Raw genomic sequence first — 52,556 nt, forward strand, 5'->3', positions numbered from 1 at the left:
TTCTATCTTTAGAAGCGATGATGATTCTTGCTCTTGTTGTAAAAGCATACCATTCGTTGTTTTTACCTCTTAATTCTTTTGGTGAAAGTTTTTCTAACTCAGGTGAGCTAACTGATACAAAAAGATTATTTGTACGAACTTGTTCTAAATTTCCCGCATCAGCAGTCATAAACAAATCCGCTTTTGAATTTTTACCCTCAATCTCTAGTCTTTTAGCAAGCTCATTAGCCTTAGCTTGCACTACATTTACACTAATGCCTGTTTTTTCTTGAAATAATTTAAAAATTCCTTTATCAGAATCATAATGACGATGAGAATAAATCGTAAGCTCTTGAGCGCTTAAACTCATAGCAGCTAGTAAAGATAGTAAAACTACTTTTGCTTTCATTTTATAAATTTCCTTAATTTTAAATTTTGAAATTGATAAGAATTATTATATTAATAATTCACTTTATATTTACTTAAATTGATACACATAATCATTTTAAAGTAAAATAATACAAAATTAACATAAATCAAGATATTTATTCTCTCATTTTTATATAATCACCAAAATGCAATATATAAAGGAGAAAAAATGACTCAAGAACAAATTCAAATCATCAAAGACTGTGTACCAGTTTTACAAAAAAATGGTGAAGTTTTAACTAAAGAATTTTATAAAATCATGTTTGAAGAATACCCTGAAGTAAAACCTATGTTTAATATGGAAAAACAATCTTCAGGAGAGCAACCAAAAGCTTTAGCAATGGCTATTTTAATGGCAGCAAAAAATGTAGAAAATTTAGAAAATATGAGAAGCTTTGTTGATAAAGTAGCTATAACCCATACAAAATTAAATGTTAAAGAAGAGCACTATCCTATAGTGGGCGCTTGTCTTTTAAAAGCTATCAAAGTAGTATTAAATGCAGATGAAACCACACTAAAAGCTTGGGAAGAAGCTTACAAAGCTATCGCACAATTTTACATAGACATTGAAAAAGAAATTTATGCAAAAGCTAAGTAATCATAGGCTTTGATGTTCAAAGCCTATTTTAAAAATGCTATCCCTGCTTTAGCTATTTTTACATCCTCATCTAAGTGTGCTCCACCCACACCTATACCACCAACAACAACTCCATCTATAAAAATCGGCACCCCACCAGGCATAATGGAAAACTTATCATCTAAATAACGAATATCTTCAGGTATTTTACCATCTTTTACACCTTTAAAAATAACCGCTGTTTCTCTTTTTTGTGAAGTGGCCGTATAAGCTTTTTTATAACTAGCATTAAGTGTATGCACGCCCGCCTTATCATCTCTTAAAACTGCTAAAATTTGGCCAGATTTATCTACTATAGTAATACTTACATAAAAGCCATTTTTTCTTGCTTCTTTCTTTGCAAGCTCCAAAATTCCTTCAACCATTTGTGTAGTTAACACAGGCTCTTTTACAAGCTCAAAAGATTTTGCCATTAAACTTACTCCTAAAAATACACATAAAATGAGTAATTTTTTCATTTTTTTCCTTTAAAATTTTTCTACCGCATTTTTTGCTAGTTCTTTTATATCGCCTTTTAATTCACAAATTTGACCATTTTGTGCAAGTAAAATTCTATCAGCCATATCAAAATACACATCATCGTGAGTTATAGCAAATATAGTAATACCTTTTTGCTTTAAAAGTGGCAAAAGTTTAGTATAAAAAAACTTCCTAAACATAGGATCTTGATCAGCTGCCCACTCATCTAAGATCAAAATATCCCTTTTTTCAAGCAAAGCATTAAGCATAGCAAGACGCTTTTTTTGTCCTGCAGAAAGTTTAATAGTATTAAAAGTATTTTCTATAAATTCTACTTTCTCATTTAATTCTAAAATTTCGAGCCAATACGCTAAATCCTCTTTACTAAATTTATCATCTTCTAAAATATGTTCAAATAAATGAAAATCACTAAAAATAGCACTAATTAAACTTCTATACTCATAAATATTTTTTTTGGTAATTTTTTCATTATCTAAAAAAATATCTCCCTTAAAATCCGTAAAAAGTCCCGCTAAAATCATAGAAAAAGTAGATTTTCCACTACCATTTTTACCTATTAAAAATACACATTCGCCTTTTTTAAGCTCTAAATTTATAGGCTTTAAGGCAAATTTTTCATTATAAGCAAAGGATACATTTTTAAAATAAAGTTTTTGCCAAGCCTTACTACTTTGACCAATCTTAAACTCATGTGTATAGTTTTCTAAATTTAAATTTAAAATTTTATCCAAAGCAATTTTTGCCATCATGAGTGTAGGAAAACTTCCTATCATAGCTCCAAGTGGTGCTCTTAAAAAAAGTATACTTAAAGCAATAGTTGTAGCACTTTGCAAACTAGCAAACTTATAGTTTAAAGCCATATAAAATTCCACACCCACCAAGGCTAACATAGCACTATTGCTCCAGTTATTAGATAAAATATGCAAGATGTTTCCCATAGTGGAGCTTTTTTTCTTTTTTAGAGCATTTTTTTCAAACTCATTTTCATAATAATACTTCGCTCTTAATGGGTTTAAAGTTAATTCTTTATGGCCTTGTAAAATATTTTGATAATTCTTCTGCAAGGCATCATCATTTTCCCTAGCATTTTTAAAATAAAAATATACCTTACTCATTAAAAAATTATCCACCAAAAAAACACAAATAATCCACACCAAACATAAAAAGAAAATTTCTAAAGAAAGATAAGCTATATAAGCACTAGTACATATAATTAAAACACTTGATTGTATAAATTCTGGGAGTTTTAAAAGACCAAAAGAAATACTGCGCACATCGTTATTTAAAGAAGCCAAAATCTTTGCTTTAGTAGTATTTAAAATACTCAAAATATTTGTATCTAAAATTTGTTTTACAATCCTTCTTTGCATTTTAAAAATAAAATTTTGTCCAAAAATACTTAAAGAAAATTCCACAAAAGAAGAACTTGCAAAAAACACAAGCAACAAAAGCATAAAATACACAATAATAATTGAATTTTCAAGATTCGCTTTTAATAAAAATTCATTAATGAAAACCAAAGTTAAGACACCCAATATACTTGTAAAAATACTAAAAAGAAAAAAAAGAATAATTTTAAATTTATTTTCTTGAAATAAAATCCATAAAAAACTCACAATAATACCTTTTAATATTAATAATTATAAAATTATAACAATTTTTAAAAATTTATTTTCCAACGCATAAAACATAATTTCAGTACCTTAAAGCAAAAACTCAATAATTTAAGATACTTTTTCTCTTAAATTATACTTAAGCTTAAATTTATAAATAAAATAATAATATTCTTAATATATTAATAGTTTGTTAGTAATTATTATTACTAATTCTAATGAGATAAATAATCAATCAACATATTAAATATTTTTTTGAAAGGACTTGTTTCAATGGATAAAAATATGTATAAAAAACACTCCACGGGGGGGGGGAACGATAATTTTCGTTTTTTAACTTCTTTAAAAAACTATAAATCCTCTAATCTTTTAAAACTTTCCTTATTTGCTATTTTTTCACTAAGTTCTTTAGAAGCTGCTACTGAAGCAGATTATGATAAAACTTCTGATACTTATATAATCAAAGAACATAAATTTAGTAATAATGATGTATATGATTATAATCTTAATACTTACAAGCTCTTAAGTGGTAAAAATTTTTATGGCCAAATGGCTAGCAATAAAAACCTTTCAAATATTACTTTAATTTATGATAATCCTAAAGATAAAGCTCATTCTAAAATGAATGATATGTATTTTAAACAAGACATACTTACACCAAGTATTAAAGAAGATATTTTTGTAGTTAATGGTTATCATAATTCTTATGCAGCTAATAATATCAATGCCTCTCAAATAAGTTATATACCTTTTTTAGTTTCTGCTTATACTTTCAATGCTAAAGCTAATAATAATACTTTGGTATTAAAAGCAGGAGAATTATCTTCAGTATATTATTTAAAACCTACGGATAAAGAAGTAGCTAATCCTCAAGCTAGTGGTTTGGATAATAAATATAATTTTTTAATCACTCCAGCTATAGCAAGAAAGGGTGAAGTAAATAACAATACATTAAATTTCTTAAAAGATGCCTATGTAAATATGGGTGTTGAAAATACTTATACCTTGCCTTTAAATGGTGCTCCTTATATTGTAGGTGCTTTTGGAATTGATGCTAATGCTAATAATAATAGTGTTATATTAAATAAGGGAGTAAGAATAGATTTTCATACTACTCCTTATAAACAAAGCTCTTTAGGTGCTAATATATTTGATGAAAGAATGACACATATTGTCGGTGCTATGGTATATAATGGTAATGCTAAAAATAATAAAGTGATCATTGATGGAGCTTCTTTATTAGTACATGGTCCAAGTGGAGCTTATTCTACTTCAGCTGCTACTCACTTAGCTGGAACTTTTGTAGATGTAAATAACAATCAAAGTTATGAAGTAAGTAATAATAGTGTATTGATTAATGATTTAAAACTAGATTTAAGAGTAGATACTAAAAATACCCCATTAGCTTATAATGCTATTTTACAAGGAGAAATTTATGGTGCTAAAATCATACAAGGAAATGCTTATAAAAATAATATAGATATAAAAAATCTCCAAACCTTGCTCAACTTAAATGCTAATATTGAAGTAAGAGCTTTATTGGATTTATATGGGGGAGCTACTAGTAATGGTGTAGCTAATGATAATAATATTAATATTAACCTTCAGGCTCCATTTGAAATCAATTCTAATCCAACTGGTAAAAATGAATTTAATCTTTATGGTGGAGTAGCAACAAAAGGTGCTAATAGAAATAATATTATTATTAAAGGTGATTTAACTCAAGATCTTATTGTTGAAAACTATCAAGATAAAATTCAAATTACAGCAGCAAAAACTCTAAGCTCTAAAGCAAATAATAATAGCATTGTTATTAAAAACTCAAATATCGCTATGCCTTTATATTTATATGGAGTAAGCAAAGCTACTTTAGATAATAAAGATTATTATGCAAGTAGTGCCAATGCTAATAGTATAGTTTTAGATAATGTAAAATCAGGTAGAAATCTAACCACTATTATAGAAGCTGATAATTTAGAAAAAAATACTATTAAATATAACATGGTGCAATCTTTATCAAATGCCTCTAATATTGATAAAGGTTCTAAAATTATTCTAAGAGCTAATCAAAGCGCAAATGATAATATTTTAAATATCAAAGATTATTCTTCTGCAGCACATGATAATGTTTATATTATTAAAGCTGAAGAAGAAAGCTCTAATAATGATTTTATATTTGATAATGTAACACTTGGAACAGCTTCTGATAAAAGAGAAGGTAATGTAATTATTGTTGCTGGTATTTCTAAAAACACCCATGATAATTATATCCATATAAATAATTTAAATATAGATGAGTATAAAAATCAAGAAGCTATATTTATAGCTCCTTCGGCTACTTATAATATCAATGATAAAAGCTATAATAATACCTTATATTTAAGTGGTGATACTAATATCTTTAAAAATACAAATATTGATGTATTAGCAGGAAATATTTTATCTTTAAAAAATGAAAATTCTTTTAGCTATAAAGCTTTAGATCATAAAAACAACACCAATAATCATTTAATATTAAATACAAACATAAAAGCTAATATGGTAAATAACTTTGATCATTATAGTTTTATCTTAAAAGATAATGTTAAAACTTATCTAAGTACTAAAGAAGAAATAAATATAAGCAAAGAAAGTTCTATTAATATCTACACTAATAATAATGTAAAAAACAAAAGTTTTATCTTAATGCAAAGTGAAAAAGGCTTTGTAGATGAAAATAATAAGCATTTAAATCAAGAAGATTTACAAAGCTTATTAAATGTTTTAGTAAAAAACAATAAAAGCTTACACAAAAATATTAAAGCAAAAGTACAAAAAGCTAAATACACTCTAAGTGTAAGTAATGATGCAAAAAGTATAGTAGTAAATTTAAATAAAAACTAAAAGGATTAATGATGAAAACATACAAACTCTCAAATCATATAATACTTTCAGGTATAACAGTATCAATGCTTTTTTCTCCACTAATGGCTTTACCTAGTGGAGGTAAATTTACTCATGGAACTAGTGGAAGTATAAGTACTAGTGGTAATAATATGAATATTATGGGCAATGGAACAAACTCAGTCATACAATGGGGTGGAGGATTTAATATAGGCAAGAATGAGCAAGTAAACTTCAATGGCTCAAATAAAAACTACTTAAATATTGCTCATGGTACTAGTAAATCTACTATAGAAGGTATATTAAATGCAAGTGGTAACAATGTGTTTTTAATTAATCCTAATGGAGTAATCATTACTAAAACAGGAACCATTAACGCTAATCGCTTTGTAGCTTCTACTTCTTCTATGAGTGATGATAATATGAAAGCATTTGCTAACTTAAAAAGCTTTGATGAGGGTTTAAGCTTTTCCCCTGTGTTTAAAACACAAAAAGCAGGTAATGTAGTTAATATGGGTAATATTAATACAAATGATGTGTTGCTTATAGGAAATAAGGTAGATATACAAGGTGGTCATATCAATGGTAAACATAATGATGGTGTTAGTGGTGATACTTTAAAAAATCCAAGTGGTAATGCAGCTGATAAAGTTCATTTGGTGGGGAATGAAGTAAATATATTAGCAGATGGAATTAAATCAAATTCTATTATAGCTAGTGCTTATGTAAAAGGTTCATTACAGCAATCTACTATATCTTATTATAACTATGGCAATAACATAGGAAAACTTCAATTTGAGACTGATGATTATAGTAATATAGATAAGACAAATTTAGGCAATAAAAAATTAGTAACTAAAGATAAATTTGAAAAACATGCAACTATAGGTTCTGATATAGACTGGTTTTATTTTGCTAAGGGATGGAATGAAAATAAAAATGGCATGAGAGATTTCTTTGGCACTTATAAATTAACTAGTGATATAGATTTTAATGGCGACAAAGGTCAAGGGGTAGAGGGTAAAGACTGGCAAAATTATGCAAATTATTGTTTAACCACTGATAATTGCACTAGTATGATAGTGGGAACTTTTAACAATCCTTTTTCAAAAACTTTCGATGGTCAAGGATATACTTTAAAGAATATTAACATATCCAATATTCAGCAATTCGGCACAGACTTTATCAGAGATTTTCAATACTCCAGTATATTTGGAAGTACTAAGTCTGCTTATATATCTAATTTAAATATTAATGATTTTTATTTTGATTCTTATGCCTCTGGTGTTGGTGCTTTGGTGGGATATGCGAATGCAAGTAAATTTGATAAATTGTATTTTGATAATATTAATATAAAAGCTTTTAACGCAACCAGAGTAGGTGGTATTATTGGTTCATCGTATAAAAATACTATTAGCAACTTGTTTGCAAGTAATATAATGATTAAAAATAATGTTAGTTTTCAAAAGTTGGCAATTGGTGGATTTGCTGGAAGCGGAATAATGGACACTTATAATAATATTGTACTATCTGATATAAGTATTGAGTCAAAAAACGGCAGTGCTATTAGTGGGGTGATACAGCATTTTGATGTAGGTGGATTTAATGGCTTGTCATCATATTCCAATTATGAAAATATTATACTTGATAGCTTAATAGTAAAAGTGGAAAATAAGTATCCTTTTATTGAAGGAAATTTTGGTTATTTTTCTGGTTTTTTAGAGGGGCAAAATACTTTTAAAAATATTTATACATATTATAATCCAAAATCTTCAATAGAAACTGTTTATTTTAAGAACAATGGATTGTTTTTCGGTAACAAAGATACAGAACCTTTGATTGAAAAAGTTCAAGTATATTATCATAATTCATTTAAAAATGATAATCCTAGCGATGATCAATTTTTGGATTATAATGGAATAGAAAAAAATAAAATACAAGTTTATTTTTATGAAGATGTTATGCCAGAAAAGCCAGATATAGGTATCATATTACCTGAAAAACCAACAGATCCTTCTAATCCAGACTTTAATGTCATTTTAGATGAAGATGATTTACTTCAAGAAATGATTAAAAAAGAAATTATAAATGATATCACCAATGGAAAATATGAATTACATATAAGTGATTTATTAAAAATGCTAGAAGATAGATTAAATTACTTTAATATGAATGAAAATCAAAAGGTTGAATTTATAGCTAAATATTTCTTAGGTGGTGATAAGACTCAAGCTTTAGAAGTGATTCAAAGTTTAAATTTTATTTTAGCTTATGAAAATAATGGTTTAAGTACTGCTTCAAAAGATAAATTTAAAGGAAATGGTTTTATTGCAAAAGAAGAAATACTAAAACAAACAAGTAATACAGCTAAAAATATCAATGATAAGATCAATCAGCTAGATAATGAATTAAAATCACTAGTAATTAGCTCGGATAAATACCTCAAAGATCTCATTGTTAAACAAAACAAGCTTAATGAAATTATTAAAGCTTACAATAACTATGTAGCATTGATTAATAAGGGATTGGCAAATGAAAGCGATCCAGAATTTATTACACTAAAAAATCAAATCAATACTTTAATGAGTGAAAGTGATGTATTAGCTAGTGAAATAGGATTAAATCAAAACACTTTAAAATTATGGCAAGATAAAGCTAGTAAAGATTCTAATGGTCACTTTAAAATTATTGGTGCTTTTGCAAATGTTATTTTAAACACTAACCCAAAACTAGATCAAATCACAGAAGAAGGTGGGGGCGGAGAAGATCCAAATAAACCAGAACTTCCTGATAATGATTTAGAATTTGAGCAAACTGCTTCTTTCAACTTAATAGGTGATGAAACTGTAGAAGAAGAAAAAGAAGAAAAAGAAGTAGAAGAAACAGCAATGATGCAAAAAAATAGAACTTGTATAGTAAGTGATAATTTTAAAACTATGAATCCTTGTGCTGTTGGAGGATTATAAAATACTTTGCTAGGATAGCTATATCCTAGCAAAATAAAAAAGTTTATATCAAACAATATTTCATCATTTAATAACAAAACAAATTAATAAAAACTATAAATACAAAAAGGATTAATCATCATGAAAAAATTCTTACTTAGTACCATAGCAATTAGTTCTTTAATCTATGCTAATGAAGGAAGTATTACTATAACTAAAAATGATATGGAAAAGATTATAGAATTATCTCCTGATAGAAATATTCCACAAAACAAAGCCATTAAAGAAAATCTAAAAACTAAACAAGATTATGAAAAAACAAAGGAAGCTAAAAAAGACTTTGAAGAAAAAAAGAAAGCTCTAAAAGAAAAATTCAAACAAGAAGATAAAGCCAACTCTAATGCAACTAGCAATAATCTTACCAACTCAAACAATCAAACCAATATCAACACAAATGATACTAAAAAGATTATAACTAAGTATAAATTTGTTATTGTTAATAAAGATACTAGCTTTGGAAAACTAGGTATTAATGAGCAAGATTTACAAAACCTAGTTAGTGATTTTAGTGCTAGAAAATTTAGCTTACAAGATTTACAAGATATATCCAATATTATTGCATATTATTTCCAAGTTAATGGCTATCCTGCTGCAACAGCTTATGTGCCACAACAAGAATTTGAAGATAGTGTGCAAATAAATATAGCCTTAGGAACATTAGGTAAGTATATAATAAAAAATAAAACTACTATAAAAGATCATTTTATAGAAAGTAAACTTAATGAAAGAATTAAAGGTAAGATTATCTCTACTAAATTAATAGAAGATAGTGTATATAAAGTCAATGAAATGTATGGAGTACAAACCCTAGCAGGTTTACAAGCAGGAGAGAATGTGGGAGAAACTGATGTAGTAATAGAAGTAGAACCTGATACTAAAGCTAATGTATTATTATATGCTGATAATTATGGCATTGAAAGTGCGGGTAATATAAGAGCTGGTATTAGTATGGGATTTAATTCTATATTTAATATGGGTGATTATTATAATTTTTACCTACAATCAAGTAATGAAAAACAAGTTAACTATGGAGCTAATTATACTTTCTTTTTAGGTAATTTAAAAGTTACTCCAAGTATATCTCAAGGATCTTATTCTTTAGGTGATAAATATAAGGATGCTGGGTTTTATGGTACTTCTAAAAATTTCGGTATAGATTTTTCTTATCCTGTATGGATTAATACTTATTCATCTTTATACTTTACTTCTAGTATATATCATAAAGAACTTAGTGATACAAGTGGAGGTTTTTTAACATTTGATAAAAGTTCTAATGTTGGAAGTATGGGTTTAGAAGGTTTATTTAGAGGATTTGAAAATAATACCTTAAGTTATAGTGTTAAGGTTAGTATAGGTAAGGTAAGCGATGATGGCACTAAAATAGGTGGTTTAATTCTTGATACAAATAGTAAAGGCTTTGGCTGGTTTAGAAAACTCAATGCTAGTGTGAATAATTATTATAGTATTAATGAGTATATTACTCATACTTTAAATATAAACTATCAAAAGGTATTAGGAAATTTTGAATTAGATTCTTCTGAGAGTTCATCTTTAGGTGGTGCTTATGGAGTAAGAGCTTATGATAATGGTGAGGGTGATGGAGATAATACCATAGTGGCCAACTTTGGTATAAGAATAAATATACCAAATACTAATTTTTATTTTACACCTTTTTATGATATAGGGTATGCTTGGTATGAAAAAGACTCAGGGGATAGATTAGCAGATGAACATTTTTTAGATGCAGTGGGTTTACAAATACTTTATAATAAAACTAATGAATATTACATAAAGCTTGATGGGGCAAGAGCGTTACATCAATATAAATATGATGATGATTATAGAATGAAATTGTATTTAAGTGGTGGGGTGTATTTTTAGTTACCACTTAAAAAATACACCCTAGTAGCTAAGTCTTTAAAAGCTTTGGAGTGAATTAGGCTTTGGCAGGCCTTAGACTTTGAAGTACTTATAAATTCATTTTGACTAAAAGCATTTAAAGCCTCATTTAGTTGAGTTTTTATACTTTGATTTTTAGGATCTTTCAAAGCTTGATTTTTCAAATCTGCTATATTTTGAACTTTGCTTTTTTGGGCACTATCTACCATAAGTGCTAAAAGCAAAACGCTTTCTTTATCTACAAAAAGCACTTTAAAACACTGCTCATCATTTCCCACACTAAAATCAAGCTCTTTGGTAGAATTTTGCAAGTTTGATAAATCTTCATTTTTTATATTTGCTACATTACTCATCAAAGCTATACTCGAAAGACTTTCATTTTTTAACACATAAGAACTTATATCATTGATAAAAGTTTTTAAATTTCCCAAAGCTTGAGTTGTGCTTGCTTCATCTTTACTTGCGCTAAATTTTGGCAAAGCAACTGCTGCTAAAACTCCAAGTATAATCACCACAAACACAAGTTCTATAATAGTAAAAGCCTTTTTCATAATACACCTTGTAAATTTTTCACTTTAGGACTTATAAGATCATCTTCAACGCTTACAAAATCTTTACGCTCATAAGCTTCACAAGCTGCCCTTGCTATCATCAAAGCATTATCTGAGCAATACTCAAGTGGAGCTAGTAAAAGCTCACATTGATAGCTTTGGCACAAATGCTCTATTTGATTTCTTAAACTTAAATTTGCACTAGCTCCACCTACTATGCCAAAACGCTTAAATTTATACTCTTTAAAAATTTTTTCTAATTTGTTTAAAATATGAGCTATAGCTGCTTTTTGAAATGCAAAGGCTATTTTGCTTTTACGCTCTAAGCTTAGCTCTTCTTTTAAAATTTCCAAACGTACTTGGTTTTTAAGTCCTGAAAAACTATAAGCTAAGTCTTTAGAATAAAGCAAAGGTATGCTAAATTCCAAATCACTTTCTTTTATATTTTTAGCTAAATTTTCTATGATAGCCCCACCAGGATAACCAAGTCCCATCATCTTAGCTACTTTATCAAAACTTTCTCCAAAGCTATCATCATTTGTTCTTGCTAGTTCTGTGATTTTACCTTGCTCATCGATAAAAAGCACCATAGTATGCCCACCACTTACAAGTAACACCCCCATATCAAAACTAGCTTTTTTATCTAAAAACATAGAGTAGATATGTCCTTTTAGATGATTAATTGCTATAAGTGGTAAATTTAAACTAATAGCAAGCATTTTAGCCATAGCAACCCCACCTATCAAACTCACACTAAGACCAGGTTCATTTGTAACTGCTATGACACAAAGTTTATCAAAGTATTTTTGGCATTTTTCTAAGATTTTAGGTAAAGCTTCACTGTGCAATCTTGCTGCAAGCTCAGGCACCACCCCTCCATAGACACTATGAGCATTTTCTTGAGAAATCTTTGTATGAAAAATGCATTCAAAGCTATTTTTATCTATGATAGCAATAGAACTATCATCACATGAGCTTTCTATAGCAAGAATTAAACTTTTCATTGAAATTCCACTAAAATCATACCGATAAATTTGTCCTTTTGTTCTGCTTTTTCTATGGCTTTTGCAGGTATGTTTGCTTTTTTGATTTCTTTAAAATTTGTCTTTTTTTCTAAGGCTTGATCTGCTAAATTTGCATTTTTTAACTCATAAAATTCCACTCTATAAATCTTTCTTTTTTTATCTAAAGAATAACGACTTTGCATTTGATTTTTGCTAATTTCTATACCGCTTTCATCATTGCCTCTATCAAAACCTATGACATTAACCCTTACACCTACAATAGAAGGAATTTTAAAGCTATTTTTTACCATGATTTTTTGAGCAAAGTTAGTTTGTATATTTTTTTCATCTACTATCATTTCAACACTATCTAAGGCGTTTGAAAACTCAAAGTATTCAGGGTATAGTCTAGTTTGCAAGCGATTTCCGTAATTGACTGAGTATGAATTGGCATTTGAAATCACTGCTGTAATCTCATTACTTGCTTCATAATTTAAAGCCTGATTAACAGGGAAAGGCAAGAAATTTATAGCATTAGTAGGTTTGTCAAGATAAAGTAAAATTTTATCATTAAAAAGTCTTATCTCTAAAGGCTTTTCAATAGCTCTATAAACCCCATTTGGAGTTAAATCAAAAGTTCTTTGAAATTCTATATTTGCCTTTTTTAGATAATACTCCACCGCCAAAAGATGATAATATACTCTTAAATGTGTTGGTAAATTTTTGCTCGCTTCATTAGCAAAGGCTGCTTTATGATTTGACACTACAAAATAAGTTAAAGCCTTTAGCATATCTTTATCATTGCTTTCTTGGGTTTTGGTGTTTTTTAAATGATATTGATGTTCTTCTTTTACCAAGGCTTTATTGATATTTTCTACTGCTTCTTTAGCTATGTTTTCTAAGTCTGCATATTTAGTAGAATTTACCTCGCTTTGATCAATAATGCTAGTATTGCCCCAGCGGTTTGGATTTTTATCTTTGCTTTCATATTGTGGTCTATAAAAACCACTTCCATCGTGCAAATTTATAACCATATTAACTTCAGGATCTAAAATAAGCTTTTTTATACGCTCTATGGTGTGAAAATCAGGATCGCTTTCATCTATATGGGCAAATTTTCTATTTAAATCTCCAAAATTTCCCCTATTTCTGGCAATAATACTTTCAAAAGCCAAATTTGGCGCAACGATGATTTTACCTTTAGTGATATTATAATCACTCAAAAGCAAACTAGCAGCATGAAACCCGCCTGGCTCATCTCCTTGTATACCTCCAAGGATTAAAACCGTGTTATTATCATCTAAGCTTTTTCCATTTTCTTTTACACTAAATTCTAAAGCAAAAACCGCATTTATAAAAATCAAAATACTTAAAAAATATCTCACTTCATTTCCTTATCTAAATAAAGCCTTACTTGTTTATCATACTCAAAAACATCTTCAATTTGGTTAATCTTTGGCACACCAAAATGTTCTAATGCTTTGAAAATTCCTTTAGCGATATCTAAAAACTGCGCTTTTTGGGCTAAGAATTGATACACCATACACTCATTTGCACTATTTATAATCACACCCAAGTCAGGCTCTTTCAAAAGTTCATCTTTGAGTGAAAATATAGGATATTTTTTTAAACTAATTTTTTCAAATTTTAAACTTGGCATAGCTAATAAATCTAAATTTTCTATGAAGCTTTGATCATGCTCATCTAAAATCGCTTGAGCTATAGATAAACGCATATTTGCATGAGAAAAATATGCACTCATACCACCATCTTTAAACTCACACAAAGCATGCACTAAAGATCTTCTCTCTATCAAAGCATCTATTTGCTTAATGCCATAAAGATGATAAGCTTCGATGATTTCAAAAAGCTTATTACACATACTAGCACTATCTATAGTGATCTTAGCCCCCATGCTCCAGTTAGGATGCTTAAGAGCTTCTTTTACGCTGACATTTTTTAAATCTTTGATTTTATAATTATAAAAAGCTCCGCCACTTGCTGTGATAAAAAGCTTTTTAATGCTTTTTCTTTTATCTATCAAGCACTTTAGTGCTGCGTGTTCGCTATCTATAGCTTTAATCTTAGAAGTGTCAAAAAATTTCCCTGCTACTACTAGGCTTTCTTTATTTGCTAAAGCTAAAGTTTTACCAAGCTTTTGCACCATAAGACTTGAGTTTAACCCTGCAAAACCTACTATAGCATTTACCACCAAAGAGCTTTCACACTCAGCTATCATCGCTTTTAAGCCTTCTTGGCCACAAAAAATCTTATCATGATCAACCAAGATTTTATCTTCTTCATCTTGTATACATACAAATTTAGGCTTAAAAAGAGCTATTTGCTCATTTAAAAGCTTGATATTTTTACCACAAGATAAGGCTTCTATACTTATGTTTTTTTCTTTAGCAATAAAAAGAGTGTTAACCCCTATACTTCCTGTGCTTCCAAGTACGATCATACTAAAGTTGCCATTGCAAATGCCGCAATGATAACAGCATCAATTCTATCTAAAATTCCACCATGCCCCGGGATTAAATTACCGCTATCTTTAATACCTGCTTGTCTTTTAAAATAGCTCTCAAGCAAATCCCCTATCACAGCAAAAATAGCTACTATTAAAGATATATAAATACTTTTTACTAAGCTAAATTCAAAAGAACCTATGATAGTTCCTAAAATCCCTGCACAAACTATGCCACCCACAACCCCTTCTAAAGTTTTATTTGGGCTTGTTGGAGAAAAAGCTCTCTCACCAATGAGTTTTCCTATAAAATACGCCCCGCTATCACAAGCAACGACAATCATTATAAGCCAAAATAGTACAAACATACCCTCATAGCTTAATACCTGATAAAGCATTAAAATAGGCAAAGTAGGATATATATAAGGCATAAGCTCATTTAAATTTTCACTTTTTTTATAAACTAAATATCCTAAAATCAAAATCAAAGCCATAAGACCTATAAAGAAAGGTTTATCTAAAAATGCTCCTATTGCAAAAATACACAAAGACACAAAAACACTTGCATGTTTACTTTTAAAAATAACTTTTGCTTCATTAAATGCCAAAAACAATAAAACACCAAAAATAGCAAAATTAATCAAAAAATTATCCACTAAAGCAACAATAGCTACCATAGCTATCATCACAATAGCACTAAGAATTCTTGTCTTTGAAAACATTTTTATCCTTTCTATATGCTTAAATCAAGTAAATGAGAGCTTTTTTTAACCACTTCTTGCTCTTCATCTTCTTGCACATCTTTTTCTTCTTGTTCTTGATGATGTTTAGAATGCTTCTTTTCTTCCTCTTGTCTTTCTTTTACCTCATCACTTACTTCATGAGTTTGATTAACTTTTTCAAGTTTTTCAACTGCCTTTTCTTTTGCTTGAAACTCACTCATATTTACCAAAGTCGCAAAAGAGTCTTTTGCTAGTTCATTGCTCACTTGTGCTGAATGTACTGGTGCATTTTGGTTAGCATAATTAACACCACCTATGGGACTTATAGGCATATTCACTCCTTTAAAATGCTTATAGTCTTATAATTTGTATAATTTACAAAAGCCTTTTCTCTAACTTTAACAAAATTCTTACTCGTATAATCGACCAAATAAGTTCCAGAACTTAGCTTGGAAAATTCCACACAAAGTTTTGCGGCAAATTCTAGCACTAATTGACTTATTTTTAATTTATTTGAAGTAATGATTACATGTGCACTAGGATAATCTTTCACATGCAACCAAATATCATCTTTTTTAGCTATTTTTAATAAATACTCATTAGCTTTTTCATTGCGTCCTACGCTGATTTTAAACTCATCAAAATAAAAGCTACTAACTCCTGCATTTAACTCTTCTTTTTTAGTTTTTTTACTTTTTTTAGGCATTAAAATTTCTAATTCTCGTAAGGAAATGCTTTTAATGATCAAATCTTTTAAATTGATTAAAAAATCAAGTTTTTCATTTAAAATTTCTCTTTCTATATTAATATTTTTAGCCTTTTGTTTTAGCTTTTTCGCCATTTTGTAAAATTCATTCGCACTGTTTTTAGGTGTATCTTCGAGTTTAAAGGCAAGTTCATTTGCATTAAAATCTTGTAAAATAAATTCTCTTTGATGATCTTTTAAAGAATTTAAATTAGCAAATAAAACATCTGCTTTTTGGCTTAACTCTTGAGCTTTTTTTAATAAATTACTTTCTTGCTCTAAATGTTCTATATTCTCTTTAAGGGTAAAAATTTTTTTATCTACATTTAAAAGTTTATTTTCTTTAATATCTTTTAAGCGCTCTTGCTGTAACTTTTTAGCGCTTTCTTTAAAATACACATTAAAATCATCAATCTTTACAAATTCTTCTTTAATCTCATAAGCTTTTAAAGCTTGAAGTTTTTCGCCTATTTTTACAATACGGTAGCTTTTATCTATATGACGCAAAGCTTCTATGATAATATCATTAGTATCTGTGATGATTACATTGGTGTTTTTTCCTGTAAATTCAAAATAAATCTTAGCTCCATAAGCTTTGTAGGATTTTTCCGATAAAACTTCAAAATATAAAATTCTATTATTTTCTAATACTTCTAAATTTAAAATCTTTGCATTAGAAAAGTATTTTTTTAACATAAAATCAAAAGGTGCATTATAGACTTTTGCTTGGAGCTTATCTTGGTAAATTCCACTTCTTCCGCGTGTTAAATCTAGTATAAAAGCTTGATGATCTAAGCTAAACTCTAAGATATTATCATCAAGACGTTTAAGATAATTTAGTCTTTGAAATTGTTTAAAATAATCTTTTATTTGTATTAAATCTGTATATTTCATAAATGTATTATAAAATATTTTGATGAATTTATGAGGTTTTTATGAATGAAAAAATTCCCTATCCTTGTGTGATTTTATGTGGTGGAAAGTCTTCACGTATGGGAGAAGATAAAAGCTTATTACAAGTAGATGATAAAAACTTAACTCTTTATCAGTATGAAAAAATGTCAAGAATTTTTAATCAAGTTTTTATTAGTACTAAAAAAGATAAATTTCATCAAAAAAACTTAGCATTTATTTTAGATGAGGATTTAAACAACCACTCTCCACTCATTGCCTTAAATTCCATACTTAAACATTTTCAAAACACCTATGTATTTATCCTTAGCGTGGATACCCCAAACATAAACAAAGAAAGTATTTATAAGCTTTTTCATCATTTAAAATCACAAAACATACTCTTAGCAAGCACAAAAAAACACAAACATTATCTATGTGGATTTTATCATAGTAGAAATTTTGAAAAAATTTTGCAATTTTTACAAGAAAATAACCACAAACTAGCTCTTTTTTGTGATACAATGAAAGCAGAATTTATAGAATTTAAAAATGAAAATGAGTTTATAAATTTAAATTATTTTAACGAATACAAAAAGTGGCTTCATGAAAAGGATAATTCTGCCCATATTATGTGCTTTTAGCGCTTTAGCAAATGAGAATTTAATTAATCAAGCCTTAGAATATGAAAGACAAGGCGAGTATAAAAAGGCTATGCAAATTTATAAAAGCTTAGTTTTAAAAGATACAGCAAAAACAAAAAAATTAGAACTTTCTCTTAACAATGAGCAAAATGCAACAAAAGAACATAAAATAGATGATTTTAACCCAAGAAGTGAAGCTTTAGCAAATTACCTTGGCACAGAAAAATCATATAATCCTTTTGGTATTAGCACGCATAATCTTAGTTATTTTATGCCTGTTTCTTATAGTTTTAGCAAAAGAGATTATAAAAGTACTGAAACTAAATTTCAAGTAAGTCTTAAAAAAACTCTTTTTGAAAATCTTTTAGGTTTAAATGAAAGCTATAACATAGCTTATACACAAATTTCTTGGTGGCAACTTTATGAGCATTCATCACCTTTTAGGGAGACTAATTATTTGCCTGAATTTTTTATCAATTTTCCTATAAGCGGGCATGGAGCTTTTGAAAATTTAAAAAATGTACGCGTTGGTTTATTACACGAATCAAACGGGCAAGATGATCCAAAATCAAGATCTTGGAATAGAATTTATCTAAGCAATGCATGGTTTTTTGGGGACTTTGTGTTCATACCTAGGGTTTGGCTAAGAATTCCTGAAAAAAGCTCAGAAGATGATAATCCTGATATAGAAAAATATTTAGGTAATTTTGATATCAATCTTGCTTATACCCAAGATGATTATTTTATCAATATCCTATGGCGCAATAATTTAAATTTTGCTAATAACCGCGGTGCAGTGGAAATAAGCGGAGCTTATAAAATTTCCAACAATGGTTTGTATATTTACACTCAATATTTTAACGGATATGGTGAAAGTCTTATTGAGTATAATAAATCTTCAAGCAGACTCTCAAGCGGAATTTTGTTAATGTATTAAAATGGAAAAATTTTGTTTTATTAAATTTATCATTAATAACAAAAAGTCTTTTAAAATATTATGCGAGTTGAACCTATAATTGAGTTTATAAATCATTCAAAATGAAAATTCTTATAATTGATTGTGGTTATATGGAAGAATTTGAATATTAAAAGCCTTTTTAGACTTTTAATATTTTAAATTAAGAAAAATGCTATAACACTACCTAAGATAAGTAAAGAGCCATTAAAGCATAAAAAGGTTGGTATACAAGTATCTTTGATGTGATCACCTTGCTTATCTGCATTAAGCCCTACACTCACTCCCAAAGTCGTTTCACTAGCAGGCGATCCTGCATCGCCTAAAGCTCCAGCAACACCGATGATAAAAATAATCGCAGCAGGTGAAAAACCAAGCTCTATACATATAGGACAAAACAAAGCAGCGATGATAGGAATAGTACCAAAAGAACTACCTATACCTATGGTGATTAAAAGACCTATAGCCAACATGATAAAAATAGCCAAAAAGTGACTTTGCTCCATAAAAGGCACACTTGTTTTTACAAGCTCGGCTATACCCCCACTTTGCTTTAAAACCTCTCCATACCCTGAAGCAACAAGCATTACAAAGGCTATATAACCCATGATTTTAAGCCCATCATCAAAAACTAAATTAACTTTGTTATACTCTACTCCACCCAAAATCACCATTAATACAAAGCCCAAAAGCCCTGATAAAGGTAAATTGTGCGTTAAAATTTGCAAAATCAAAGTCAGCCCAAGACCAGCTAAAACACCCCATTCTTTTTTACTCATTTTTAGATTTTCAAAGTCCATTTTGCTAATTTGTTCTTCTTGATATTCTCTTGGCTTAGCATAAAATATAAACACAGCCAAAAATAAACCAACTAGCATACAAATAGCCGCAAAAGCCATAGTTTGAGAAACTTCTCCTAGGCTAATTTGCACTCCATTTGAATTTAAATTATCCACAAGCAAAGTTTGAAAAATCAGCCCAAATCCCAAAGGCACTACCATATAAGGAGTTGTAAGTCCAAAAGTTAGCGCACAAGCTATGGCTCTACGATCTATTTTTAACTTATTAAAAAGTTTTAACAAAGGTGGGATCAATAAAGGCACAAAGGCCACGTGGATAGGGATTAAATTTTGTGAAAAACAAGCAATAAATGCCAAAGAAAGTATAAGTAAGTATTTTTTATGTGAAATATAATGCGAAACTATTTTAATCAAATATGCTGTTAAGTTAGTTTTTGATATAGCAGCAGCTACTGCTCCAAGTAAAATATAACTTAGTGCTGTTTGTAAATTTCCTTGCATACCATCAATTAAAACTTTCATAGAATCCATCATAGCTTGTGGAAGTTGAGTAAAAAACTCCATCAAAGTTAAATGCTCTACATTCATAAATTTAGACCAAACGCCCACAAAAAGCCCAGAAAGCAAAACACTAAGCAAAACATTAAACCTAAAAAAACACAAAAGCGTCATTAATACAACGCCTATAAATACCGGATTAGTTAAAAGCATTACATTCCTTAAATCAAAATAATTGTACATTTTAAATAATTTTCTTTAAAATACCATTTAAGTTTAAAAAATTTAAGCAAAAATTGCAAAATAAAAGCATAAAATGACAGTTTTTACTTTAAAAAAGGATACAAATGAGAAGTGATACGATCAAAAAAGGACACCTAAAAGCACCAAATCGCTCTTTACTTAGAGCTTGTGGTTTAAGTGATGAGGATTTTAATAAACCTTTCATAGGTGTAGCAAATAGTTATATAGATATCATCCCAGGACATTTTTTCTTAAATGAATATGCAAGAATCATTAAAGATGAAATCCGTAAAAATGGTTGCATTCCTTTTGAATTTAACACTATAGGTGTGGATGATGGTATAGCTATGGGGCATGATGGTATGCTTTATTCTTTACCAAGTCGTGAAATCATTGCAAACTCTATTGAAACAGTGATGAATGCGCACCAACTTGATGCGCTAATTTGTATCCCAAATTGCGACAAAATAACTCCAGGTATGCTCATGGGGGCTTTAAGAGTTAATGTACCGACTATTTTTGTGAGCGGTGGACCTATGCGAGCAGGAGTAAATAAACATGGAGAAAAAATCAGCCTAAGTTCTGTTTTTGAAGCGGTGGGAGCCTATGAGGCTAAAAAAATCAATGAAGAGGATTTAAAAGATATAGAATGTAAAGCTTGTCCTAGCGGAGGATCATGCTCAGGTATGTTTACCGCAAATTCCATGAATACCTTATGCGAAGCTATGGGTATAGCACTTGAAGGAAATGGAACTATTTTAGCACTTAGCAAAGAAAGAGAAGAACTTTTAAGAAAAGCTGCGCGTAGAATTTGCGAAATTGCACTAGATGATCATTTTAAAATTCGCAATATTATTACTAAAAAGTCCATAAATAATGCCTTAGTTGTTGATATGGCTATGGGTGGAAGCTCAAATACCATCTTACATATGCTTGCTATTGCTTATGAAGCGGGTGTAAATTTGGATACAAAAGAACTCAATCACATCAGTGCCAATGTAGCCCATATAGCTAAAATAGCACCTTCTCTAAATACGGTATATATGGAAGATATACATAAAGCAGGTGGAGTTAGTGCAGTAATGGCAGAAATAGCTAAAAAACCAGATCATATTTTAAAACTTGACGCTCTGGATATCAATGGAAAAACTTTAAAAGAACGCATTAAAAATGCTGATATTAAGGATGAAAGTATTATAAGAAAAATAGACAATGCATACTCAGATGTAGGTGGACTTGCTATACTTTTCGGAAATTTAGCAGAACAAGGTTGCGTAATAAAAACTGCGGGTATTATAGGTGAACGCAAATTTAAAGGAAAAGCTGTTTGTTTTAATTCTCAAGAAGAAGCCATTAAAGGTATTATAAAAGGCAAGGTCAAAGAAGGTGATGTATGCGTAATACGCTATGAAGGACCAAAAGGTGGTCCTGGTATGCAAGAGATGCTCAGTCCAACCTCATTACTTACAGGTATGGGACTTGGCGCTAAAGTAGCACTTATAACAGATGGACGCTTTAGCGGAGCTACAAGAGGACTTAGTATAGGACACATCTCCCCAGAAGCTGCAGAATGTGGACTTATAGCGCTTTTAGAAGATGGAGATGAGATAGAAATTGATGTAGATGCTTATAGTATTAATGCAAATTTAACTCAAGATGAAATCACCAAACGCAAAGCAAAATTTAAAATACCAGATAAACAAGTAAATTCAAGATGGCTTAAAATGTATCAAAAACTTGTAAGCAATGCTAGTAAAGGCGGGGTTTTAGATATAGAATAATCTTCTTAATTTCTTTAAGAAATTAAGAAATATCTTTTTAAATATGAAAACAAAAATATGAAAAATTATGTTAAAGTGGCCGGGAGAAAGGGATTCGAACCCCTGGAGGTGTGACCCTCAACGGTTTTCAAGACCGCCGCTTTCGACCACTCAGCCATCTCCCGTATTAAAGAATAAATATATCAAGATAAACATCGCATTGGAGGCGACATCCGGATTCGAACCGGAGATCAAGGCTTTGCAGGCCCATGCCTTACCGCTTGGCTATGTCGCCTTGAGTTACCAAAAGTGGTGCCCGAGGCCGGACTTGAACCGGCACGGAAGAAAAATTCCGAGGGATTTTAAGTCCCTTGTGTCTACCAATTCCACCACCCGGGCGGGTGATTAATGGAGCGGGAAACGAGATTCGAACTCGCGACCCCAACCTTGGCAAGGTTGTGCTCTACCCCTGAGCTATTCCCGCATTTTAAAATTGAAATTATACTTAACAAAACTTAAATTTTTATAAATTTATAATAATTAAAATTATCGTATATAGACTATACTATACGGTATAATAAAAATTAAAAAATTATTTATTATAGATATACTATAATTTAACAAAAATTATTTTAAAAAACAAGGATAGAAATATGTTTAATTTTCGAAGCTTATCAAGTAAACTTACTTTTATAGTTGGATTGCTTATAATTGCTATTTTGATTACAGTTAATATTATTAGCTATTACCAATCAAAAAATTCAACAAGTCAGTATCTTGAAGAAATTCAAGTGAAAACAATGTTTGACGTTAACAAAGCATATGAAATTTATGGGACAAGTAAAAGAACTGCTATTGATTCGATAGTAAAATTTATGGAGAAAAATCCACATCCAGATATTAATGAGTTGTTTGATATTCTAGAAACCATTAGATACTCTGCTGGATATGATGTAACTTATATAGGTTTTGAAGAAGATGGAAAACTATACCAATCTAATAAAATCATAAGAAGTCCAGAACAAACTGGTTTTGATGCAAGAACAAGACCATGGTATCAAGAAGCAAAAGCAACAGGAACACTTGTAGTTTCTGATCCTTATAAAAGTATTGAAGATGGTTCCATAACAATTTCCTACACAGCACCAATATATGTAAATGGTAAACTTTTGGCTGTAATTGGCGGAGATTACAATCTTCATACTTTTGCAAAAGATGTGCTTATATTAGGTCATTCTCAAAGTTCATATGCAGCAGTTTATGATAAAGAAGGTCAAATTATTTTTCACGAAAATAAAGATTTAATGCTTACTAAAAATGATCTAAGTATTAATATAGCTAATGCAGCCAAAGCCAACCCTGATTTAATTGATCCAAGTAAAGAAGATTCTTTATTTTATGCTAAAGATGGTAATGACAAAACCCAAGTAGTAACTTGTGTCCAAGCTTTAAATCCTAAATATATGGTTTGTTCGATTACCGATGAATCTGTATATTCTGACGCAGTTAATGAAGTTTTATTCCAACAAGTTATTATTGCATTTATAGCCATAATCATAGCATTAATATTGGTAAGATTTGCTATTATAAAAAATTTAAAACCTATTATGATTATTACTGCAGGCCTCAACTCTTTCTTTGACTTCATCAATCATAAAACCAAAGACTCAGCTATGATAGATGTTAAAACAAATGATGAGCTTGGTGCTATGGCAAAAGCTATCAACGAAAACATCACTAAAACTAAAAATGCATTAGAACAAGATACTAAAGCTGTAGAACAATCAGTAGAAACTGCTAGAGAAATAGAAAGTGGTAATCTAACAGCAAGAATTAATGCAATGCCTGCTAATCCTCAATTAATAGAATTAAAAAATGTATTAAATGAAATGCTTAATGTATTAGAACAAAAGTAGGTTCTAATATGAATGAAATCAATAGAGTATTTGATAGTTATAAAGCATTAGACTTTACAACAGAAGTTGCTAATGCTAAAGGTGGAGTTGAAGTAACAACCAATGTATTAGGTAAAGAAATCGTAGCTATGCTAAGACAATCATCTGAATTTGCTAACTTACTTGCTAGTGAAAGTGGTAAATTACAAAGTGCTGTTAAGAACTTAACAGATTCTTCTTCAAGTCAAGCTTCTTCTTTAGAAGAAACAGCAGCGGCATTAGAAGAGATTACTTCTTCTATGCAAAATGTATCTCATAAAACTAGTGAAGTAATTGCTCAAAGTGAAGAGATTAAAAATGTTACTTCTATTATTGGAGATATAGCAGATCAAATTAATCTACTTGCATTAAATGCAGCTATTGAAGCAGCACGTGCAGGTGAACATGGACGTGGCTTTGCTGTTGTTGCTGATGAAGTTAGAAACCTAGCAGAAAGAACTCAAAAGTCTTTAGGTGAAATAGAAGCTAATACTAATATCTTAGTTCAATCTATTAATGAAATGGGTGAGAGTATTAAAGAACAAACTACAGGTATTACTCAAATTAATGATGCTGTAGCACAAATTGATCATGTAACTCAAGAGAATTTAAAAATAGCTAATGATAGTGCAGCTATATCTGATAATGTAAATAAAATAGCTAATGATATCTTAGAAGATGCTAGGAAGAAAAAGTTTTAAATAATTAACTAAACCCTTAATGGGTTTAGTTTGATATAAAAGCAGGTTAACTTAATAAGCTGGAATTCTCCGATTAAACAAACAAGAATTGTTTATTAATCAAATAAGTCATTTATTATTAAGGAGTTTTATGAAAAAAATCACTCAAACTTTAACAAATAAACTAACTTTTTTTGTTGGATTAGCAATAGTAGGAATACTATTAACTGCAAATATATTTAACTATTTAGAAATAAAACATGATACTAGAGAACTTATCAATAATTTACAAATTAAAACCATACAAGATGTTGTAAAAAATTTTGAAGACTATAGCGAATCAAGAAGCGATGCTATAAAAGCTGTTGCAGCTGAAATTCAAAAAAATCCAAATGCAAGTACCAAAGAAATTTATGACATGGTTAGAGTAACCAAAGAAGCAAGTCGTTTTGATGTATTATACGTAGGACTTGCACACAATGGTGCAATGATAAGATCTAATGGAAACCATCAAACTCCTTCTGATGGTTATGATCCAAGAACTAGAACTTGGTACACAAGTGTTACTTCTGGAAATGATAAAGTTGTGATTTCAAAGCCTTATATGGCTCCAAGTTTAAAAGCTCCTTCTTTAGCTTTTTCATATCCTATAGTTATTAATGGTAGTTTTATAGGAGCTGTTGGTGGAAATTATGATTTAACTACATTTTCAAAAAATGTACTTTCTATGGGAAAATCAGCAAGTGGATTTGTTGTTGTTATAGATGATGATGGGGTAATATTATTTCATGAACTTGAAGAGCAACTGCTTAAAAAAACTACATTATCTGAAAACATAGTAAAAACATATCTTAATAGTCCCGAAGGTAAAACTGGAGAATTATCAAAAAATTTTTTTGTAGTTAAAGACGAAAATAACAATAATAAAGCAGTTATTTGCCAAGAAAATTCGTTAGGATATAATATTTGCGCAATCGCAGATGAAGAAATATATACAAAACCTGTAAATGAAGCTCTGATTAAACAATCATTTATTGGTTTAATAAGTTTAGTTATAGCCCTAGTGATAATAGGATTTGTTATTAAATACAATATCTCACCACTCCAAAAAATCCAAACCGGCCTCAACTCTTTCTTTGACTTCATCAATCATAAAACCAAAGACTCAGCTATGATAGATGTTAAAACAAATGATGAGCTTGGTGCTATGGCAAAAGCTATCAACGAAAACATCACTAAAACTAAAAATGCATTAGAACAAGATACTAAAGCTGTAGAACAATCAGTAGAAACTGCTAGAGAAATAGAAAGTGGTAATCTAACAGCAAGAATTAATGCAATGCCTGCTAATCCTCAATTAATAGAATTAAAAAATGTATTAAATGAAATGCTTAATGTATTAGAACAAAAAGTAGGTTCTAATATGAATGAAATCAATAGAGTATTTGATAGTTATAAAGCATTAGACTTTACAACAGAAGTTGCTAATGCTAAAGGTGGAGTTGAAGTAACAACCAATGTATTAGGTAAAGAAATCGTAGCTATGCTAAGACAATCATCTGAATTTGCTAACTTACTTGCTAGTGAAAGTGGTAAATTACAAAGTGCTGTTAAGAACTTAACAGATTCTTCTTCAAGTCAAGCTTCTTCTTTAGAAGAAACAGCAGCGGCATTAGAAGAGATTACTTCTTCTATGCAAAATGTATCTCATAAAACTAGTGAAGTAATTGCTCAAAGTGAAGAGATTAAAAATGTTACTTCTATTATTGGAGATATAGCAGATCAAATTAATCTACTTGCATTAAATGCAGCTATTGAAGCAGCACGTGCAGGTGAACATGGACGTGGCTTTGCTGTTGTTGCTGATGAAGTTAGAAACCTAGCAGAAAGAACTCAAAAGTCTTTAGGTGAAATAGAAGCTAATACTAATATCTTAGTTCAATCTATTAATGAAATGGGTGAGAGTATTAAAGAACAAACTACAGGTATTACTCAAATTAATGATGCTGTAGCACAAATTGATCATGTAACTCAAGAGAATTTAAAAATAGCTAATGATAGTGCAGCTATATCTGATAATGTAAATAAAATAGCTAATGATATCTTAGAAGATGCTAGGAAGAAAAAGTTTTAAATAATTAACTAAACCCTTAATGGGTTTAGTTTAGGTGATATGAGATTTTAGGCGATTAATCATCAAATTTTTGACCTAAAACATTACCTTTAAAGTCTGTATAAATCTCCATCATATTGTTTGTTCTGAATTTATAGCCATTGATTTTTTTATCTACTTCTACAATAGCTGCATTTGGTTGTGCTGCTTGTACTTTTGCAACAACTTCTTTTGGGATAAATCCTATTGGAATGCCTTTGTATTTACCATCAACTTCTTTCCAGTCTCCATTAATGATAAAATCAATTTCAGTTCCATCAACTAAATTTACTTCGTAAGAATCCACATCTTGTTTTACATAACCTACATTTACGCCTTTAAAATAAGTGTTTAAAAACTCTTGAGCCTTTTGAGGCAAAGCACTTGGGCTAACAATCATATCTGCAAACATAGAACTTGCACAAACTAAACCAGCTAACATTAATTTCATTTTCATTTTTTCTCCTTTAAATAAAAGTTGAAAGAATGATATTGTTTGCTTGTGAAATTTGTGTGAATTTTAATTTTTAAAGCCAACTATCTTATTTTTATCAAAAGAAGATTCTATTTCTTTTTCTATAGTATGTAAAAAATCACTCATTTTAAAAACACCATCTTTAGAAATAGCCGCTTTTAAAGCTGTATTTTTAATCACCATTACAATTTGAGCTCCACTTAATTCATATGAAGCTAAATTTTTTAAATCAAAACTATCATCAAATTTGGCATTTTTAGGCAAAGCTTTTTGCCATATCATTAAGCGTTGTTCATAATTTGGCTTTTTAAATTCTATTTTATACTCAAATCTTCTTGAAAAAGCCACATCTAAACTTTCTAAAAAATTAGTCGTAGCTATGATAACTCCACTAAAACGTTCAATTTGCTCCAAAAAAATATTTTGCATTTGATTATGCATTTTATCAGCACCAGCGCTACTTTCTACTCTAGTACTTAAAAATTGATCAGCTTCATTTAAAAGCAAAATAGGACTTTGCTTACTTGTTTGACAAAGCTCTTTATAGGTATCAAAAATCTTTCTTACATTTTGCTCACTCTCGCCCACATATTTACTTAAAATTTTCGAGCAATCAAAACTCAAAATGGATTTTTTCATAGCTTTTGCCATACTTAATGCACTCATAGTCTTACCAGTGCCAGCAGGACCATAGAAAATTATCTTAGCTTCTATATTTTTATTGGTTTTTATACCCCATTTATTTAATCTTTCTAAAACCTTTTTATCTTGTTGTTTTAATATACTTTCTAATAGATCTTTAGTACTTTGAGGCATAATAACATCATCTATATTAATATTTGGCTCGATTAGCTCAAAGATATCTTGTTCTTTAACCAAATTTTGAAGTTTAATTTTTTTATTCTTCTTTGGCTCTTTAAAATTAATAATTCTTTGTAAAATATCATCACTTAAATAAAAAATCTTAGCTATATCACCCAAAGAATTAACAAATTCATCATATTCTAAAAGATTTGAACTAAGTAGCTTAGAATCTTCTTCTAGCAAAGCTTTGTTTTCTTGCTTTTGAGCCTCATCCTCACTAATTAAATGAAGTAAAAAATTAAAATCTCTACTATAAGAATTTTCAGTATTTAGCAAATACTCCTCTTTTAACAAACTAATAAATATCAAACATTCATTATCGTTTAAAGCATATTCTTTAAAAATATCTGCTAAAACATTAGAAATTTTACTTTTCTTTAAACGCTCTTTAATATATGCTTCAAATATAGCTATATCTTTTTTAATATTCTTACTTTGAGAGCTTTTAGCAAAAAAACGTAATCTTTGATAAAGCTCGATTTTAAAAAATTCATCTTTTAAATACGCAATATGATCTTCATAAATTTGATCTTGCATATAATCTTGTATGGTTTTATTTTCTAAAACTTGCAAAAAAACTTCACTTAAACTTAACTCACATTGCAACAAATTTAAAAGCAAGTTTGAGTTTTTACTCGATTTAAAATCAGAAAAAATTTGAACAATAAAACCTTTTTCTATAAGATTTTTAAGATCTTTTAAATAATCTAAATACTCATATTCATCATTTTTAAAAACTTCACTAAGAAGATTATAAGCATTAATACTTGCATTTGCTTGCAAATAATTTTTGCATAAATGCTTTAAGATTAAAATTTCATCTTCACTGCATTGTAAGTTTTTATAGATATTGCTTTTAAAAGTATCATTAAGAAAAAGTTTTAAATCTTTCATATTTTCCTTTATATTGACTTTATGCTAAATTTGATTTTGGATTTTTTATCATTAAAACTCATATTTTTGTCACAAACCTCATAAAAAATATCATAATTTTTATTTATAATCTTTTGAGTAAAACCACAAGAGGTAGCTTGTTTATTTTTTCCATAAAAAATAGGTCTTTTGTAGATTAGATCTTGTAAAAAATCATCATAATATTCATTATTAAAAAATCTGTTATTAAAAAAAGTTTTTGCATAGCATATACCATTAACACAAATTTTATCGCTAATTTTTAATTCAAGTAAGGCTTTAGAAGCGCTATAAAGCTCTAAACTTGTAAAATTTTTTCCCTCATATAAAAAACCATAATCGGCAAATTTAAATTGAGGGGTTTTTAAAATAACATAAGCACTTTGTGCTTGTGTTTTGTTTTTTATAGCACAAGAGCTTAAAAAAACACACACAAAACACAAAAAAACTATTTGAGGTAAATTTTTCATTTAAGATTTTTAAAACTAAGATTAAGTTCTAAATTGAGTTCTTTTACTATTTTCATCACGCTTTGTAAATCATCAATTTGCTTACCAACTACGCGAATTTCATTACCTCTAATACTTGAAGTTACCTTTAGCTTACTATCTTTTATAGCTTTGTTAATCTTCTTAGCACTATCAGTATCAATAGCATCATTAACTTTTAAATTCAGTCTAAAATTTGCTCCACTTTCCCTGTTTAACTCTTTAATACCATTAGGGTTAATCCCTCTTTTAATAAGCTTTGAAATAACAATATCTTTTAACACTTCAAGCTTTGCTTCGCTAGAGCAAATAAGCTTATAAACACTTTCTTTTTCATTTAACTCTATTTCACTTTTAATGCCCTTTAAATCATATCTACTATCAAGCTCTTTTTTAGCTTGCTCTAAAGCATTTTTTAACTCTTGCTTGTCAATTTCCCCGCTAATATCAAAACTATGTTCACTTGCCATTTTCTATAAACTCCTTAAGATTATTAAATACAATTTGGACTAAATTTTGTATAGATTCTTCACTTGCCCATGCAACATGTGGAGTGATGATTAAATTCTCTTTATTTTTTATACTAAGTAAAGGATGATTTTTAATCATAGGTTCTATTTCAAGCACATCAAGCCCTACTTTGATATTTTTCTCATTCATAACTTGAGTTAAATCTGTTTCATTGATAATTCCACCGCGCCCTACATTAATCAAAATAGCCTCATCTTTTAAAAGCATTAGCTCTTTTTTACTTAATAAATTTTTTGTCTTATCATTTAAAGGTGCATGTATGCTAATTACATCACAAGTTTTTAAAAGCTCATCAAGACTTACTTTTTCATATTCATCATTATTATTAGCTCCTGAGGTAGAATAATAACAAATTTTAGAACCAAACATTTGAGAAACCTTAGCTACTTCTTTACCTATAGATCCAAGTCCTATAATGCCATGTTTTTTACCAGTTAAAGTGTGCAAAGTCTTGCTAAAATCACAAAATATTTCACTCTCACACCATTTACCTTCTTTACTCCATTTATCATAATATGGAATTTGATTTAAAAAAGCAAAAAGCAAGGCAAAGGTATGGCTTAAAACACTTTTTGTAGAATAACTAGCTGCATTTTTTACCACTATACCTTTAAAATTTGCATAAGCTACATCTATATTATTTACCCCAGTACCAAGTTGTAAAATAAGCTTTAAGTTGGTGCTGTCTATCACTTTTTTGTCAATGATGATTTTATTTATCATCACAACTTGTGCATTAGCTATTCTTGTGATAACCTCATCTTTAGAAGTTAAATCATAACTTACAAATTCACCAAGACTTTCAAAAACCGTTAAATCCGCTCCACCTAAGGTAGCAGCATCTAAGCACACTATTTTCATTAATCTTTTACTATATGTCCTACAAATTTAGAATAATTATCAAGTACTAATCCACCTTTTCTAAAACCTAACCCACAACCCTCATAAGCAAAGAAAACCCCTGCTTGATAATAATCATTTTCATTTTTGTTAAACTCAGCAAATTCTTGATACACAAAGCGATTGTTTTGGTAATCTCCACTTGTTTCAAAACTTATATCTCCATTAGCTTCTATAATAGAAACATTTGCTCCTTCTCTACCAAAAACAGGTTTTTTAACACATTTTTTACCCATTAAAGGCTGATCACTTGTTTCAAGCAATAAAGGATGATTTGGGTAAAGCTCCCATAAAATTTTCATTATACCCTTGCTTTGAAACAGTAAAGTATAAGCAGGATTTAAAATGATTGCTTTTTGATTTTGCATAATTTGAGTTAAAAGCATAGCAAGCTCACCCTCTTCTATGGCTATACTTTCCCAAGGAATGAGTTTGAAAAAATACTCAAAATTTACATCATTTTTAAAAATACCTTCAGGCGAAAACTCTACTTCATCTATAAAAGAAAATTCACTCTCAAAACCTGCTTCACTAGCAATGTGTGCTAAAAGTTTGGTTGTAATCATATCCTCATCACTACCTGCAATTGAAGAAAATAATATCTTCCAACCCTCATAATACTTTTCAAACTCGCTTACATCTTCTTCTAAAGTGATAAGTCTTTTAAAATTATCTTTTAAGGCTTCATATATATTATTAAATTGCGAACTTTCATCTAGGTTATTTTGCTTTAAAATAGCCCATTGTAAAATAGCACTTTCAAATAAAGATGTTGGAGTATCAGCATTAAATTCTATTAGCTTTATAGGCTTACCATCAAGCCCACCTGCTAAGTCAAACCTTCCATATAAATGCCAATGTACATCATTTTCCCAACTCATCTTAATCGCATCAACTAAATTAAAAGGAATTCCAAGCTCATCAAAACGATCATTATCAATCACTTCTTGCGCAGCAGCCACAAACATATCATAAAGCTCATTCACTGCTTCATAATAAGCATTTGCTTCATTTTCCCTTACGCAAACTAAACTAGAATCTAAATAATCACTTCCATCATTATCCGTATGCCATGAAAAGCCAATTTGATCTAAATAAGATTTTTCTAAAGGATTTACTTTTAAAAAATTCATTTTATACCCTTAAGATCCAAAAGAGCTAGAAGAACTTGAAGTAGCCTTAGAACCACCGCCAAAAAAGCCTGATTTTTTCGCACTCGAGCCTGAAGTAGCACTTGTACTTGCTTTATTAAAACTATTTACACTTCTTTGATAAGCACTTTGATTTGAAAATGCTCCTCTTTGTTGATTTGCAAAATTTTGATTATTAAAAAGCTTTGAACCTATCCAGCTACCAAGTATAGCACCAGCTGCACTTGCAAGCAATGTTTCACCCAAAGAAAGCCCTCCGCTACTCATTTGAGCGTTATTTGGATTTGTTAAATTTGAAGTACCATTGTCTATTTTAGCAGCTTCTTCTTGGATTAATTTATCCATTTCTTCTTTGCTTAAAACTCTTTCTGTACCATCAAGTTGTTTTAAAACCACCCTAGTTTCATCACTTGGAAATTGATCTTTAATTTTATATTGATTTGGAGCAGTTTCTTCAATGATAACAAAAGCACCTTGAGTATTTGCTGCTTGGCTTAATGCATTATTAGAATCATTTGTATTGTTGCTACACGCACTTAAAGCACCGCCACTTATAGCAGCAATACCGCTTATCATACTAAGCTTAAGTATAGTTTTAATATGTTTCATAATCTTTCCTAAATTTATAAGTTTAAATTAATAAGATTTTAACAAAAAAAGTATTAATAAAAATTAATTGCTTTAATTTATCATAATCATTAAATTACTACTTAAAATAAATACAGAAAAAGCAAAAAATATAAAAGCACTTAAATAATCAATGAGTTTTAAATTCTTTTGATAAATTCTTACCATGAAAGGTTTTGAAAATAATAAAGAAACCAAAGAAAAGTAGATTATAGTTTCTAAGATCAAAACAAACACTAAAACTATCAACATCCACCGCATTTGAGCAAAATCAAAACTTGCAAAAACACTAGCAAAATAAAAAATAACTTTTGGATTAGATAAATTTGTTATAACACCACTTAAAAATGCAGATATATGAGTTTTTTGAACTTTTATATTACCTATTTTTGCATTTTTATAAATCCCATAAGCTAAATACAAAAGATAGCAAGCTCCAAAGCTTGATAAAACAATTTGCAAAAATGGAAATTGATGAAAAATCACACTCAAACCAAGTATAGAAAGTATAATCCACACACTCATGGCCAAACCCACACCCAAACTTGCTTTTAAAGCACTTTTAATACCTTCTCTTAAAGCATAAGAACTTACTAAGAAAAAATCAGGTCCTGGTAAAATAAGTCCAAAAAAATGAATGATTAAAATCCAAAGAAACATAAAAATAATCGAAGAAAAGCCGAAAATTCGGCTTTTGGTATTAGAGTCTTGACTCGTAGCGTCTAAGCATATAAAGTCTTTTAAGCATTTTTTTGCGTGCTGAAATTTTTTGTTTTTTGCGAATTTCAGTCATAGGCTCAAAAAATCTTCTTGCGCGAACTTCAGTAACAACTAGATTTCTATCTACTTGTTTTTTGAATTTTCTATACGCTTCATCAAAAGACTCGTTAGGATGTACCTTGATTCCTGGCACGACCCTCACCACCTTTCATTAAAAAATTGAAAGTTTTGATTATACCATAATTTTACTTGAAAATAAAATTTATTTTTGTAATAATTACATAAATAAAAATTAAATGTAAATTATTAATTAAGACAAAGTTTGGTTTAATTTTTCTAGTACTACAATTAAAAAAATATTTTATAAAGGAAATCAAAATGAGTGCCTGTGTCACTAATTATACTAAGAAAAGATATATAGCTTATATCATTTCCATAGTTATTTTCATTGCTTTACCTTTTATCAAAATCAATGGAAATCATTTCTTTTTATTAAGTTTTGATCATAAAAAACTTAATTTATTTTTTATAGCTTTTGACACCCAAGAGCTTTATTTAATGCCATTTCTTATTATGGGTATGTTTTTAACTATACTTTTTGTTACTACCCTAGCAGGAAGAATTTGGTGTGCATGGAGTTGTCCTCAAACCATTGCTAGGGTTATTTATAGAGATTTATTGCAAACAAAAATCTTTAAAATACATAAAAGCACTGCAAATAAACAAAAACAAGTAGATGGATTTTTTATCAAAAAAGCTTTAAGCATTGTGATTTTTTATCTTTTTTCTTTATTAATGATGAGTGCTTTTTTATGGTATTTTGTACCACCTGAAGATTTTTTTATATATATTCAAAATCCTGCTGATCATTTATTACTTTTGGGAATTTTATTTTGTACTTCTTTAGCCTTTACTTTTGATATAGTATATTTGGGCGAAAAATTTTGTGTTTATGTATGTCCTTATGCAAGAATTCAATCTGTAATGTTTGATAATAATACCGTTCAAGTCATTTATGATGATAAAAGAGGTGGAATAATTTATGATGGACATACTAAACTTTACCAAAAACCACCACAAGGTGAATGTATAGGATGTGAAGCCTGTGTAAAAATTTGTCCTACACATATAGATATACGCCAAGGAATGCAACTTGAGTGTATTAATTGTCTTGAATGTGCCGATGCTTGCTCAAAAATTCAAGCTAAATTTGATCGCCCTAGTTTGATTAATTGGACTAGTGCAAAAGCTATTGAAACAAGAGAGAAGGTAAAATATTTTAGATTTAGAACTATCGGATATTTAGTAGTTTTATGTGGTGTTTTTGCAGCCTTGGTTCTAATGGGAAGCAAAAAAGAAAATATGCTTTTAAATATTAATCGCTCTAGTGAGCTTTATCAAATTAGAAAAGCACATGATGGAGAATTAATTATTAGCAATGCTTATGTATTTTTATTCCAAAACACTGATAATAAAGCTCATGAATATTATTTTGATGTGAAATTACAAGGCATTGATGATGGTTTAGAAATCATTAGACCAAAAAAACCTTTTAAATTAAAAGCTGGAGAAAAAGATAAACAAATAGTTGTACTAAAAGCTACCAAAAAACTAGCTGATAATGATAGAAAAGATACCGTAATACCTTTAACTATTAAAGCATATGCGCTTGATGATGAAAATATCATAATCACAAGAGAAAGTAATTTTGTCTATCCTAAAAACTCAATTATAGAGCACAAAAAACACCAATGATAAAAAAACTTTCTTCGAAATCTCAAGCAAGGCTTGAAAAAATCAAACAAATTGCTGCGGAGTCGTTTTTAGAAAACGGCTATGAAGCAACTAATCTTAAAGATATTATCAAGCAAGCTGGTGGTTCGTTTTCTTGTGTATATGAGCATTTTAAAAGTAAAGAAGGTTTATTTGAAGCGGTTTTAAATGATTTTGCAGAAAATCATTTTCTAGCTATTTTGAAAAAAAATATGCAACTTTCACCCAATGCTAATTTAGAAGAATTTTTATATCAATTTGCTAAAGCTTATTTGGGAATTTTTAATGACGCTAAAACCATAGCTATAGTAAGACTTTTATATTCTGAAATTTATAATGAAAAATTTGATTTTGGGAAATGGTTTAAAGGAAGTAATAGAAAAGAAGTAGAATACGTACTTCAAAAAAGACTTGAAGAAGAAAATAATGAAAATTTAGCCAAAAATGCTGAATTTTTAAGCTATACATTTTGTGCTATGCTCAGGGGAACATTTTTTATACAAAGTACTTTTGAAAACAAGGTTTTAATGAGTAAAAAAGAGCAACAAAATCATGCAAAAAAAGTTGTTAAGCTTTTTACTCAAGGAATTGTTAATTTTAATTAACCAAAGATTGATAGAATAATAATCATATCAATTTTGTAATATAAATTACTTTTTTAGCTAAATAAATAATTTAAGGAAACCAATGAAAACAAAACTTTTAACTCTAGCTTGTGCTTCGCTTATATTTGTAGCATGCTCAGATAATAAAAACACACAAGTTAAACAACTCCCTCCTCAACCTGTAAGTATTATGACTATGCAAAGTGCTAATTTGCCTTTAGAATTTACTTATCCTGCAAGATTAAGCACCGAATTAGATGTGGTGATCAAGCCTAAAGTAAGTGGTGAAATCAAAGCAAAATATTTCAAAAGTGGCCAAGCTGTTAAAAAAGGCGATAGGCTTTTTCTTATAGAGCCTGATAAATACCAAGCAAGTGTAAATATGGCTTATGGAGATGCTTTAGTCGCAAGAGCAAATTTTGATGATGCTGAAAAAAATTTCAGAAGAGATCAAATTCTAATAGAAAAAAATGCTATTTCACAAAAAGAATTTGATGCAAGTTTGGCTAAATTTAATTCTACTAAGGCTAATTTAGAAAGCGCTAGAGCAAAGCTTGCTAATGCAAGATTAGACTTAAAATACACCGTGGTAAGTGCTCCATTTGATGGGGTTTTAGGAGACGCACTAATGGATGTGGGTGATTATGTAAATGCTTCATCAACTGAGCTTGTACGCATTACAAACATTAATCCAATCTTTGCAGACTTTTATATTTCCGATGTAGATAAAATCAATATGAATAAAAACATTCAAAGTGGCAACTGGCAATTAGAAAATATCCAAGTACAAGCTAATGTTGGCGGTGAGCTTTTCAATGGAAAATTATATTTTATAGATAGTGTTATAGACACTCGTAGTGGTGGTGTAAAAGCAAAAGCTATTTTTGACAATAATAACTCAAACTTAATGCCTGGTTCTTTTGCAAATGTTCATGTTGGTGGTTTTGTCCAAAAAGATGGTTTTGAAATTCCTCAAGCTGCACTTTTACAAGATGATAGTGCTACTTATGTTTATACTTTAGTAGATGGAAAAGTAGCTAAAACTATTGTTAATATTATCTATCAAACTTCAGATAAAGCAATCATTGATAAGGGCTTAAAAAATGGCGATAAAGTGATTTTAAATAACTTCAAAAAAATCCGACCTGGTGTAAGCGTTAGCGTAATGGAGAATAAATAATGTTTTCTAAATTTTTTATAGAAAGACCTGTATTTGCTTCTGTTGTAGCTATTATCATTTCTTTAGCAGGAATTATAGGACTTTATTCTTTACCTGTGGAGCAGTATCCTTCTCTAACTCCACCTGTTGTAAAAGTAAGTGCAAATTACTCAGGTGCTGATGCTCAAACAGTGGCTCAAACAGTGGCTATTCCTCTTGAAGATGCAATCAATGGGGTTGAAAATATGATTTATATGGATTCAACTTCAAGCTCTTCAGGTGATATGAGTTTAAGTGTGTATTTTAACATAGGTACAGATCCTGACCAAGCAACAGTTGATGTTAATAATAGAATTTCAGCCGCCATGGCGAAACTACCTGAAGATGTTAAAAAAACTGGTGTTAGCGTAAGAAAAACTGGTTCAAGCATTTTAGAGGTTGCTACTTTATATTCTCCTGATGGTTCTATGGATTCACTTGAAGTATATAATTATGCTGCATTGAATATCTTAGATGATCTTGCTAGGGTTCCTGGTGTGGGTAATGCTGTGGCTATTGGCTCAAGAAATTATTCTATGAGAATTTGGCTCAATCCTGATTTATTAAACAAATACCAAGTTACTGCGACAGATGTTATTGCTGCAATCAATGAGCAAAATGCACAATATGCTACTGGAAAAATAGGTCAAGAACCGGTTATAGAAAAATCTCCTTATGTATATTCAGTAATTATGCAAGGAAGGTTAAAAAATACCAAAGAATTTGAAGAAATTATCATAAGAGCAAATAGTGATGGTTCTTTTTTAAGACTTAAAGATGTAGCCGAAATTTCTTTAGGATCAAGAGAATACACATTTAATGGTAGATTAAATGGAAACGATGCAACCCCTATTTTGATTTTCTTACAAACAGGAGCTAATGCCGTAAACACAGCTGAATTAGTACAGAAAAAATTTGAAGAACTTTCTAAAAATTTTCCAGATGGTTTGGCTTATAAAGTTCCCTATGACACAACTATATTTATTAAAGCCTCCATCAAAGAAGTGGTAAAAACCTTTTTTGAAGCATTAATTCTAGTTGTAATTGTGATGTATTTGTTCTTAAAAAATTTCCGTTCCACAGTCATACCAATAATTGCAGTGCCTGTTTCTATTTTAGGAACTTTTGCAGGATTATATGTTTTAGGTTTTAGTATTAACTTGCTGACACTTTTTGCCTTGGTGTTAGCTATTGGTATTGTTGTTGATGATGCAATTATAGTGGTAGAAAATATTGATAGGATCATGCATGAAGATCCAAATATAAGCATAAAAGAAGCAGCTATTAAAGCTATGAATGAAGTTGCAGCACCTGTTATTTCTATCGTTCTTGTGCTTTGTGCAGTTTTTATACCTGTTTCATTTATATCTGGTTTTGTGGGAGAAATTCAAAAACAATTTGCTATTACTCTTGCTATATCTGTTATTATATCTGGTTTTGTAGCTCTAACACTCACTCCATCTTTATGTGCAATTTTTTTAAAAAGGAATGAGAATGAACCGTTTTATTTAGTAAAAAAATTCAATGATATTTTTGATTGGTCAACTAAAATTTTTGGCAATGGGGTTGCTTATATTCTTAAAAGAACTATACGTTTTTTAATCATTTATTGTATCTTTTTAGTGGGCTTATATGGTCTTTTTAAACTCGTACCTAATTCATTAGTACCATCTGAAGATCAAGGCAATTTTTTAACTGTTGTGAATTTACCAGCAGCTTCTTCGCTCAATAGAACAACTCAAGCAATGGATAAAATGAGTGAAGAGCTCAAAAAAAATGAAAATATCACTGATATTGTAGGTCTTATAGGATATGATTTATTTACAGGATCTTTAAAAGAAAACTCTGGTGCTATGTTTGTAAATTTAAAAAACTGGAATGACAGAGCTACAAGTAGCTTTGATTTAACAGGGATGTACAACAAACAATACTTTTTAAATCCAAATTTTCAAACTTTCTTTGTTAATCCACCACCAATTCAAGGCTTAAGTTTAACCGGTGGTTTTGAAATGTATGCACAAAATCGTGGTGGTAAAAGTTATGATGAAATACAAGCAGATGTAAATAAATTAGTTGAAGCAGCTAACAAACGCCCTGAACTTAATAATGTTAGAACAACACTTGATACTAATTTCCCACAATTAAAATTAGAAATTGATCGTGATAAAGTAAAACTTTATGGTTTAAATTTAGCTGATGTATTTAGTACGCTAAATGCCACCATAGGAACTTATTATGTAAATGATTTTTCTATGCTTGGGAAAAATTATCGTGTAAATATTAGTGCAATTGGAGATTTTAGAAATACTCAAAATGCCTTAAAAAATATCTTTGTTAGAGCAAAAGATGGTTCTATGATAGCCCTAGATAGCGTTTTAACACTTCATAGAGGGGTTGGACCTGATGATGTAAAACGCTTTAATATGTTCCCATCAGCACTAGTGCAAGGCGATCCTGCTCCTGGTTATACTTCAGGACAAGCAATCAATGCTATTGCGCAAGTTGCTAAAGAAACTTTGGGAGAGGATTATTCTATCGCCTGGGCAGGTTCAGCTTATCAAGAAGTTGCAAGTAGTGGCGCGGGTCAAGTTGCTTTTGTACTAGGACTTTTATTTGTATTTTTAATCCTAGCAGCACAGTATGAAAGATGGCTCATGCCTTTAGCAGTAATCACTGCTGTACCTTTTGCGGTATTTGGTTCTTTACTTCTTGTATGGCTTAGAGGCTTAGAAAATGATATATATTTTCAAACAGGGCTTTTACTTTTAATAGGTCTTTCAGCTAAAAACGCCATTTTGATTGTTGAGTTTGCTATGGAAGAGCATCTTAAAAAAGGAAAGAGTATTTTTGAAGCTTCTATTAGTGCAGCAAAACTAAGATTTAGACCTATTGTAATGACTTCATTAGCATTTATTTGTGGTATTTTACCTTTATACTTTGCTTATGGAGCAGGAAGTGCAAGTCGTCATGCAATAGGTACAGGTGTTATAGGGGGTATGATAGCAGCTTCTACTATAGCCATTTTCTTTGTGCCTTTATTTTTCTATTTACTAGAAAGTTTTAATAAATGGCTTGATAAAAAAAGAGGTAAAATTGATGCGTAAGTTAATAATTTTTGCAAGTTGTTTTTTAATAACAGCTTGCAGTTTAAAACCAAATTTAGAAATCAAAGATGTAAATTACACTAAAAGTTTAGATCAAAACATTAGCATTCATAAACAATGGTGGAAAGCTTTTGATGATAATTATTTAAACACCTTAATCGATCAAGCTTTAAAAAACAATAACGACTTGCAAATTGCATATATGAATTTACAAAAAGCTTATGAAACTTTAGGTATAGCAAGAAGCGATTTACTTCCTAAGCTTGATGGAAGTGCTAGCGGTGCAAGAGGAAAAACTAGCATTAATGCTCCAAGCAACAAAAGTAATGAATTTGTCTATGGTAATGATTTTAACATGGGTTTAAATTTAAGCTATGAAGTAGACTTATGGGGTAAATACCGAGATACTTATGGTGCTTCAAAAGCAAAATTACAAGCTAGTGAGTTTGACTATGAAAGTGCGAGATTAAGCTTAATTTCTAATGTAGTAAAAACTTATTTTAATCTAGCAAGTTTAAGCGAGCAAGTAAAAATTTTAGAAGAAACAACTCAAAGTTATCAAAAAACTTATGGGTTAAAATTAGAACATTTTAAACTCGGAGTAATTAGCGAGTATGAACTTAACAAATTTAAAGCTGAGCTTGAAAATTCAAGAGTTTTACTCACAAATGCTAAAATTCAAAAAGAAGCTAATACCAAAGCTTTAAAAATCTTAACTTCAAATGATATTGATGATATACTTTATAATAGCATAGAGTATAAAAAAATAGGACAATACGAGCTTAGCATACCTGAGGGCATCGGTAGTGAAATTTTACTTCAAAGACCTGATATACAAGCTAGTTTAAAAATTTTAGAAGAAAAAAACTATCTTGTTGGAGTAGCTAGAACTGCATTTTTACCAAACCTTTCTTTAACAGGACTTTTGGGTTTTCAAAGTAACGATTTAGATCTTTTAGTCAAACATGGAAGCAATACTTGGAATGTAGCTGGAAATTTCGCAATGCCAATTTTTCATTGGGGTGAGATTATGAATAATGTTAATATCGCAAAACTTACCAAAGATGAAGCTTTTTTACAATACGAAAATACCTTAAAAACAGCCTTTGGAGAAATAAGACTTGCTTTATTTAACCGCCAAAGCTATTATGAAAATGAGCAAAATTATAAAAATTTATTTCTAGCTCAAAGTAAAATTTATGAAATTTCTACCTTAAGATATGAAAATGGCGTGATTAACTTGGCTGATTTTTTGCAAGATCAAAGAAATTACTTAAATGCTAAACTTTCTTATACTAACTCATCTTATGAGCTTGCAAATTCCATTGTAGATGTTATGAAAGCTTTTGGCGGAGGATTTAACGCTAAAGAAGAATCAAAAGAAAACATCAAAGCTATGGAAGAAAACTTAAAGGAAAACTTTTATAACAACTGAGTCTTTAAGACTTAGTTGTTAATGCATTTGAATTTGGATTCTTTGATTAAAATTATTATTTCCTCTATCTTTTGGGCTATTATGCTCAAAACGATAACGCATACCACCTGAAACATTAACATCTTGGAAAATTTCATCTAAAGGCGCAGAATTTGACACGCTTATAAATCCTAATAAAAATACAAAAAATGCTATAAAAATCTTTTTCATTATAAAGCCTTTGTAAAAATATGATACAATTATAGTCTTTTTAAATAACTACAAAATGAAAATTTAGGAAAAATATGAATTTTTTACAAAACCTAGCTCTTTCTTACTCACATAAAGCTATGCAAAAATCTTTAGAAAATGGTTTTGATGTGAAACTTTTAAAAGAAGGACAAGAAAAAAAAGTTAATCCAAAAAAATCTTATATGCTTTATGCTCACATACCATTTTGTCATACTTTTTGCCCATATTGTAGTTTTCATAAGTATTATTACAATGAAGATTTAGCAAAAAGATATTTTGAAAGCTTAAGAGAAGAAATCAAACAAATCAAAGATAAAGGATTTGATTTTACTTCTATGTATGTGGGTGGTGGTACTACTTTGATCAACGAAGAAGAACTTGCTAAAACTTTAGAACTTTGCAAAAAATTATTCAACATCAAAGAAATTTCTTGCGAAACCGATCCAAACCATATTGACCCAAAAAAATTAGAAATATTTAAAGGACTTATAGATCGTTTAAGTTGTGGTATACAAAGTTTTGATGATGATACTTTAAAAAAAGTAGCAAGATATCATAAATTTGGTTCAAGTAAAGAACTTCAAGAAAAGCTCTCTAAAGCCATAGGCGTGCTTCCTATTATGAGTCTTGATTTGATTTTTAATTTTCCTTCTCAAACTAAAGAGCAATTACTCAATGATTTAGAAACAGCCAAGAGTTTAAAACCTCAACAAATCACAACTTATCCTTTGATGAAATCCAATTTAACCAAAGATAATATCGCAAAAACTTTAGGAGTAAGTTTTAAAGATAATGAATTTGAGTTTTATAAAATCATTGTAGATTTTTTCAAAGATTATGAAAGAAATAACGCATGGTCATTTTCTTTAGAAAAAAGTAGCTTTAATGATGAGTATGTAAGTAGCCATCATGAGTATTTAGGCGTGGGAAGTGGGGCTTTTAGCTTTTTAGACGGAGAACTTTTAATCAATGCTTTTAATTTAAATGATTATTCTAAACTCATCAAAGAAAAACAAAATGCAAATATTGCCAAAGCTAATTTTAGTAAAAAAGAAATCATCAAATATGTCTTTTTAACCGAAATGTTTACTGGTAAAATCGAGATTGATAAATTTAACAAAACTTTAGATTGTAATTTAGAAAAAGATCTTTTCATCGAACTTTTAGGCCTTAAACTAAGTAAAGCTATAAAAAAAGAGAACAATACCTTATATACAAGTGAATTTGGACGTTATTTGTTTATGGTGTTAATGAAAGATTTTTACACAGGCATGGATTTAGTGCGTGCTGTATTTAGAGATGATAAACGCTTACAAGATAAAGAACGCATTAATATCATGCAAGAAAATGTTGATCCACTTGATTTTAAAAGCATGGAATTTAAAGGATAAAAAGCCTAAAAAAAGGCTTTTTATTAAAATGGTCTTACTACCATCATAATAGCAATGATTATAAATAATATCGTTGGAATTTCATTATAGGCTCTAAAGAATTTCCCACTCTTTTTGCAAGTATCATTTTGAAGTTGTCTATAATAATAATAATTTTGCAAATGATAAATGATTAAAAGTAAAGCACAGGTTAATTTAGCATGCATATATCCACCTACCATTAACACATCTTTATTAGCTATCATCATTAAACTTCCAGTGATTGCAGTAGCTATCATCGCAGGAGTTTGTATATAAAAATACAATTTTCTTTCTTGAATTTTCACCACTTCCACAAAGCCTTTATTGTCTTTATGTTCTGTATGATAGACAAAAAGTCTTGGTAAATAAAACATTCCAGCCATCCACGAAACAAAAGCTAAATAATGCACCATTTTAATCCATAAATACCATTCATTCAAAAAATCTAACATTTTTCTCCTTTTTTATTAAAAATTTCTTTTATTAAAATCAAAGCTACACTAATGTTAATCATCACATCAGCAAAATTAAACACAGCAAATTCAAACCACTTATGCCAAAATACAAAATCTACTACACCTATATGCACAAAGCGATCAAGTAAATTTGAACACCCAGCAGATAGCATAATGGCAAAAGCAATCAAATGGGTTTTAAAAAACTCTTTTTGATAAAGCAAATACCCAAACAAAGCCAAAATAAAAACAAGCTGTATGTATTTTAAATACTCTCCTAAAAATGCAAACATTGAAAAGGCTACACCGGTATTATAGGTTAAAACCAAATCAAAAAATTCACCCTTATACTCAAGCCCTTGTAAAAACAAATACTTGCTTGCTTGATCTAGTATAAAAACTAAAGCAAAAACAAGCCAAAATTTTAAAGACAGGATTTTAAGCATTCAACGCTTTCATAAAAAAGCTCTCAACAGCTTTCATTTCTTTTTCTAAAAGCTTAATGTCTTTTGCTTCAAGCAATAAGCGTATTAAATTTTCTGTGCCTGAATATCTAAACAAACTAGCAATTCCTTTTTTTTCTAAATCTTTTTTCAACTCTTCTAAGCCTGCAAGCTTGCTTAAGTCTTTTTTCTCTGAAATTTTAAGATTGTGTAAAAGTTGCGGGTAAGGCTTAACTTGATTTAAAATTTCACTTGCACTTTTTGCCTCACTTAGCATTAAAGCACTAAATTGCAAAGCAGCTACCAAACCATCTCCAGTTTTTGCATAGTCACTAAAAATAATATGCCCACTTTGCTCACCACCAAAATTTCCACCACATTCTTTGAGTTTTTCAAGAACATATTTATCGCCTACATTGCAAGTTTCATGTGTGATTTTATGTTTGCTTAAAAACTCTTTTAAAGCACCATTGCTCATTATAGTGCTAACCACGCTTGATTTTAGCTTGCCTTGTTTTTTCAAAAATAAAGCTAAAACACCCAAAAGACTATCTCCATGAGCTACTTCACCTTTTTCATCCACAACAACCAAACGATCTGCATCCCCATCAAAAGCAAAGCCCACATCTGCTCTAAATTTCTTTACTTCTAAAGCTAAATTTAAAGGATGCAATGCTCCACAATTTTCATTGATATTTAAACCATTTGGCTTATCATTGATCACAATCACATCTGCACCAAGTTCTTTAAAAACCGTAGGTGCTACCTTATAAGAAGCTCCATGAGCCACATCTAAAACAACACGCAAAGATTTTAAAGTCAGCTCTTTTGGGAATGAGTTTTTAATAGAAACTATATATCTTCCTATAACATCATCAATTCTTTTTGCTTGACCAATTTGTGATTTTGTTGTTCTTGCTTCTTCTATGAGTTTATCATTAAAATAAATTTCTTCTATTTTTGCTTCTGCTTGTTCATCAAGTTTATTGCCGTGTGCATCAAAAAATTTAATGCCATTGTCATAGTAAGGATTATGCGAAGCTGATATCATAATCCCTGCATCACAACGCATATCTTCAGTTAAAAACGCGATAGCAGGTGTTGGCATAGGACCTATTTCTATAACATTATAACCTATAGAAGTAAGTCCTGAAACGATAGCATTTTCTATCATATAACCGCTTCTTCTTGTATCTTTTCCCACTAAGATATTGTTTGTAAGGGCTTTGTCTTTAAAATAAATTCCAGCAGCCATAGCCAAACGCATAGCTAAAAACGAATCCAAAAACTCCCCTGCTTTACCGCGTACTCCATCTGTTCCAAAAAGTTTCATTTTTTTACCTTTGATTTTAAATAGTGCAATTATAAGAAAAAAAGTTAAGTAATGTATAAATGTGAGAATTTTATAAGCATTAGTTAGTAATAAAAATATATAATTTTTAAAATTTCACTTAAGGAAAATGAATGAAAAAAATCATCGCAGGGGTTGTAGTAGTAGTTTTGCTAGCTATAGGGTTTTTTGTCTCAGCTTCTTACATTAACTCTATCAATGGAAAAATATTTGCTCAAATGAGTCAAGATACAGCATATTACAGCGTTGAAGATGCTAACTATACTAAAGGACTTTTAAATTCCAAAGGAAGTTTTATAGCTACACTTAACGACTTGCCTTATAGTTTTAAAGTGAATGTGGATTTTTCTAATAATTTTTTTGCAAGTAATAATGCTATCGTTTCTATTTTAAATGAAAATGAAGACTTAAAAGGTATTTTCCCAAATGAAGAAATCTTTAAAATCTTAGTTAGTACAAAAGGTGGAGACATTAACATCAACGCAACAATAAATGATATTAATTTCACCCGCAATGATACAAATTTAGTTTTAAACAATACATCTTTTAAGATTACAGGTTCTGAAGAATTTGTAAAAAATATGGAGCTTAATCTAGGTTATGTTTTATTAGATCAATTATCTCATGAAGAAAAACTAGAAGCAAAAAATATCAAAATTTCTGAATTTCCTTTAGAAAAACTTAGTTTTAACAATATCTTTAATCCTAGTAGAAATAGTGAGCAAAATATAAGCATTGATAGTGCTAATTTTATAAGTTCTATTGCTTTTGACTTTGATAAATTAAAAATTTTTGCAAAAACAGCTCAAAATGCTCAAAATGATTATGATAGTGTTTTAAAACTAGATTTAGCTAAATTTAATCTTGTAAATAAAAACTTTATGTTAAACAACATTAACTTAGATATGAATTTTAATAATCTTTCCAAAAAAGCTTATGATAGTTTAGTACAAAATTCAAACACTGATATTTTTTCTATGATGCTTTTAGCAAGTCAGTTTTTAAAAGCAAACCCACAAATCATCTTAAATAATCTAAGCTTTGAAAAAGAAGGTAAAAAATTTGACGCAAATGGACAAACTATTTTCACTGAAAATAATATAAAATCACAATTGCATGCAAACACTGAAATTCTTCCTAGTCAAATTTGGCCTGATTTTGCAAATTTTGATACTTATTTTGTAGATAATAACGGATCTTATATGCTTGATTTTATCTATGATGATTCTAATAAAAGTGATATTACAACTATTATTAATGGTGAAAAACTTGCCATAGATCCACAATGACAAATTTAAGCTTAACTTTTCGTCCTAAAACTTTAGATGAGGTTTTAGGACAAGAGAATTTAGTAGAAATTTTTAAAAAATTCATACAAATTTCAAAGCTCCCTCATAGTATATTTTTTGGCCCAGCAGGTTGCGGGAAGACTTCTTTTGCAAGAGCAATAGCGTATGAGTATAAACTAGACTTTTATGAGTTTGATGGAGGCAATTTCAAACTTGAAGAGCTTAGAAAAATACTAAATAATTACGAAAATTCTTTATATAAACCTTTGATATTTATTGATGAGGTACATAGGCTTTCAAAAACCCAACAAGAAATGCTTTTAATCCCTTTGGAAAATCAAAAATGCCTTTTCATAGGTGCAAGCACTGAAAACCCCTACTTTACTTTAACTTCAGGCATAAGAAGCAGAAGTATGCTTTTTGAATTTAAAGGCTTAGAGTATAAAGACTTAGAAAAACTTACTATAAAAGTGCAAGAAAAACTCCAATGTAAAATCGATGATGATGCTAAAGACTTTTTGATCACTTCTAGTGCAAATGATGCAAGAAGCTTTTTAAATTTATGTGAGTTTGCTTTGGCTTTAGATAGCACTCATATCACGCTTGAAACTTTGAAAAAATTAAGAGCAAATGTTTTAAGCGATGGCACTTCAAGTAAAGATACACACTATAGACTAGCTAGTTCTATGATAAAAAGCTTAAGAGGAAGTGATATAGATGCGAGTTTGTATTATCTTGCGAGGTTGATTGATGGGGGCGAAAGTGCAGATTTCATCGCTAGAAGATTAGTGATATTTGCAAGTGAAGATATCTCAAATGCAAACCCACAAGCACTTAATCTAGCCACAAGCACACTCATAGCAGTAAAAAACATAGGCTATCCTGAAGCTAGGATCATCTTAGCTCAATGTGTGGTATTTTTAGCAAGTTCGCCTAAGTCAAACTCAAGCTACCTTGCTATAAATGAAGCATTAAATTATGTGCAAAACAATCCTGCGTTAAAAATACTCCCTTATCTTGATAATAACAACCCTCAAAGAAAAAACTACCTTTATCCGCACGATTTTGGTGGCTGGGTGAAGCAAAGATACCTAGAAAAAGACTTGAAATTTTATCATAGCAAAGGTATAGGTTTTGAAGCACAGCTAGATTTATGGCTAAATGATATGAAAAAAGTCAAAAAGTGATTTTAAGCACAATGTAAAAATATTTTTATATAATTTTCATTTTTTGGTTCCGTAGCTCAGTTGGTAGAGCACCACCTTGACATGGTGGTGGTCGTTGGTTCAAGTCCAATCGGAGCCACCATTTTTTATTTCTTTCGATTTCTTTAATTTCCAAAAAATGCTTTTAAAATGCTATATATAAACAAACTAAATGATCTTTGATTTCAATTAATTTCTTTTGTGTTATAATTATTTTCAATTAATTAAGGTCATTATTAAGGTTCTTAAAACCTAATAGAGCTCTTTAAAGGAAAATAATGGCAAACATAGCAAAACAAAGCTTACAAGATAAAGATATTAGAAATTTAAAACCTAGTGATAAACGATACAAAAAAGCTGTAGTAATATAAAATCATAATTTTATTTTAAATTTTACAATATCAATCATAAAATTATATAAGGAATAATTATGGCTACTAATGAATTAAAATCACTAAAAAATATATTTGATGGAAAATATTTAAGAATACCAGATTATCAAAGAGGTTACGCTTGGGAATATAATCAATTAAAAGATTTTTGGGAAGACTTGGAAAATTTAGAAAATGACAAAACTCATTATATGGGAGTTTTAACACTAGAAAAAGTTACACAAGAAAAAAAGGAAGAAAAGATTGAATATTGGAAAATAGATTATGGAGCATATAAATCAGATAATGTATTTTATGTTGTAGATGGACAGCAAAGAATAACAACAAGCATTATTTTGATTTCAGTAATTTTAAATAATATAAAAGAAACACAACAAACAAAAGATAAAACTCTATGGTTTACTGATGAAGAATATAATGATTTATATAAAAAATATATTGCAAAATCAAATCAAAATGGTGAATATTTATATTATTTTGGATATACAGCAGATAACCCAAGTTATGAGTTTTTAAAAACAAAAATTTTTGAAAATAAAAGCATATCAAATACTAATAATGAAACGTTATACACAGCTAATCTAGAAAATGCAAAAAAATTTTTTAAAGAAAAAATAAATAATTTTACATTAAAACAAAAAGAAAATCTCTTTAAAAAAGTAACTGAACAGCTTTTATTTAATGTATATGAAATATCTAATGATTTAGACGTATTCATTGCTTTTGAAACCATGAACAATAGAGGTAAAAAATTATCTAATTTAGAATTATTAAAAAATAGACTAATTTATTTATCTACAAAATTTGAAGATGAAGATAAATTTTCTTTAAGAAGAAAAATTAATGAATGCTGGAAAAAAATATATGAATACCTAGGAAAAAATAAATTACAGCCTTTAAATGATGATGTTTTTCTTAAAAATCACTGGATTATGTATTTTAAATACAGTAGAGAAAAAGGAAATGATTATATTGTATCGTTATTAGAAGAAATATTTGTTTGTAAAAGGATACTAGGAAAAAATATAGATAATCCTTTAACTATTAAAGAAATAAATGATTATATTTTAAGTCTTAGTACAAGTATTGAACATTGGTATTATCTTTTTAATCCTGAGCAATCTAATTACACTGAAGAAGTAAAAACATTACTTGATAAATTAAATAGACTAGGTTATAGATCTTTTGCACCACTTTTAATGGCTGTATTTAGTAAAAATAATACATTCAATAATGATGAAATTTGTGATTTACTTAAAATGATAGAAAAATTTATTTTTTTAATTTTTGAAATTTCAAAAAGACGATCAAATACTGGTGATAGTACTTTTTATAACTATGCAAACCAATACTATCACAATGATAAATCAAATATTTCTATTAAAGATATTATAGGAATATATGATTTAAAAAATGATGAATATTCTGGAATTAATTGGTGGCTTGTTTCATATGTTGATATTGAACAATTTTATATTTATTTAAAAGACAAATTTAAAAATAAAGATGGTTATTATAGTTGGACTGGTTTATCATATTTCTTATTTGAATATGAATTATCGCTTCAACATAAAAGTAAAAATAATACAATTAAAATCAATTGGAAAGAATATATAAATTCAAAAAAAGATTATAATAGCATTGAGCATATTTTACCTCAAACACCTACAGATGAGTATTGGATAAATAAGCTAAAACAAGTTAATTCAGATAATTATAAATATATAATTAATTCTTTAGGAAATTTAATTCCATTATCAAAAGCTAAAAATTCCAAATTAAATAACAAAAATTTCTATATCAAAAAAAATGGAGAAGATGGAGAATTTATCGGTTATAAAAACGGTTCTTATTCTGAGCAAGAAATAAATGAAAAAGAAGAATGGGGAATTGAAGAAATAAATGAAAGAACAAATAAATTAATTGAATTTTTAATAAATCATTGGGAAATAGATAAATATTGTTTAATAAATAATATAAACAATAAATTAAATTTTATAAAAACCATCAAATAACACTCATATCAAGGAATATTTCCTTGATATATTTTTACATATATTTTAATAAATTCGTAAATTCTTGAATTTCTTTTTCTTGATCTAAGATGATTTTTTTCGCTATATCAGTGATAGTTTTGTCTTTAGAATAAAATAAAATTTGTTTTGAAGCATCTACCGCACCTTGATGATGTGCTATCATCGCTTCTAAAAAGTCTTTATTGATATTTTTACTTTCTTTAACCGAACTCATTAAAATCATCATTTTTTGCATGAGTTCTTTTTCTTCTTGAATGAATTTTTTATAAGTTTCTTCATTAATTTGAGTTTTTGTATAAAGATTTTTATCTAAAATTTCTTGAAATTCTTGGATTTCTTTTTCTTGAGCTTTGATGATATTTTGAGCGATTTTTTTCATCTCTTCATTTTTTGTATATTTTAATAAAAGCTTAGATGAATCAATAGCACCTTGATGATGTGGGATCATATTAGCTAAAAAATCTCTTTCTATATCATTGCTTTGTACTAAAGGATTTTTCATCATAGGTTCATGCATACTCATCATAATTTGCGATGAAATACTTCCAGAAGCTCCGTGATGAGCATGGTGAGAATTTGCAGCAAATAAAGCACTTGCTAAAACTAAACTTGAAACTATAGTTTTTATCTTCATTTTTTTCCTTAAACTTTTAATTTAAAATCAAAAATATATAAAAATATCACAAACTAAAATTAACAAAAAAAATTCAATTTTTTTTTGTTATAATTTATATAAAAATATCACAAGGATGGAAAATGCTTAAAGAACTACTTGAAATAAAAAAAGAAATGGAACCTATAATTCATGATTGTTCAGTAAAAATTCAAGTAGCCGCAAGAGAAGTAATCGTAAGAAAAAGAGAATATGAAATTTATGGACCTATGATAGATAGAGTATATCTTGATAATGCCATTTATATTAAAATTTTTGGTAGTGGGCGTGATACAAAAAGCACTAAAGTAGATATTAAAAACGGCCTTTATATGGTGTATGTAGCTCCTGATAAACCAACTAATCAAGAAATCATGAATAAACTAAAAATCGCATTTGAAAGTATAGATAATAAATTCATTTCAAGAATTTTAGAACTCAATAGAAGAATGAAAGAAGTGATTAATAAAACTCAAGCAACTTTAGCAAAAGCATCTAATATGAATGTTTTAATAGAAACTAATCTAGGCGAAGCAAGTGCTGCGCATAAGTTTGTAATTACTATCAAATACCTAAAAGATAATCAAAAATTAGAATTAAAAAATTCAAAATCTGCAGGTAGCTTTAGAGATACTAAAAATCACATCAACCTAGTAGTAGAAAAAAGCACTGATTCAGCTGTATGTGAAAAACTTTTACATGATGTTGAAATTTATTTTATAGGAAATGGAAAGTAAAATTACTTTTTCACTCTCAAATTTGCTAAATGCGTCAAAGCCACCGCAATAGCATCTGTGATATCAAGTGGCTTAATATCTTTTGAAATTCCAAGCAATCTTTTTACCATAAAAGCTACTTGCTCTTTAGTAGCTTTTGCTTTACCTGTTACGGTTTTTTTCACTTGCAAAGGCGTATATTCTGCAAATTCTCCATGAGTTTGTAAGATTTTTAAACTCAAAGCTCCACGAAATTGTGCTAGTTTTAGAACTGTTTTTGGATTATAAGCAAAAAATATATCTTCTATAGCTACCTCATCAAATTGATGATTTTTAAAGATTAGATCAAGTCCTTCGCATAATTCTGTGATTTGATACTGCAAATCATTGGGTTTGATTTTGATAAGCCCTGCTTCTATAAGTTGATTTTTATTATTAATCCTTTCTACAATAGCATATCCACAATACCTAGAACCAGGATCTATCCCTAAAACTTTCAAACTTTTCACCTTTTTATTCACATAGATGTGAAATTTAAATTTTTATGTGAATAATTTTAACCATTTTTTATAAAAAATAAGCTAGAATTTTAAGTTTTACATCATAAATTTATAAGAAAAATA

46 protein-coding genes, 5 tRNA genes and 1 pseudogene (1 of these 52 running past the window's edge) are annotated in these 52,556 nt (G+C 29.1%); 22 read left to right on the forward strand and 30 right to left on the reverse strand.

Going from position 1 to position 52,556, the window contains the following annotated elements:
- On the reverse strand, window positions 1-388 hold the 5' end (the start) of the coding sequence (locus CLCT_RS07410) for an extracellular solute-binding protein (protein ID WP_149062739.1). The gene continues 617 nt to the left of window position 1, outside the view; the window shows 388 of its 1,005 coding nt (coding positions 1-388); it begins with the start codon at window positions 386-388; its stop codon lies off the left edge, out of view.
- Window positions 389-577: 189 nt separating this feature from the next.
- Here CLCT_RS07410 and cgb point away from each other — a divergent pair, with 189 nt between their 5' ends.
- The gene (gene cgb, locus CLCT_RS07415; RefSeq protein ID WP_039668955.1) at window positions 578-1,006 is read left to right on the forward strand and encodes a single-domain globin Cgb; all 429 of its coding nucleotides are present in this window, start codon (window positions 578-580) and stop codon (window positions 1,004-1,006) included.
- A gap of 23 nt (window positions 1,007-1,029) precedes the next feature.
- Here cgb and CLCT_RS07420 read toward each other — a convergent pair whose 3' ends face one another.
- On the reverse strand, window positions 1,030-1,503 hold the full coding sequence (locus CLCT_RS07420; protein WP_002783438.1) for a GlcG/HbpS family heme-binding protein: 474 nt from the start codon (window positions 1,501-1,503) through the stop codon (window positions 1,030-1,032).
- A 9-nt stretch (window positions 1,504-1,512) separates the two neighbouring features.
- On the reverse strand, window positions 1,513-3,141 hold the full coding sequence (locus CLCT_RS07425) for a multidrug ABC transporter permease/ATP-binding protein (protein ID WP_149062740.1): 1,629 nt from the start codon (window positions 3,139-3,141) through the stop codon (window positions 1,513-1,515).
- A 270-nt stretch (window positions 3,142-3,411) separates the two neighbouring features.
- Here CLCT_RS07425 and CLCT_RS07430 point away from each other — a divergent pair, with 270 nt between their 5' ends.
- The 3 genes from CLCT_RS07430 to CLCT_RS07440 all read left to right on the forward strand — a co-directional run bounded on the left by CLCT_RS07430 (window position 3,412) and on the right by CLCT_RS07440 (window position 10,907).
- Window positions 3,412-6,021 (forward strand): hypothetical protein, encoded by a 2,610-nt coding sequence (locus CLCT_RS07430; protein WP_149062741.1) that lies wholly within the window; start codon window positions 3,412-3,414, stop codon window positions 6,019-6,021.
- A gap of 11 nt (window positions 6,022-6,032) precedes the next feature.
- Window positions 6,033-8,987 carry a two-partner secretion domain-containing protein gene (locus CLCT_RS07435; RefSeq protein ID WP_149062742.1) on the forward strand — a complete coding sequence of 985 codons (2,955 nt, stop codon included), beginning with the start codon at window positions 6,033-6,035 and terminating at the stop codon, window positions 8,985-8,987.
- A 120-nt stretch (window positions 8,988-9,107) separates the two neighbouring features.
- Window positions 9,108-10,907 (forward strand): ShlB/FhaC/HecB family hemolysin secretion/activation protein, encoded by a 1,800-nt coding sequence (locus CLCT_RS07440; protein WP_149062526.1) that lies wholly within the window; start codon window positions 9,108-9,110, stop codon window positions 10,905-10,907.
- Here the strand turns inward: CLCT_RS07440 and CLCT_RS07445 are convergent.
- Genes CLCT_RS07445 through CLCT_RS07475 form a run of 7 tightly spaced genes read right to left on the reverse strand, consistent with a single transcriptional unit; the run spans window position 10,904 to window position 17,305 of the window.
- On the reverse strand, window positions 10,904-11,476 hold the full coding sequence (locus CLCT_RS07445) for a type II secretion system protein (RefSeq protein WP_149062743.1): 573 nt from the start codon (window positions 11,474-11,476) through the stop codon (window positions 10,904-10,906). The genes CLCT_RS07440 and CLCT_RS07445 overlap by 4 nt on opposite strands.
- Window positions 11,473-12,480 carry a tRNA (adenosine(37)-N6)-threonylcarbamoyltransferase complex transferase subunit TsaD gene (gene tsaD / locus CLCT_RS07450; RefSeq protein WP_149062744.1) on the reverse strand — a complete coding sequence of 336 codons (1,008 nt, stop codon included), beginning with the start codon at window positions 12,478-12,480 and terminating at the stop codon, window positions 11,473-11,475. Before tsaD ends, CLCT_RS07445 begins: the two co-directional genes overlap by 4 nt.
- Complete coding sequence (gene pgp1, locus CLCT_RS07455; protein ID WP_039668959.1) at window positions 12,477-13,865, reverse strand: peptidoglycan D,L-carboxypeptidase Pgp1; 1,389 nt, start codon at window positions 13,863-13,865, stop codon at window positions 12,477-12,479. The genes tsaD and pgp1 overlap by 4 nt, the downstream gene beginning before the upstream one ends.
- Window positions 13,862-14,941: a 1-deoxy-D-xylulose-5-phosphate reductoisomerase gene (dxr, locus tag CLCT_RS07460; protein ID WP_149062745.1), complete on the reverse strand. Its 1,080-nt coding sequence runs from the start codon at window positions 14,939-14,941 to the stop codon at window positions 13,862-13,864. Before dxr ends, pgp1 begins: the two co-directional genes overlap by 4 nt.
- Entirely contained in the window at window positions 14,938-15,666 is a 729-nt protein-coding gene (locus CLCT_RS07465) for a phosphatidate cytidylyltransferase (RefSeq protein ID WP_039668961.1), read from the reverse strand. Before CLCT_RS07465 ends, dxr begins: the two co-directional genes overlap by 4 nt.
- Window positions 15,667-15,677: 11 nt before the next feature.
- Window positions 15,678-15,998: a hypothetical protein gene (locus CLCT_RS07470; protein WP_039668962.1), complete on the reverse strand. Its 321-nt coding sequence runs from the start codon at window positions 15,996-15,998 to the stop codon at window positions 15,678-15,680.
- A gap of 2 nt (window positions 15,999-16,000) precedes the next feature.
- The gene (locus CLCT_RS07475) at window positions 16,001-17,305 is read right to left on the reverse strand and encodes an NFACT RNA binding domain-containing protein (protein ID WP_149062746.1); all 1,305 of its coding nucleotides are present in this window, start codon (window positions 17,303-17,305) and stop codon (window positions 16,001-16,003) included.
- A 41-nt stretch (window positions 17,306-17,346) separates the two neighbouring features.
- Between CLCT_RS07475 and CLCT_RS07480 the strand changes: the two genes are divergently transcribed.
- Together CLCT_RS07480 and CLCT_RS07485 are read left to right on the forward strand one after the other, a co-directional pair.
- On the forward strand, window positions 17,347-17,946 hold the full coding sequence (locus CLCT_RS07480) for a molybdenum cofactor guanylyltransferase (protein ID WP_149062747.1): 600 nt from the start codon (window positions 17,347-17,349) through the stop codon (window positions 17,944-17,946).
- Window positions 17,909-18,883: a phospholipase A gene (locus tag CLCT_RS07485; RefSeq protein ID WP_149062748.1), complete on the forward strand. Its 975-nt coding sequence runs from the start codon at window positions 17,909-17,911 to the stop codon at window positions 18,881-18,883. The genes CLCT_RS07480 and CLCT_RS07485 overlap by 38 nt, the downstream gene beginning before the upstream one ends.
- Window positions 18,884-19,059: 176 nt before the next feature.
- On the opposite strand, the gene CLCT_RS07490 is transcribed toward CLCT_RS07485, so the two are convergent.
- Window positions 19,060-20,412, reverse strand: a complete 1,353-nt coding sequence (locus tag CLCT_RS07490) for a Na+/H+ antiporter family protein (RefSeq protein WP_039668966.1) — start codon at window positions 20,410-20,412, stop codon at window positions 19,060-19,062.
- A 134-nt stretch (window positions 20,413-20,546) separates the two neighbouring features.
- Here CLCT_RS07490 and ilvD point away from each other — a divergent pair, with 134 nt between their 5' ends.
- Window positions 20,547-22,223, forward strand: coding sequence for a dihydroxy-acid dehydratase (gene ilvD / locus CLCT_RS07495; protein WP_149062749.1), 1,677 nt, complete (start codon window positions 20,547-20,549; stop codon window positions 22,221-22,223).
- A gap of 76 nt (window positions 22,224-22,299) precedes the next feature.
- Here ilvD and CLCT_RS07500 read toward each other — a convergent pair.
- The 4 genes from CLCT_RS07500 to CLCT_RS07515 all read right to left on the reverse strand — a co-directional run bounded on the left by CLCT_RS07500 (window position 22,300) and on the right by CLCT_RS07515 (window position 22,686).
- A tRNA-Ser gene (locus tag CLCT_RS07500) sits at window positions 22,300-22,387 on the reverse strand.
- Window positions 22,388-22,423: 36 nt separating this feature from the next.
- A tRNA-Cys gene (locus CLCT_RS07505) sits at window positions 22,424-22,497 on the reverse strand.
- 15 nt (window positions 22,498-22,512) lie between these two features.
- Window positions 22,513-22,601, reverse strand: a tRNA-Leu gene (locus CLCT_RS07510).
- Between the two features lie 10 nt (window positions 22,602-22,611).
- Window positions 22,612-22,686, reverse strand: a tRNA-Gly gene (locus tag CLCT_RS07515).
- A 169-nt stretch (window positions 22,687-22,855) separates the two neighbouring features.
- Between CLCT_RS07515 and CLCT_RS07885 the strand changes: the two genes are divergently transcribed.
- The 4 genes and pseudogenes from CLCT_RS07885 (at window position 22,856) to CLCT_RS07900 (ending at window position 26,950) form a co-directional block, all read left to right on the forward strand.
- The gene (locus CLCT_RS07885; RefSeq protein WP_428840478.1) at window positions 22,856-24,118 is read left to right on the forward strand and encodes a PDC sensor domain-containing protein; all 1,263 of its coding nucleotides are present in this window, start codon (window positions 22,856-22,858) and stop codon (window positions 24,116-24,118) included.
- A gap of 278 nt (window positions 24,119-24,396) precedes the next feature.
- On the forward strand, window positions 24,397-24,837 hold the full coding sequence (locus tag CLCT_RS07890) for a methyl-accepting chemotaxis protein (protein ID WP_410688686.1): 441 nt from the start codon (window positions 24,397-24,399) through the stop codon (window positions 24,835-24,837).
- 130 nt (window positions 24,838-24,967) lie between these two features.
- Window positions 24,968-25,705, forward strand: a pseudogene (locus CLCT_RS07895) (cache domain-containing protein); the annotation flags it as partial.
- An 804-nt stretch (window positions 25,706-26,509) separates the two neighbouring features.
- A complete protein-coding gene (locus CLCT_RS07900) occupies window positions 26,510-26,950 on the forward strand; it encodes a methyl-accepting chemotaxis protein (protein ID WP_410688686.1) in 441 nt (146 codons plus the stop codon).
- A 55-nt stretch (window positions 26,951-27,005) separates the two neighbouring features.
- Here the strand turns inward: CLCT_RS07900 and CLCT_RS07530 are convergent, their stop codons facing one another.
- The 9 genes from CLCT_RS07530 to rpsU form a co-directional block, all read right to left on the reverse strand.
- Complete coding sequence (locus CLCT_RS07530) at window positions 27,006-27,425, reverse strand: PepSY-like domain-containing protein (protein ID WP_039668969.1); 420 nt, start codon at window positions 27,423-27,425, stop codon at window positions 27,006-27,008.
- A 63-nt stretch (window positions 27,426-27,488) separates the two neighbouring features.
- A complete protein-coding gene (locus CLCT_RS07535; protein WP_149062751.1) occupies window positions 27,489-29,201 on the reverse strand; it encodes an ATP-binding protein in 1,713 nt (570 codons plus the stop codon).
- Window positions 29,202-29,209: 8 nt separating this feature from the next.
- Complete coding sequence (locus CLCT_RS07540; protein WP_149062752.1) at window positions 29,210-29,689, reverse strand: hypothetical protein; 480 nt, start codon at window positions 29,687-29,689, stop codon at window positions 29,210-29,212.
- Window positions 29,686-30,177, reverse strand: coding sequence for a YajQ family cyclic di-GMP-binding protein (locus CLCT_RS07545; RefSeq protein WP_039668972.1), 492 nt, complete (start codon window positions 30,175-30,177; stop codon window positions 29,686-29,688). Before CLCT_RS07545 ends, CLCT_RS07540 begins: the two co-directional genes overlap by 4 nt.
- Window positions 30,167-31,099 carry a D-2-hydroxyacid dehydrogenase gene (locus tag CLCT_RS07550; RefSeq protein ID WP_039668973.1) on the reverse strand — a complete coding sequence of 311 codons (933 nt, stop codon included), beginning with the start codon at window positions 31,097-31,099 and terminating at the stop codon, window positions 30,167-30,169. The genes CLCT_RS07545 and CLCT_RS07550 overlap by 11 nt, the downstream gene beginning before the upstream one ends.
- Window positions 31,099-32,271, reverse strand: coding sequence for a glutathionylspermidine synthase family protein (locus tag CLCT_RS07555; protein ID WP_149062753.1), 1,173 nt, complete (start codon window positions 32,269-32,271; stop codon window positions 31,099-31,101). Before CLCT_RS07555 ends, CLCT_RS07550 begins: the two co-directional genes overlap by 1 nt.
- A gap of 9 nt (window positions 32,272-32,280) precedes the next feature.
- Window positions 32,281-32,898 carry a UPF0323 family lipoprotein gene (locus tag CLCT_RS07560; RefSeq protein ID WP_039668975.1) on the reverse strand — a complete coding sequence of 206 codons (618 nt, stop codon included), beginning with the start codon at window positions 32,896-32,898 and terminating at the stop codon, window positions 32,281-32,283.
- Between the two features lie 72 nt (window positions 32,899-32,970).
- A complete protein-coding gene (locus tag CLCT_RS07565; protein WP_149062754.1) occupies window positions 32,971-33,576 on the reverse strand; it encodes a LysE family transporter in 606 nt (201 codons plus the stop codon).
- A 40-nt stretch (window positions 33,577-33,616) separates the two neighbouring features.
- Complete coding sequence (gene rpsU / locus CLCT_RS07570) at window positions 33,617-33,829, reverse strand: 30S ribosomal protein S21 (protein WP_002780697.1); 213 nt, start codon at window positions 33,827-33,829, stop codon at window positions 33,617-33,619.
- Window positions 33,830-34,014: 185 nt separating this feature from the next.
- On the opposite strand from rpsU, the gene ccoG reads away from it, so the two are divergent.
- The 5 genes from ccoG to CLCT_RS07595 all read left to right on the forward strand — a co-directional run bounded on the left by ccoG (window position 34,015) and on the right by CLCT_RS07595 (window position 41,751).
- Complete coding sequence (gene ccoG / locus CLCT_RS07575; RefSeq protein WP_149062755.1) at window positions 34,015-35,391, forward strand: cytochrome c oxidase accessory protein CcoG; 1,377 nt, start codon at window positions 34,015-34,017, stop codon at window positions 35,389-35,391.
- The gene (locus tag CLCT_RS07580) at window positions 35,388-36,014 is read left to right on the forward strand and encodes a TetR/AcrR family transcriptional regulator (protein WP_039668978.1); all 627 of its coding nucleotides are present in this window, start codon (window positions 35,388-35,390) and stop codon (window positions 36,012-36,014) included. Before ccoG ends, CLCT_RS07580 begins: the two co-directional genes overlap by 4 nt.
- An 82-nt stretch (window positions 36,015-36,096) precedes the next feature.
- Window positions 36,097-37,194: an efflux RND transporter periplasmic adaptor subunit gene (locus CLCT_RS07585; protein ID WP_149062756.1), complete on the forward strand. Its 1,098-nt coding sequence runs from the start codon at window positions 36,097-36,099 to the stop codon at window positions 37,192-37,194.
- Window positions 37,194-40,316 carry an efflux RND transporter permease subunit gene (locus tag CLCT_RS07590; RefSeq protein WP_149062757.1) on the forward strand — a complete coding sequence of 1,041 codons (3,123 nt, stop codon included), beginning with the start codon at window positions 37,194-37,196 and terminating at the stop codon, window positions 40,314-40,316. Before CLCT_RS07585 ends, CLCT_RS07590 begins: the two co-directional genes overlap by 1 nt.
- Window positions 40,309-41,751 carry an efflux transporter outer membrane subunit gene (locus CLCT_RS07595; RefSeq protein WP_149062758.1) on the forward strand — a complete coding sequence of 481 codons (1,443 nt, stop codon included), beginning with the start codon at window positions 40,309-40,311 and terminating at the stop codon, window positions 41,749-41,751. Before CLCT_RS07590 ends, CLCT_RS07595 begins: the two co-directional genes overlap by 8 nt.
- An 18-nt stretch (window positions 41,752-41,769) precedes the next feature.
- On the opposite strand, the gene CLCT_RS07600 is transcribed toward CLCT_RS07595, so the two are convergent.
- Window positions 41,770-41,961 (reverse strand): mini-MOMP protein, encoded by a 192-nt coding sequence (locus CLCT_RS07600; protein ID WP_039668982.1) that lies wholly within the window; start codon window positions 41,959-41,961, stop codon window positions 41,770-41,772.
- A 74-nt stretch (window positions 41,962-42,035) separates the two neighbouring features.
- Between CLCT_RS07600 and CLCT_RS07605 the strand changes: the two genes are divergently transcribed.
- Window positions 42,036-43,373, forward strand: coding sequence for a coproporphyrinogen III oxidase family protein (locus CLCT_RS07605; RefSeq protein ID WP_149062759.1), 1,338 nt, complete (start codon window positions 42,036-42,038; stop codon window positions 43,371-43,373).
- 23 nt (window positions 43,374-43,396) lie between these two features.
- Here the strand turns inward: CLCT_RS07605 and hemJ are convergent, their stop codons facing one another.
- Genes hemJ through glmM form a run of 3 tightly spaced genes read right to left on the reverse strand, consistent with a single transcriptional unit; the run spans window position 43,397 to window position 45,625 of the window.
- Window positions 43,397-43,846, reverse strand: coding sequence for a protoporphyrinogen oxidase HemJ (gene hemJ, locus CLCT_RS07610; RefSeq protein WP_039668984.1), 450 nt, complete (start codon window positions 43,844-43,846; stop codon window positions 43,397-43,399).
- Complete coding sequence (lspA, locus tag CLCT_RS07615) at window positions 43,840-44,295, reverse strand: signal peptidase II (protein ID WP_149062760.1); 456 nt, start codon at window positions 44,293-44,295, stop codon at window positions 43,840-43,842. Before lspA ends, hemJ begins: the two co-directional genes overlap by 7 nt.
- Complete coding sequence (gene glmM, locus CLCT_RS07620; RefSeq protein ID WP_039668986.1) at window positions 44,288-45,625, reverse strand: phosphoglucosamine mutase; 1,338 nt, start codon at window positions 45,623-45,625, stop codon at window positions 44,288-44,290. The genes lspA and glmM overlap by 8 nt, the downstream gene beginning before the upstream one ends.
- Window positions 45,626-45,756: 131 nt before the next feature.
- Between glmM and CLCT_RS07625 the strand changes: the two genes are divergently transcribed.
- From CLCT_RS07625 to CLCT_RS07640, 4 genes are all read left to right on the forward strand, one after another.
- The gene (locus CLCT_RS07625; RefSeq protein ID WP_149062761.1) at window positions 45,757-46,932 is read left to right on the forward strand and encodes a YdgA family protein; all 1,176 of its coding nucleotides are present in this window, start codon (window positions 45,757-45,759) and stop codon (window positions 46,930-46,932) included.
- Complete coding sequence (locus CLCT_RS07630; protein WP_149062762.1) at window positions 46,929-48,119, forward strand: replication-associated recombination protein A; 1,191 nt, start codon at window positions 46,929-46,931, stop codon at window positions 48,117-48,119. Before CLCT_RS07625 ends, CLCT_RS07630 begins: the two co-directional genes overlap by 4 nt.
- Window positions 48,120-48,164: 45 nt before the next feature.
- Window positions 48,165-48,240: transfer RNA gene (locus CLCT_RS07635), tRNA-Val, on the forward strand.
- Window positions 48,241-48,567: 327 nt separating this feature from the next.
- The gene (locus tag CLCT_RS07640; protein ID WP_149062763.1) at window positions 48,568-50,544 is read left to right on the forward strand and encodes a DUF262 domain-containing protein; all 1,977 of its coding nucleotides are present in this window, start codon (window positions 48,568-48,570) and stop codon (window positions 50,542-50,544) included.
- A gap of 34 nt (window positions 50,545-50,578) precedes the next feature.
- Here CLCT_RS07640 and CLCT_RS07645 read toward each other — a convergent pair whose 3' ends face one another.
- Complete coding sequence (locus CLCT_RS07645) at window positions 50,579-51,199, reverse strand: DUF305 domain-containing protein (RefSeq protein ID WP_039668995.1); 621 nt, start codon at window positions 51,197-51,199, stop codon at window positions 50,579-50,581.
- Between the two features lie 122 nt (window positions 51,200-51,321).
- Here CLCT_RS07645 and CLCT_RS07650 point away from each other — a divergent pair, with 122 nt between their 5' ends.
- A complete protein-coding gene (locus tag CLCT_RS07650; protein ID WP_039668996.1) occupies window positions 51,322-51,954 on the forward strand; it encodes a hypothetical protein in 633 nt (210 codons plus the stop codon).
- A gap of 2 nt (window positions 51,955-51,956) precedes the next feature.
- Here the strand turns inward: CLCT_RS07650 and ruvC are convergent, their stop codons facing one another.
- Window positions 51,957-52,433 (reverse strand): crossover junction endodeoxyribonuclease RuvC, encoded by a 477-nt coding sequence (gene ruvC / locus CLCT_RS07655; protein WP_039619511.1) that lies wholly within the window; start codon window positions 52,431-52,433, stop codon window positions 51,957-51,959.
- Window positions 52,434-52,556 lie beyond the last annotated feature (123 nt).

It is taken from the genome of Campylobacter lari subsp. concheus, assembly GCF_008245025.1.
Classification (GTDB): Bacteria; Campylobacterota; Campylobacteria; order Campylobacterales; family Campylobacteraceae; genus Campylobacter_D; species Campylobacter_D concheus.

Coding starts and splice junctions, on each gene's coding strand:
- cgb (WP_039668955.1), top strand. CDS start 578: ATGACTCAAGAACAAATTCAAATCATCAAAGACTGTGTACCAGTTTTA.
- CLCT_RS07420 (WP_002783438.1), bottom strand. CDS start 1,503: ATGAAAAAATTACTCATTTTATGTGTATTTTTAGGAGTAAGTTTAATG.
- CLCT_RS07430 (WP_149062741.1), top strand. CDS start 3,412: ATGGATAAAAATATGTATAAAAAACACTCCACGGGGGGGGGGAACGAT.
- CLCT_RS07435 (WP_149062742.1), top strand. CDS start 6,033: ATGAAAACATACAAACTCTCAAATCATATAATACTTTCAGGTATAACA.
- CLCT_RS07440 (WP_149062526.1), top strand. CDS start 9,108: ATGAAAAAATTCTTACTTAGTACCATAGCAATTAGTTCTTTAATCTAT.
- CLCT_RS07445 (WP_149062743.1), bottom strand. CDS start 11,476: ATGAAAAAGGCTTTTACTATTATAGAACTTGTGTTTGTGGTGATTATA.
- tsaD (WP_149062744.1), bottom strand. CDS start 12,480: ATGAAAAGTTTAATTCTTGCTATAGAAAGCTCATGTGATGATAGTTCT.
- dxr (WP_149062745.1), bottom strand. CDS start 14,941: ATGATCGTACTTGGAAGCACAGGAAGTATAGGGGTTAACACTCTTTTT.
- CLCT_RS07465 (WP_039668961.1), bottom strand. CDS start 15,666: ATGTTTTCAAAGACAAGAATTCTTAGTGCTATTGTGATGATAGCTATG.
- CLCT_RS07470 (WP_039668962.1), bottom strand. CDS start 15,998: ATGCCTATAAGTCCCATAGGTGGTGTTAATTATGCTAACCAAAATGCA.
- CLCT_RS07475 (WP_149062746.1), bottom strand. CDS start 17,305: ATGAAATATACAGATTTAATACAAATAAAAGATTATTTTAAACAATTT.
- CLCT_RS07480 (WP_149062747.1), top strand. CDS start 17,347: ATGAATGAAAAAATTCCCTATCCTTGTGTGATTTTATGTGGTGGAAAG.
- CLCT_RS07485 (WP_149062748.1), top strand. CDS start 17,909: ATGAAAAGGATAATTCTGCCCATATTATGTGCTTTTAGCGCTTTAGCA.
- CLCT_RS07490 (WP_039668966.1), bottom strand. CDS start 20,412: ATGCTTTTAACTAATCCGGTATTTATAGGCGTTGTATTAATGACGCTT.
- ilvD (WP_149062749.1), top strand. CDS start 20,547: ATGAGAAGTGATACGATCAAAAAAGGACACCTAAAAGCACCAAATCGC.
- CLCT_RS07885 (WP_428840478.1), top strand. CDS start 22,856: ATGTTTAATTTTCGAAGCTTATCAAGTAAACTTACTTTTATAGTTGGA.
- CLCT_RS07890 (WP_410688686.1), top strand. CDS start 24,397: ATGCAAAATGTATCTCATAAAACTAGTGAAGTAATTGCTCAAAGTGAA.
- CLCT_RS07900 (WP_410688686.1), top strand. CDS start 26,510: ATGCAAAATGTATCTCATAAAACTAGTGAAGTAATTGCTCAAAGTGAA.
- CLCT_RS07530 (WP_039668969.1), bottom strand. CDS start 27,425: ATGAAAATGAAATTAATGTTAGCTGGTTTAGTTTGTGCAAGTTCTATG.
- CLCT_RS07535 (WP_149062751.1), bottom strand. CDS start 29,201: ATGAAAGATTTAAAACTTTTTCTTAATGATACTTTTAAAAGCAATATC.
- CLCT_RS07540 (WP_149062752.1), bottom strand. CDS start 29,689: ATGAAAAATTTACCTCAAATAGTTTTTTTGTGTTTTGTGTGTGTTTTT.
- CLCT_RS07545 (WP_039668972.1), bottom strand. CDS start 30,177: ATGGCAAGTGAACATAGTTTTGATATTAGCGGGGAAATTGACAAGCAA.
- CLCT_RS07550 (WP_039668973.1), bottom strand. CDS start 31,099: ATGAAAATAGTGTGCTTAGATGCTGCTACCTTAGGTGGAGCGGATTTA.
- CLCT_RS07555 (WP_149062753.1), bottom strand. CDS start 32,271: ATGAATTTTTTAAAAGTAAATCCTTTAGAAAAATCTTATTTAGATCAA.
- CLCT_RS07560 (WP_039668975.1), bottom strand. CDS start 32,898: ATGAAACATATTAAAACTATACTTAAGCTTAGTATGATAAGCGGTATT.
- CLCT_RS07565 (WP_149062754.1), bottom strand. CDS start 33,576: ATGTTTCTTTGGATTTTAATCATTCATTTTTTTGGACTTATTTTACCA.
- ccoG (WP_149062755.1), top strand. CDS start 34,015: ATGAGTGCCTGTGTCACTAATTATACTAAGAAAAGATATATAGCTTAT.
- CLCT_RS07580 (WP_039668978.1), top strand. CDS start 35,388: ATGATAAAAAAACTTTCTTCGAAATCTCAAGCAAGGCTTGAAAAAATC.
- CLCT_RS07585 (WP_149062756.1), top strand. CDS start 36,097: ATGAAAACAAAACTTTTAACTCTAGCTTGTGCTTCGCTTATATTTGTA.
- CLCT_RS07590 (WP_149062757.1), top strand. CDS start 37,194: ATGTTTTCTAAATTTTTTATAGAAAGACCTGTATTTGCTTCTGTTGTA.
- CLCT_RS07595 (WP_149062758.1), top strand. CDS start 40,309: ATGCGTAAGTTAATAATTTTTGCAAGTTGTTTTTTAATAACAGCTTGC.
- CLCT_RS07600 (WP_039668982.1), bottom strand. CDS start 41,961: ATGAAAAAGATTTTTATAGCATTTTTTGTATTTTTATTAGGATTTATA.
- CLCT_RS07605 (WP_149062759.1), top strand. CDS start 42,036: ATGAATTTTTTACAAAACCTAGCTCTTTCTTACTCACATAAAGCTATG.
- hemJ (WP_039668984.1), bottom strand. CDS start 43,846: ATGTTAGATTTTTTGAATGAATGGTATTTATGGATTAAAATGGTGCAT.
- lspA (WP_149062760.1), bottom strand. CDS start 44,295: ATGCTTAAAATCCTGTCTTTAAAATTTTGGCTTGTTTTTGCTTTAGTT.
- glmM (WP_039668986.1), bottom strand. CDS start 45,625: ATGAAACTTTTTGGAACAGATGGAGTACGCGGTAAAGCAGGGGAGTTT.
- CLCT_RS07625 (WP_149062761.1), top strand. CDS start 45,757: ATGAAAAAAATCATCGCAGGGGTTGTAGTAGTAGTTTTGCTAGCTATA.
- CLCT_RS07630 (WP_149062762.1), top strand. CDS start 46,929: ATGACAAATTTAAGCTTAACTTTTCGTCCTAAAACTTTAGATGAGGTT.
- CLCT_RS07640 (WP_149062763.1), top strand. CDS start 48,568: ATGGCTACTAATGAATTAAAATCACTAAAAAATATATTTGATGGAAAA.
- CLCT_RS07645 (WP_039668995.1), bottom strand. CDS start 51,199: ATGAAGATAAAAACTATAGTTTCAAGTTTAGTTTTAGCAAGTGCTTTA.
- CLCT_RS07650 (WP_039668996.1), top strand. CDS start 51,322: ATGCTTAAAGAACTACTTGAAATAAAAAAAGAAATGGAACCTATAATT.